59 protein-coding genes, 2 tRNA genes and 2 pseudogenes (2 of these 63 cut by a window edge) are annotated in these 55200 nt (G+C 58.8%); 39 read left to right on the top strand and 24 right to left on the bottom strand.

All coding sequences use genetic code 11. The annotated features are described in order from the left end of the window. Positions 1-261: the beginning of an aldolase gene (locus BHC62_RS18990; protein ID WP_029299117.1), read on the bottom strand. It extends 522 nt beyond the left edge of the window; 261 of the gene's 783 nt are visible here — the first part of the coding sequence; its start codon is at positions 259-261; the stop codon falls past the left edge of the window. Positions 262-418: 157 nt separating this feature from the next. Between BHC62_RS18990 and BHC62_RS18995 the strand changes: the two genes are divergently transcribed. Further along, the gene (locus tag BHC62_RS18995; protein WP_029299116.1) at positions 419-946 is read left to right on the top strand and encodes a helix-turn-helix domain-containing protein; all 528 of its coding nucleotides are present in this window, start codon (positions 419-421) and stop codon (positions 944-946) included. 129 nt (positions 947-1075) lie between these two features. Here the strand turns inward: BHC62_RS18995 and BHC62_RS19000 are convergent, their stop codons facing one another. Continuing rightward, the gene (locus tag BHC62_RS19000) at positions 1076-2092 is read right to left on the bottom strand and encodes a DUF4917 family protein (RefSeq protein WP_070995796.1); all 1017 of its coding nucleotides are present in this window, start codon (positions 2090-2092) and stop codon (positions 1076-1078) included. 126 nt (positions 2093-2218) lie between these two features. On the opposite strand from BHC62_RS19000, the gene yiaY reads away from it, so the two are divergent. From yiaY to BHC62_RS19030, 6 genes are all read left to right on the top strand, one after another. Further along, on the top strand, positions 2219-3367 hold the full coding sequence (yiaY, locus tag BHC62_RS19005) for an L-threonine dehydrogenase (RefSeq protein WP_029299114.1): 1149 nt from the start codon (positions 2219-2221) through the stop codon (positions 3365-3367). Positions 3368-3458: 91 nt separating this feature from the next. After that, a complete protein-coding gene (locus BHC62_RS19010; RefSeq protein ID WP_070995797.1) occupies positions 3459-4133 on the top strand; it encodes an NAD-dependent epimerase/dehydratase family protein in 675 nt (224 codons plus the stop codon). Then, positions 4133-5050, top strand: coding sequence for a LysR family transcriptional regulator (locus tag BHC62_RS19015; RefSeq protein ID WP_029299111.1), 918 nt, complete (start codon positions 4133-4135; stop codon positions 5048-5050). Before BHC62_RS19010 ends, BHC62_RS19015 begins: the two co-directional genes overlap by 1 nt. Positions 5051-5180: 130 nt before the next feature. Then, on the top strand, positions 5181-6374 hold the full coding sequence (locus BHC62_RS19020; RefSeq protein WP_070995798.1) for a CaiB/BaiF CoA-transferase family protein: 1194 nt from the start codon (positions 5181-5183) through the stop codon (positions 6372-6374). After that, on the top strand, positions 6371-7312 hold the full coding sequence (locus tag BHC62_RS19025) for a hydroxymethylglutaryl-CoA lyase (protein ID WP_070995799.1): 942 nt from the start codon (positions 6371-6373) through the stop codon (positions 7310-7312). Before BHC62_RS19020 ends, BHC62_RS19025 begins: the two co-directional genes overlap by 4 nt. Before the next feature lie 60 nt (positions 7313-7372). Then, positions 7373-8701, top strand: coding sequence for an MFS transporter (locus BHC62_RS19030; RefSeq protein WP_029299108.1), 1329 nt, complete (start codon positions 7373-7375; stop codon positions 8699-8701). 4 nt (positions 8702-8705) lie between these two features. Here the strand turns inward: BHC62_RS19030 and BHC62_RS19035 are convergent, their stop codons facing one another. Then, a complete protein-coding gene (locus BHC62_RS19035) occupies positions 8706-9194 on the bottom strand; it encodes a DMT family transporter (RefSeq protein ID WP_029299107.1) in 489 nt (162 codons plus the stop codon). Between the two features lie 77 nt (positions 9195-9271). Here BHC62_RS19035 and BHC62_RS19040 point away from each other — a divergent pair, with 77 nt between their 5' ends. From BHC62_RS19040 to BHC62_RS28620, 4 genes are all read left to right on the top strand, one after another. Further along, positions 9272-10189: a LysR family transcriptional regulator gene (locus BHC62_RS19040; protein ID WP_237150445.1), complete on the top strand. Its 918-nt coding sequence runs from the start codon at positions 9272-9274 to the stop codon at positions 10187-10189. Between the two features lie 65 nt (positions 10190-10254). After that, entirely contained in the window at positions 10255-10896 is a 642-nt protein-coding gene (locus BHC62_RS19045; protein WP_029299105.1) for a LysE family translocator, read from the top strand. A gap of 118 nt (positions 10897-11014) precedes the next feature. Continuing rightward, positions 11015-11542, top strand: coding sequence for a DUF4142 domain-containing protein (locus BHC62_RS19050; RefSeq protein WP_029299104.1), 528 nt, complete (start codon positions 11015-11017; stop codon positions 11540-11542). 156 nt (positions 11543-11698) lie between these two features. Further along, a complete protein-coding gene (locus BHC62_RS28620) occupies positions 11699-11845 on the top strand; it encodes a hypothetical protein (RefSeq protein WP_166647832.1) in 147 nt (48 codons plus the stop codon). A 5-nt stretch (positions 11846-11850) separates the two neighbouring features. Here BHC62_RS28620 and BHC62_RS19055 read toward each other — a convergent pair whose 3' ends face one another. From BHC62_RS19055 to BHC62_RS19085, 7 genes are all read right to left on the bottom strand, one after another. After that, positions 11851-12351 carry a methylated-DNA--[protein]-cysteine S-methyltransferase gene (locus tag BHC62_RS19055; protein ID WP_029299103.1) on the bottom strand — a complete coding sequence of 167 codons (501 nt, stop codon included), beginning with the start codon at positions 12349-12351 and terminating at the stop codon, positions 11851-11853. A gap of 102 nt (positions 12352-12453) precedes the next feature. Next, positions 12454-12864 carry a type II toxin-antitoxin system HicB family antitoxin gene (locus BHC62_RS19060; protein WP_070995801.1) on the bottom strand — a complete coding sequence of 137 codons (411 nt, stop codon included), beginning with the start codon at positions 12862-12864 and terminating at the stop codon, positions 12454-12456. A gap of 23 nt (positions 12865-12887) precedes the next feature. Next, on the bottom strand, positions 12888-13070 hold the full coding sequence (locus BHC62_RS19065; protein WP_070995802.1) for a type II toxin-antitoxin system HicA family toxin: 183 nt from the start codon (positions 13068-13070) through the stop codon (positions 12888-12890). 270 nt (positions 13071-13340) lie between these two features. Continuing rightward, positions 13341-13414 (bottom strand) — tRNA-Gly (locus BHC62_RS19070). A 141-nt stretch (positions 13415-13555) separates the two neighbouring features. Continuing rightward, the gene (locus tag BHC62_RS19075; RefSeq protein ID WP_070995803.1) at positions 13556-14440 is read right to left on the bottom strand and encodes an alpha/beta fold hydrolase; all 885 of its coding nucleotides are present in this window, start codon (positions 14438-14440) and stop codon (positions 13556-13558) included. A gap of 299 nt (positions 14441-14739) precedes the next feature. Further along, positions 14740-15432, bottom strand: a complete 693-nt coding sequence (locus BHC62_RS19080; protein ID WP_070995804.1) for a pseudouridine synthase — start codon at positions 15430-15432, stop codon at positions 14740-14742. Next, positions 15432-15644, bottom strand: a complete 213-nt coding sequence (locus BHC62_RS19085; RefSeq protein WP_029299097.1) for a cysteine-rich CWC family protein — start codon at positions 15642-15644, stop codon at positions 15432-15434. The genes BHC62_RS19080 and BHC62_RS19085 overlap by 1 nt, the downstream gene beginning before the upstream one ends. Before the next feature lie 218 nt (positions 15645-15862). Between BHC62_RS19085 and BHC62_RS29020 the strand changes: the two genes are divergently transcribed. Together BHC62_RS29020 and BHC62_RS19090 are read left to right on the top strand one after the other, a co-directional pair. Further along, positions 15863-16222 carry a hypothetical protein gene (locus BHC62_RS29020; RefSeq protein WP_071610048.1) on the top strand — a complete coding sequence of 120 codons (360 nt, stop codon included), beginning with the start codon at positions 15863-15865 and terminating at the stop codon, positions 16220-16222. Beyond that, entirely contained in the window at positions 16164-16793 is a 630-nt protein-coding gene (locus tag BHC62_RS19090) for a DUF3757 domain-containing protein (RefSeq protein WP_083335458.1), read from the top strand. The genes BHC62_RS29020 and BHC62_RS19090 overlap by 59 nt, the downstream gene beginning before the upstream one ends. 22 nt (positions 16794-16815) lie before the next feature. Here the strand turns inward: BHC62_RS19090 and BHC62_RS19095 are convergent, their stop codons facing one another. Then, entirely contained in the window at positions 16816-17928 is a 1113-nt protein-coding gene (locus BHC62_RS19095) for an enoyl-CoA hydratase/isomerase family protein (protein ID WP_070995805.1), read from the bottom strand. Positions 17929-18059: 131 nt separating this feature from the next. Here BHC62_RS19095 and ung point away from each other — a divergent pair, with 131 nt between their 5' ends. Then, positions 18060-18755, top strand: a complete 696-nt coding sequence (gene ung, locus BHC62_RS19100; RefSeq protein WP_166647838.1) for a uracil-DNA glycosylase — start codon at positions 18060-18062, stop codon at positions 18753-18755. Positions 18756-18894: 139 nt separating this feature from the next. On the opposite strand, the gene BHC62_RS19105 is transcribed toward ung, so the two are convergent. From BHC62_RS19105 to BHC62_RS19125, 5 genes are all read right to left on the bottom strand, one after another. Then, a complete protein-coding gene (locus BHC62_RS19105) occupies positions 18895-19932 on the bottom strand; it encodes an AbrB family transcriptional regulator (RefSeq protein WP_070995806.1) in 1038 nt (345 codons plus the stop codon). Next, positions 19925-21439, bottom strand: a complete 1515-nt coding sequence (locus BHC62_RS19110; protein WP_029299091.1) for a tripartite tricarboxylate transporter permease — start codon at positions 21437-21439, stop codon at positions 19925-19927. Before BHC62_RS19110 ends, BHC62_RS19105 begins: the two co-directional genes overlap by 8 nt. 1 nt (position 21440) lies before the next feature. Then, on the bottom strand, positions 21441-21899 hold the full coding sequence (locus BHC62_RS19115) for a tripartite tricarboxylate transporter TctB family protein (RefSeq protein WP_029299090.1): 459 nt from the start codon (positions 21897-21899) through the stop codon (positions 21441-21443). A gap of 144 nt (positions 21900-22043) precedes the next feature. Beyond that, positions 22044-23027 (bottom strand): tripartite tricarboxylate transporter substrate binding protein, encoded by a 984-nt coding sequence (locus BHC62_RS19120; RefSeq protein WP_029299089.1) that lies wholly within the window; start codon positions 23025-23027, stop codon positions 22044-22046. Positions 23028-23070: 43 nt separating this feature from the next. After that, complete coding sequence (locus BHC62_RS19125; RefSeq protein WP_029299088.1) at positions 23071-24363, bottom strand: OprD family porin; 1293 nt, start codon at positions 24361-24363, stop codon at positions 23071-23073. A gap of 246 nt (positions 24364-24609) precedes the next feature. Between BHC62_RS19125 and BHC62_RS19130 the strand changes: the two genes are divergently transcribed. Together BHC62_RS19130 and BHC62_RS19135 are read left to right on the top strand one after the other, a co-directional pair. Further along, positions 24610-25281, top strand: a complete 672-nt coding sequence (locus BHC62_RS19130) for a response regulator (RefSeq protein WP_029299087.1) — start codon at positions 24610-24612, stop codon at positions 25279-25281. After that, positions 25274-26659 carry a sensor histidine kinase gene (locus BHC62_RS19135; RefSeq protein ID WP_070995807.1) on the top strand — a complete coding sequence of 462 codons (1386 nt, stop codon included), beginning with the start codon at positions 25274-25276 and terminating at the stop codon, positions 26657-26659. The genes BHC62_RS19130 and BHC62_RS19135 overlap by 8 nt, the downstream gene beginning before the upstream one ends. Positions 26660-26789: 130 nt before the next feature. Here the strand turns inward: BHC62_RS19135 and BHC62_RS19140 are convergent, their stop codons facing one another. Next, positions 26790-27611, bottom strand: coding sequence for an HDOD domain-containing protein (locus tag BHC62_RS19140; protein WP_029299085.1), 822 nt, complete (start codon positions 27609-27611; stop codon positions 26790-26792). Between the two features lie 36 nt (positions 27612-27647). Continuing rightward, on the bottom strand, positions 27648-28589 hold the full coding sequence (locus BHC62_RS19145; protein WP_070995808.1) for a folate-binding protein YgfZ: 942 nt from the start codon (positions 28587-28589) through the stop codon (positions 27648-27650). 137 nt (positions 28590-28726) lie between these two features. Between BHC62_RS19145 and BHC62_RS19150 the strand changes: the two genes are divergently transcribed. Beyond that, positions 28727-28981, top strand: a complete 255-nt coding sequence (locus BHC62_RS19150) for a succinate dehydrogenase assembly factor 2 (RefSeq protein WP_017736358.1) — start codon at positions 28727-28729, stop codon at positions 28979-28981. After that, on the top strand, positions 28965-29417 hold the full coding sequence (locus BHC62_RS19155; RefSeq protein WP_070995809.1) for a hypothetical protein: 453 nt from the start codon (positions 28965-28967) through the stop codon (positions 29415-29417). Before BHC62_RS19150 ends, BHC62_RS19155 begins: the two co-directional genes overlap by 17 nt. On the opposite strand, the gene nadB is transcribed toward BHC62_RS19155, so the two are convergent. Further along, the gene (gene nadB, locus BHC62_RS19160) at positions 29386-31002 is read right to left on the bottom strand and encodes an L-aspartate oxidase (protein WP_029299082.1); all 1617 of its coding nucleotides are present in this window, start codon (positions 31000-31002) and stop codon (positions 29386-29388) included. The genes BHC62_RS19155 and nadB overlap by 32 nt on opposite strands. Positions 31003-31471: 469 nt before the next feature. Here nadB and rpoE point away from each other — a divergent pair, with 469 nt between their 5' ends. The 4 genes from rpoE to BHC62_RS19180 all read left to right on the top strand — a co-directional run bounded on the left by rpoE (position 31472) and on the right by BHC62_RS19180 (position 35329). After that, positions 31472-32053 carry an RNA polymerase sigma factor RpoE gene (gene rpoE / locus BHC62_RS19165; protein WP_003172477.1) on the top strand — a complete coding sequence of 194 codons (582 nt, stop codon included), beginning with the start codon at positions 31472-31474 and terminating at the stop codon, positions 32051-32053. 32 nt (positions 32054-32085) lie between these two features. Next, on the top strand, positions 32086-32673 hold the full coding sequence (locus BHC62_RS19170; protein ID WP_029299081.1) for a sigma-E factor negative regulatory protein: 588 nt from the start codon (positions 32086-32088) through the stop codon (positions 32671-32673). A 16-nt stretch (positions 32674-32689) separates the two neighbouring features. Beyond that, on the top strand, positions 32690-33646 hold the full coding sequence (locus BHC62_RS19175) for a MucB/RseB C-terminal domain-containing protein (RefSeq protein WP_070995810.1): 957 nt from the start codon (positions 32690-32692) through the stop codon (positions 33644-33646). 252 nt (positions 33647-33898) lie between these two features. After that, the gene (locus tag BHC62_RS19180; protein WP_029299079.1) at positions 33899-35329 is read left to right on the top strand and encodes a DegQ family serine endoprotease; all 1431 of its coding nucleotides are present in this window, start codon (positions 33899-33901) and stop codon (positions 35327-35329) included. A gap of 73 nt (positions 35330-35402) precedes the next feature. On the opposite strand, the gene BHC62_RS19185 is transcribed toward BHC62_RS19180, so the two are convergent. Further along, on the bottom strand, positions 35403-36836 hold the full coding sequence (locus tag BHC62_RS19185; protein ID WP_029299078.1) for a M48 family metalloprotease: 1434 nt from the start codon (positions 36834-36836) through the stop codon (positions 35403-35405). Between the two features lie 95 nt (positions 36837-36931). On the opposite strand from BHC62_RS19185, the gene BHC62_RS19190 reads away from it, so the two are divergent. Continuing rightward, on the top strand, positions 36932-37171 hold the full coding sequence (locus tag BHC62_RS19190) for a sulfurtransferase TusA family protein (protein WP_029299077.1): 240 nt from the start codon (positions 36932-36934) through the stop codon (positions 37169-37171). Between the two features lie 87 nt (positions 37172-37258). Here the strand turns inward: BHC62_RS19190 and BHC62_RS19195 are convergent, their stop codons facing one another. Continuing rightward, positions 37259-37732: a peroxiredoxin gene (locus BHC62_RS19195; RefSeq protein WP_070995811.1), complete on the bottom strand. Its 474-nt coding sequence runs from the start codon at positions 37730-37732 to the stop codon at positions 37259-37261. Positions 37733-37743: 11 nt separating this feature from the next. After that, the gene (locus BHC62_RS19200) at positions 37744-38304 is read right to left on the bottom strand and encodes a glycine cleavage system protein R (RefSeq protein WP_029299075.1); all 561 of its coding nucleotides are present in this window, start codon (positions 38302-38304) and stop codon (positions 37744-37746) included. 260 nt (positions 38305-38564) lie between these two features. Here BHC62_RS19200 and dapA point away from each other — a divergent pair, with 260 nt between their 5' ends. The 7 genes from dapA to BHC62_RS19235 all read left to right on the top strand — a co-directional run bounded on the left by dapA (position 38565) and on the right by BHC62_RS19235 (position 44093). Continuing rightward, complete coding sequence (gene dapA, locus BHC62_RS19205; protein ID WP_070995812.1) at positions 38565-39443, top strand: 4-hydroxy-tetrahydrodipicolinate synthase; 879 nt, start codon at positions 38565-38567, stop codon at positions 39441-39443. A 17-nt stretch (positions 39444-39460) separates the two neighbouring features. Next, positions 39461-40576, top strand: coding sequence for an outer membrane protein assembly factor BamC (bamC, locus tag BHC62_RS19210; protein ID WP_029299073.1), 1116 nt, complete (start codon positions 39461-39463; stop codon positions 40574-40576). A 4-nt stretch (positions 40577-40580) separates the two neighbouring features. Beyond that, positions 40581-41339, top strand: a complete 759-nt coding sequence (locus tag BHC62_RS19215) for an MBL fold metallo-hydrolase (protein WP_070995813.1) — start codon at positions 40581-40583, stop codon at positions 41337-41339. Positions 41340-41367: 28 nt separating this feature from the next. Further along, positions 41368-42081: a phosphoribosylaminoimidazolesuccinocarboxamide synthase gene (gene purC / locus BHC62_RS19220; protein WP_003211975.1), complete on the top strand. Its 714-nt coding sequence runs from the start codon at positions 41368-41370 to the stop codon at positions 42079-42081. A gap of 83 nt (positions 42082-42164) precedes the next feature. Then, positions 42165-42254, top strand: a tRNA-Ser gene (locus BHC62_RS19225). Between the two features lie 250 nt (positions 42255-42504). Then, a complete protein-coding gene (locus tag BHC62_RS19230) occupies positions 42505-43479 on the top strand; it encodes a hypothetical protein (protein ID WP_070995814.1) in 975 nt (324 codons plus the stop codon). Positions 43480-43484: 5 nt separating this feature from the next. Next, the gene (locus BHC62_RS19235) at positions 43485-44093 is read left to right on the top strand and encodes a hypothetical protein (protein WP_143007556.1); all 609 of its coding nucleotides are present in this window, start codon (positions 43485-43487) and stop codon (positions 44091-44093) included. On the opposite strand, the gene BHC62_RS19240 is transcribed toward BHC62_RS19235, so the two are convergent. Continuing rightward, the gene (locus tag BHC62_RS19240; protein ID WP_371128925.1) at positions 44083-44985 is read right to left on the bottom strand and encodes a tyrosine-type recombinase/integrase; all 903 of its coding nucleotides are present in this window, start codon (positions 44983-44985) and stop codon (positions 44083-44085) included. The two genes, BHC62_RS19235 and BHC62_RS19240, sit on opposite strands and share 11 nt — an antisense overlap. Positions 44986-45077: 92 nt before the next feature. Here BHC62_RS19240 and BHC62_RS29025 point away from each other — a divergent pair. From BHC62_RS29025 to BHC62_RS19265, 6 genes and pseudogenes are all read left to right on the top strand, one after another. After that, a pseudogene (locus BHC62_RS29025) lies at positions 45078-45251 on the top strand (glycoside hydrolase family 19 protein); the annotation flags it as partial. Further along, positions 45233-45772, top strand: a pseudogene (locus BHC62_RS27490) (lysis protein). The pseudogenes BHC62_RS29025 and BHC62_RS27490, both read left to right, overlap by 19 nt. Before the next feature lie 150 nt (positions 45773-45922). Next, positions 45923-46717: a DNA adenine methylase gene (locus tag BHC62_RS19250; RefSeq protein ID WP_070995817.1), complete on the top strand. Its 795-nt coding sequence runs from the start codon at positions 45923-45925 to the stop codon at positions 46715-46717. Between the two features lie 83 nt (positions 46718-46800). Further along, positions 46801-46986 carry a hypothetical protein gene (locus BHC62_RS19255; RefSeq protein WP_070995818.1) on the top strand — a complete coding sequence of 62 codons (186 nt, stop codon included), beginning with the start codon at positions 46801-46803 and terminating at the stop codon, positions 46984-46986. 294 nt (positions 46987-47280) lie between these two features. Further along, entirely contained in the window at positions 47281-48498 is a 1218-nt protein-coding gene (locus tag BHC62_RS28265; RefSeq protein ID WP_143007557.1) for a hypothetical protein, read from the top strand. A gap of 5 nt (positions 48499-48503) precedes the next feature. Further along, positions 48504-49169, top strand: a complete 666-nt coding sequence (locus tag BHC62_RS19265) for an SEL1-like repeat protein (RefSeq protein ID WP_176770981.1) — start codon at positions 48504-48506, stop codon at positions 49167-49169. Positions 49170-49467: 298 nt separating this feature from the next. On the opposite strand, the gene BHC62_RS19270 is transcribed toward BHC62_RS19265, so the two are convergent. Then, a complete protein-coding gene (locus tag BHC62_RS19270; RefSeq protein WP_070995821.1) occupies positions 49468-49986 on the bottom strand; it encodes a hypothetical protein in 519 nt (172 codons plus the stop codon). Between the two features lie 783 nt (positions 49987-50769). On the opposite strand from BHC62_RS19270, the gene BHC62_RS19275 reads away from it, so the two are divergent. The 3 genes from BHC62_RS19275 to BHC62_RS19285 form a co-directional block, all read left to right on the top strand. Next, positions 50770-52023: an OprD family porin gene (locus BHC62_RS19275; RefSeq protein WP_029299060.1), complete on the top strand. Its 1254-nt coding sequence runs from the start codon at positions 50770-50772 to the stop codon at positions 52021-52023. A gap of 57 nt (positions 52024-52080) precedes the next feature. Further along, positions 52081-53445, top strand: coding sequence for an MFS transporter (locus tag BHC62_RS19280; protein ID WP_050493012.1), 1365 nt, complete (start codon positions 52081-52083; stop codon positions 53443-53445). A 173-nt stretch (positions 53446-53618) separates the two neighbouring features. After that, positions 53619-55200, top strand: the 5' portion of a protein-coding gene (locus BHC62_RS19285; RefSeq protein ID WP_070995822.1) for a 3-hydroxyacyl-CoA dehydrogenase NAD-binding domain-containing protein. Its footprint extends 524 nt past the window's final position; 1582 of the gene's 2106 nt are visible here — the first part of the coding sequence; it begins with the start codon at positions 53619-53621; its stop codon lies off the right edge, out of view.

Here is a 55200-nt window from a genome sequence, read left to right on the forward strand (position 1 = left end):
TTCGTTGACCAGCAGCAGGTTGCTGGCAGTGATTTCATCGAAACCCAGGCCCAGTTGCTGGGTGTAGTAGGTGCCAGGCTGCGGGCCACGGGCGGTAATCTGCCCGGCCAGGCCCGAGTCGTGGCCGTTCTCGAACAGAATACGGCAGGTCAGGGCCAGCTTTTGCCGGTCGGTCCACGTATTATCCGCCAGGGTACTTTGCATCTGGGTCAGCGCTTGCTTGACCAGTTGGTCTTTGGGGAGTGCTAATGTCTTGGCCATATCGGTGTCCTTTGGGTGGTTCAATGGACGTCGATTTGCGGGTTCCCGCTGCTCGCAAGGTCGTTGGGTTCTGCAAATGACACTAAAGAGGCTATATGACACTTTGTGTCATTGGCAAGCAATAATCATCGCATCCTGCTTGGATTAAACGCTGCGCATGTCTATCCGTTTGAAATTATTGAGAAAAAAACTCGGGGTCACCTTGGAGGCATTGGCCGAAAAATCCGGGATGACCAAGAGTTACCTGTCCAAAGTCGAACGCGGCCTGAACACCCCGTCGATTGCCGCCGCGCTGAAACTGGCCAAGGCGTTGAACGTCAAGGTCGAAGAATTGTTCAGCGAAGACAGCGTCAGCCTCGACAGCTACAGCCTGGTGCGCAGCCATGAGCGGCCTGATACCTCGCCGGGTTATGCGGTACTGGCCCATCAGGTCAGCGAGCGCAGCCTGCTGCCGTTCATCATCTACCCGCCGTCGGAGTTCAGCGACAAGACCTTCAAGGAGCATGTGGGGGAGGAGTTTTTGTTTGTGCATGAAGGCCGGGTGGAAGTGGACTTCATGAGCGAGCGGGTGCTGCTGGAGCGCGGCGATGCGCTGCATTTCAATGCGCAAAAACCCCACCGGATCCGTTCAGTGGGTGAGGTGCAGGCGCAGTTGCTGGTGGTGGTACACAGCGCCGAAGAATAGGCCTGGAACGCGGTCAATGTAGGAGCTGGCTTGCCTGCGATAGCTGAGTGTCAGTCAACACATTCGGTGCTGACACACCGCGATCGCAGGCAAGCCAGCTCCCACATTTGATCGCTTTTGGTAATGGGATCAGTGCTCGACCGGCACCGACAATGCCGGCTTGCCCAGCGCATGGCTGCGCGCCGCAAAGAACCTGAGCTCCACCTCCATCCCCTCGAACAGCGCGGCATACCGCCGCTTCTGCTGCTGGATAAACCCGTCGCTGCGGCCAAACACCGAGATCGCCAGGGTCTTGACCCGCGACCGACGAATGGCCTCCACCAAGTGCCCGTCCTGTTCGCTCAGGTGATGGCCAAAGATGCACAGCGCGCCTGCCTGCCCCAGCAACTGTTCATAGCAGAACGACAGGTAATCCGAACTGCGAATGCTCTTGAGCTTCTCGCTGCTGGGGCCTTCGTTGATAAACAGCGGCACATCGTCGAGGGTCTTGATGGTGTTGTTGATGGCAAAGCTGCTGAGCAACGTGCTGTCGGTGGACGGCAATTTACGCGCCGAGCCGTCCAGGTTGCGCACCAGATGGAGGCCACCGTGCAGGTACAGAATGCGCGTCGCGGCGGTGGCGGTGTCGCGCAGGTCAAAGCGCGAGTCGGCGCCGCGAAACAGGTCGTCGATGCCCGGTGTGTGCAGGATCGACCAGTAGTTGAGCAGGTCGTAATTGCTGGTGAACACCGTCTTGTAGCTCGCCAGTTCCTGATTGATCGTGGCCAGGGTCGAGGGCTGCACCAGGCGCCAGGGGATATGCACGGCGTGGATGCTATTGATCAGCGCTTCCTTGATCGCGTAGTAGCGATTACGTGGCGCGGCGGAGCTGACGGCCAGGGCCTTGTTGACGCGGCTGGTGGTTTTCAGGGCGCCCAGCACCTGCTCGAAGCTACGGGTCTGCATCGCGTCAAACACGCTCAATTCGGAAGCGCCCAAGGGCTTCTCTTCGACGGTGCGCGCGTTTTCAAACAGCGAGTCGTAGGCAAAATCTTCCCATACCGCACGACTGGCACCGTTGCCGATCAGGATCGCGGAAAAGGCGGTGCTGCTGCGCAGTGCGGTCCAGTCTTCAAGGGCGGCGTCGATATCCTGGAAATCCTTCATTGCGGCGGGTCTACTCAAAAACGGCTGGGCGGTGACTTTATCACGGGCGGGCGTTGATCTTGGTCAAGATGCCGCAGGCGGGTGGGGTTGATGCTGTAGGCATCAACGTATCCCCGAGGGTTCACCATGAGCAGCACGTTCTTCATTCCCGCCGTCAACATCATGGGCATCGATTGCCTCGACGAAGCCATGAGCGCGATCCGCAACTACGGTTTTCGCAAGGCGCTGATCGTCACCGACGCCGGCCTGGCCAAGGCGGGCGTGGCCCGCATGATTGCCGAGAAACTGGCGATGCAGGACATCGATTCGGTGCTCTACGACGGCGCCAAACCCAACCCCAACGTGGAGAACGTCGAGAACGGTCTGGCGTTGTTGCAGGCCAGTGGCTGCGATTTCGTGGTGTCGTTGGGCGGCGGTTCGCCCCATGACTGCGCCAAGGGTATCGCCCTGTGTGCCACCAATGGCGGGCATATCGGCGACTACGAAGGTGTCGACCAATCGAGCAAGCCGCAACTGCCGCTGGTGGCCATCAACACCACCGCCGGTACTGCCAGCGAAATGACCCGTTTTTGCATCATCACCGACGAAACCCGCCACGTGAAAATGGCCATCGTCGACCGTAACGTCACGCCATTGCTGTCGGTCAACGACCCGGCGCTGATGGTCGCCATGCCCAAGGGCCTGACCGCCGCCACCGGTATGGACGCGCTGACCCACGCGATCGAAGCCTATGTATCTACTGCCGCCAACCCGATCACCGATGCGTGCGCGATCAAGGCGATCGAACTGATCAGCGCCAACCTGCGCCTGGCGGTGCGTGACGGCAGCGACATGGCGGCCCGGGAAAACATGGCCTACGCGCAATTTCTGGCGGGCATGGCCTTCAACAACGCCTCCCTGGGTTTTGTCCACGCTATGGCCCACCAGTTGGGCGGCCTTTACGACTTGCCCCATGGCGTGTGCAACGCGGTGTTGCTGCCCCACGTGCAAAGCTTCAATGCCAGCGTCAGCGCGGCGCGCCTGAGCGACGTCGGCCGCGCCCTGGGTGTGACCGACAAACACGCCAGCCCCGAAGAAGGCGCGCAGGCGGCCATCGCAGCGATCCGCTGCCTGTCCCAGGACGTTGAAATCCCGGCCGGCCTGCGTGAGCTGGGCGCCAAGCTGCAAGACATTCCGTTGCTGGCGACCAACGCCCTCAAGGACGCCTGCGGCCTGACCAACCCACGGCGCGCTGACCAGCGGCAGATCGAGGAGATTTTCCGCAGCGCGTTTTGAGTCGAGCAGTGGCAAGCTTCAAGCGACAAGCTGTTAATCTGAGCAGCTTGTACTGCTCTTAACTTGAAGCTTGCCACCGAGGCCCACCCTTATGAGAGTTCTGCTATTTGGCGCCACCGGCATGGTCGGCCAGGGCGTGTTGCGTGAGTGTCTGCTGGCCGCTGATGTGCAGGAAGTGGTGGCGGTGGGGCGCACGGCGTTGACCCAGGAGCATGGCAAGCTGCATCAGGTGTTACACGCCGATATGTTCGACTTCCAACCCTTGGAGCATTTGCTGCAAGGCTTTGATGCCTGCCTGTTTTGCCTGGGGGTGTCGTCGGTGGGTATGGATGAAGCCACCTACACCCGCCAGACCTACGACCTGACCCTGGTCGCCGCCAGCACCCTGGCGCGGCTTAATCCGCAGATGACCTTTGTGTATGTGTCCGGCACGGGCACCGACAGCTCCGAGCAGGGCAAGGTGATGTGGGCGCGGGTCAAGGGCAAGACCGAGAATGCCTTGCTGCGCCTGCCGTTCAAGGCGGTTTACCTGTTCCGTCCGGGGATCATCCAGCCGTTGCATGGCGTGCGTTCTAAAACCCCGCTTTACCAGACAATCTACAACCTGATCGGGCCGCTGCTGTCGTTGGTGCGTCGTGTGCGGCCGGCGTGGGTCGTGAGTACTGAGACCGTCGGACGGGCGATGCTGGCGGTGGTCCGGCATGGCGCGCCGCAAGCGGTGATCGAGCCCGCCGAGATCCACCGTCTGGCCGCTGAGCGTGTGTGATGTTGTCCAAAAGCCTGATCCGTCGCCTGGATCTGATCACCTTGCAGCTGTTCGTCGCCGTGTACGAGGAGGGCACGCTGACTCGCGCTGCAGCGCGTGAATCCATTGCCGTATCGGCCGCCAGCAAGCGTCTGGTGGATCTGGAAAAAATGCTGGGCCTGACATTGTTTGTGCGCCAGGCCAAGGGCATGAGCCTCACTGCGGCGGGTGAAACCTTGTTGCATCACGGCCGGCAGATGCTGTTCAACGTGCAGAAGATGGGCCTGGAATTGGGCGAACACAGCCATGGCGTGCGCGGGTATGTGCGGATGCTGGCCAACCTGTCGGCGATCATCCAGTTCCTGCCGGAAGATTTGCGCGACTTCACCGCGCTGCATCCGCAGCTCAAGACCGACCTTGAAGAACGCCCCAGCACGGGTGTGGTTCAGGGTGTGCTCGACGGTGTGGCGGACTTGGGGATCTGCTCCAGCGATACCGATACCAAGGGCTTGTTCAGCGTGACGTATCGCCGCGACAACCTGATGGTGCTGATGCCGATGGATCACCCGCTGGCCGACCGCGAGGGGTTGTCGTTCAGCGAAACCCTGGGCTGCGATTATGTCGGCCTGCATGTCGCCAGTTCGATCAATATGCGTACCCACGCAGCGGCGCGGGAGGCCGGCAAGATGCTGCACCTGCGCATCCATGTGCCGGGCTTCGATGCGATGTGCCGCATGGTCCAGGCCCATATGGGCATCGGCATCCTGCCGCAGAAAGCCTATGAATTGTTCGGGCGCTCGCTGGGCCTGCAGGCGGTCCCGCTGACGGATGAATGGGCGGTACGCCGTTTGGTCCTGGTGGTGCGCGATGAAGCCGCGCTGTCGCCGGTCAGCCGTTTATTGTTTGAATATCTACATGCCTCTGAGGGTGCGGTCTGACGGAATGGTCTGTCGGCTCGTTCCCTGGTCGTTCGTGTTTTGCGAACGCTCGTTGCCAATTGAAGGTTGGATTTACCCCTTCACCGTCCTCTAGCCTGGGTTCACATTCCAAGCACAAGAGGTACGCCCTATGACGGCTCCCCTGAGCGGTATCAAGGTAATCGAGATCGGCACGTTGATTGCTGCGCCATTCGCCGCCCGGTTGATGGCCGAGTTTGGTGCCGAGGTGATCAAGATCGAATCCATGGGCCAAGGCGACCCGCTTCGCAAATGGCGAAAGCTGCATCAGGGCACCTCGCTGTGGTGGTATCTGCAATCGCGCAACAAGAAATCTCTGGCCCTGGACCTCAAGTCAGCCGAAGGCCTGGCGCTGGTCAAGCAGTTGCTTGGCGATACCGATGTGCTGATCGAGAACCTGCGCCCTGGCGGCCTGGAGAAACTCGGCCTGGGCTGGGACGTGTTGCATGCCCTCAACCCCAGGCTGACCCTGGTACGCATCTCCGGCTACGGCCAGACCGGGCCTTATCGCGACCGCCCGGGTTTTGGTGCAATAGGTGAAGCCATGGGCGGGATTCGCTATACCACTGGCAACCCCGATTCACCGCCGGCCCGGGTCGGGGTCAGCCTCGGCGACTCCCTGGCTTCGTTGCACGGGGTGATCGGCGCCTTGATGTCGCTGCTGCGGGTCAAGACCGGGCAGGGCGATGGGCAGGTGGTGGACGTGTCTTTGGCTGAGAGTGTGTTCAACCTGATGGAAAGCCTGGTGCCGGAATACGACATGCTCGGCCATGTTCGTGAACGCAGCGGTGGCGCCTTGCCCGGTATTGCACCGTCCAATACTTACCTGACTGCCGACGGCGCCTACGTGGTGATCGCCGGTAACAGTGACCCCATCTACAAACGGCTGATGACTGCCATTGGCCGCATCGATCTGGCCGAGGACGAGGCCTTCGCCCATAACGACGGCCGTGCGGCGCAAAGCGGCCTGCTGGATGCGGCCATCACCCATTGGACCAGCAGCCTGCCCATCGAACGGGTGCTCGATGCCTTGCAGGCGGCCGAGGTGCCCGCCGGACGTATTTATTCGGTGGCTGATATCGTCGCCGATCCGCACTATCAGGCTCGGGGCATGCTGCTCAACGCCGAACTGCCTGGCGGGTTGACGGTGAAGATGCCGGGCATTGTGCCCAAACTCTCGCAAACCCCCGGCGCCGTGAACTGGCAAGGTCCCAGCCTGGGCCAGCACACCGATGAAATTCTCGGCGGCATGGGCCTGGCCGAGGCTGATATTCAGCGCCTGAAAAACGCGGGAGTAGTGCAATGATCGTTGATTATTCCGACCCACTGATTGTGCAGGAAGTCTCGCCCAGGGACGGCTTGCAAATCGAGCCGGGCTGGGTCGAGACCGCCGATAAAATCAGCCTGATCGACCAATTGTCCCAGGCCGGTTTTTCGCGCATCGAGGCCGGCTCCTTTGTCTCGCCCAAGGCTATTCCCGCACTGCGGGATGGCGAACAGGTATTCCAGGGGATTCGCCGTCGCACCGGGGTGATCTATGTGGCACTGATCCCCAACCTCAAGGGCGCCCAGCGTGCAGTTGCCTCTGGCGCGGATGAGTTGAACCTGGTGCTGTCCGCCAGCCAGACCCACAACCTGGCCAACATGCGCATGCGCTGCGAAGCCTCGCTGGCGGCCTTCGGCGAGGTGGTGAGTTTTGCCAGCGATTACCCGGTAAGCCTCAATGGCAGTATCGCCACCACCTTCGGTTGCCCGTTCGAAGGCAAGATCGACGAGGACCGTGTGCTGCACCTGGTGGACGCCTATCTCGAACTGGGCGTCCAGGGCATCACCCTGGCCGATACCACCGGCATGGCCAACCCGCGTCAGGTCCGGGGCCTGGTCAATCGTGTGTTGCAGCGTGTGCGCGCCAGCGATTTGACCCTGCATTTTCACAACACCCGTGGCCTGGGGTTGTGCAATGTACTGGCGGCCTACGAAGCCGGAGCCCGGCGTTTTGATGCGGCCCTCGGCGGGCTCGGCGGTTGCCCGTTTGCACCGGGGGCGTCGGGCAATATCTGCACCGAAGATTTGGTCAACCTGTGTGAAGAAGTTGGCATCCCCACCGGTATCGACTTGCCACATCTGTTGCAGATGTCCAGGCAATTACCGGCGCTGCTCGGCCATGAACTGCCTGGCCAGGTGGTCAAGGCCGGCCGCAACAGTGACCTGCATCCGCCCCCGGCGTATATCGCCACCCTGTGAGCCTCACCCAGACAACAAAAACAATTCGGACGCCTGTGGGCAGTCCCCCTGGAGAAACACATGAAGCCAAAGACTATGGAGGCCGGCGTACGCCCGGCCGTTGAGCCCGATGAAATGAAAGCCCTGGTCAATAAGGTCGCTTGGCGCCTGATGCCATTGATCATGGTGTGTTATCTGTTCGCGTTTTTTGACCGTATCAATATCAGCTTCGCCAAGTTCCAGTTGCAGGCCGATCTGGGGTTGAGCAACACCGCCTACGGCTTGGGCGCGGGGTTGTTTGTGATGGGCTATGTGATCTTCGAAGTGCCGAGCAACATGATGTTGTACCGGGTCGGTGCCCGACGTTGGATCGCCCGGATCATGGTGTCATGGGGCCTTGCCACGGCGGCCATGGTATTTGTGACGGCCGAGTGGCAGTTCTACACATTGCGCTTTCTGATCGGCGCCATGGAGGCGGGTTTTGCGCCGGGGGTGCTGTATTACCTGACCTTGTGGTTCCCCCAGGATTTCCGCGGGCGGATTACCTCAATGCTGTTCCTCGCCTCGGCGTTTGCCGGGTTGGTGGGCGCGCCGTTTTCCGGCCTGGTGCTGGAACACATGGATGGCGTGCTGCAACTGCGCGGCTGGCACTGGTTGTTCCTGCTCGGTGGCTTGCCTTGCGTGGTGCTGGCATGGATGGTTTTGACCCAGCTTAAGGACCGCATTGAAGATGCGCCATGGCTGAGCGCTGAAGAGAAAGCCCTGTTGTCGAGTCGCATCGCGGTGCATGAAGTTCACAAGAAAGGCTCATTGCTCCAGGCCCTGAAAATTCCCGGGTTCCTCACCCTGGGGTTGATCTACTTCTTGATCCAGGTGGCATCCTATGGCCTGAACTTCTGGGCGCCGCAACTGATCCGCAGCACTGGCGTCCAGAGTTCGGTCACCATCGGTTTTCTGACGGCGATTCCGTACGTCTGCGGGGCGATCAGCATGGTGGTGATCGGACGTTGGTCGGATGCAACCGGTGAGCGGCGCAAGTTTGTCAGCGGCCTGGTGGCGCTGGGTGCCGTGGGCTTCTTCTGCGCCGGGATCTTTGATGACCACACGACATTCCTGATCATCGCCCTGGGCCTGTTGGGCGCCGGTATTATCGCCTCGATCCCGACCTTCTGGACCTTGCCTCCCAAGCTACTGGCCGGTGCCGGCGCAGGTGCAGCGGGCGGGATTGCCTTGATCAATACCCTGGGCCAACTGGGCGGCATTGTCAGCCCGGTAATGGTCGGGCGCATCAAGGACATCACAGGCAGCACCACCCCGGCGCTGTATGTGATTGGTGTGTGCGCGTTGATTGCGGCGGCGCTGTTGCTCTGGGGCCTGCCACACCTATTGCGCACCTCCGACAAGCGCTGAACCCTCATCCCACGGCGGTCAACGCCCTGGTCGGTGCGGCACTGAACTGAATCAACGCTACCCCCCCGATCAACATCAGCACCCCGAGCAAACGGGGTGCTGTCAGTTGCCGCTCCACCAAGCCAAACAAGCCAAAGTGATCAAGTAACAACGAGGCGAGGACCTGCCCGCTCAGGGCCAGGGCGATAAATCCGGAGGCGCCGAGCTTGGGCAGCAGGACCAGGGCCAGGGAGATAAAACACACGCCGAATGCGCCGCCGGTCCACATCCACAGCGGGGCCTTGCTGATAAAACCCAGGCTTGGCAGCGGCAACCTTAACGCCAGAATTACCGGCAGCAACACCAGGATACTCACCAGCAGCGAGGCCAGGGTCGCCCACAGCGGATGCCCAAGGCCGCGCCCGAGGTTAGCGTTGATCGCGCTCTGAAACGGCACCACCGCCCCGGCAATCACCGCCAACAGTAACAAGCCCAGCCAATGCAACGTGGTCATGATCAATCTCCCAAAGGTTTTACTGGACTCTACGGTATTCGTCGCGCAGATTTAAATTCCAAGTTCTTATGCTAAACATGCACCATATGAATGATCTGCGCCGTATCGACCTCAACCTGCTGGTGATCCTTGACGCGTTGCTCAGCGAGCAGCACGTCACCCGCGCCGCCGAGCGCCTGCACCTGAGCCAGCCGGCGGTGAGCCATGCACTGGCGCGCTTGCGGGACCTGCTGGGCGACCCGTTGCTGGTGCGCCAGGGCAGTGGCCTGGTCGCCACCGCTCGTGCACTGGAACTGGCGGCGCCCTTGGCCGATGCGCTGGCCCAGGTGCAATCGCTGCTGGCGCCGAACCGTTTCGAACCGGCGTCGGCCAGGCGCACTTTTCGTTTGGCCATGTCCGATTATGGCGCGGCGCTATTGTTGCCTGGGTTGGCAAGGGCGCTGCGTGAGCAGGCGCCGGGGATTGACCTGGCCATCACCCACGCCAGTCGTGAGGGCATGCAAGAAGGGGTGCTCAGTGGCGAAATCGACTTGGCCGCCGGGGTCTTTCCCGACCTGCCAGCCGAGTTGCGCAGCACCCCATTGTTCCAAGAGCACTACGCCTGCCTGGTGGACCGCGATAGTTTGCCCGCCGATGGTGTGCTCGACTTACCCACCTACCTGGCGCGGCCCCATGTGTTGCTGGAAATGCGCGGCAGTGGCACCCCGGAAATCGAACGGGCGCTGACCGCGATCCGTGAGCGGCGGCATGTGGCGATCAGCCTGCCGCATTGGAGCGTCGCGCCGCAGTTGATCCAGGGCACCGACCTGATCCTTACCGTGTCCTCACAGGGGCTGCTGAATATCGATCCGCGGCATCTGCTGGTGGTACCGCCACCGTTTCATATTCCGTCCTTCGGTTTTGTACTGGCCTGGCATAAACGCCGCGGCGGGGACGGCGCGTTACAGTGGTTGATCGCGCAAGTGCAGGACGTGCTGGCCAGGCGTGGAACCTAGCATTGCAGTGTGGGGTGGATTGTGCACAATCGACGCGCCCCTACTATTTTCTGAGCGTGTTACCCATGACCTCATCATTGTTGTTTGCCGTCATTGCCTCGGGCTTTATCTACGGCATCACGCCGGGTCCAGGGGTGCTGGCGGTATTTGGCATTGGCGCCGCGCGCGGCCGGCGGGCCGGGGCCGGTTTTCTGTGCGGGCACCTGTTGGGCGATGTGGTGTGGTGCAGCACCGCGCTGGTGGCGATTGTCGGCGCGCGGGAAATCGGCAGCAGCGCGTTTGATGTGCTGGGTGTGCTCAGCGCCCTGTATCTGTTTTGGCTGGGCATTCGTGCGATTCGTACCCGCAACCGCAGCGACGAGTCGCCCCAGGGTGCAGCGCGCCAACCGTTCTGGCACGGCATCCTGTTTGGCCTGACCAACCCCAAGGCATATCCCGTGGCCGTGGCTACATTCACTGCGTTGCTGTCGAGCCGGGCCGAGTTGCTGACCTGGGGCATGTTGCCGTGGTTGATCGTCCTGAGCTTTTTTGGCGGCCTGCTGGCCTATGGGATCCTGATCGCAGTTGTCGGCGCGCGGCAGGTGCGTGCGGTGTATCAGCGCCATGAAGTGTTGATCACCAAGCTGTGTGGCGTGATGTTTATCGGCTTTGCGCTCAATGCCCTGGCCCATGCGTTGCCGGGCTTGCTGGGCAGTAAAACCGCCTGACGCCACACGACCGTTCGTCGCACCAACAAGTTTTTTCTAAACCTTTGCCGCCCTGAAAATTCAGATTCAGGGCGGGGCTCGTTCCCCGGCATGTATTTATTACCTGGAGGAACCCATCATGAGCCGCACGGCTATCCGGTTACGCACCGCCACTTTCGCGATGCTGCTGGGCCTCGGCGCCAGCAATGCGCTCGCCCAAGGGCCTGCCGAATTCATCGAACAAGCCTCGGCCAAAGGCATGGCTGATATCGAAACCAGCCGCATGGCCCACGCCAAGACTTCGTCCCAGGAAATCAAGGACTACACCATCGAGGTCATCAACGAACGCACCCTGGCCAACCAACATTTGGCGGCCATTGCGAAAAAACTCGACTTGCCGGTGGCGCCTCGCGACCAGATCGCCGACAAGGCCGAAACCCTGATGCCTGAACTGACCGATGGCGATTCGTTTGACGCCGCCTACACGGCCCAGCAGGTCAAGGCCAACGAAGATGCAATCGCCTTGTTCAAGCAGGAAGGCGCTGCGTCGGAGATCCCCGAAATCAAGGCATTGGTCGATGAGACCTTGCCCAAGCTGGAAACCCGCCTGGAAAAAGCCCGGGCGCTGGCATCGTCCTACGGCAAGAGTCGTCGCGGCGACGGTTGAGGGAGGTTGCGCTCCCGAGAACGGTGGTTGGATTGAACTCCAACCGCCGTTTTTTTATGCCGCTTGACCGTTCGGCGGGCCAACCGTGGGGGTATCGAACCCAGGCCCGGGCCGATGGGTCACTGTCTTATCACCCCGTTGAATGGACGCACGACCATGAACCTTACCCGTACCCTTTGCCTGGCCTGCTGCCTGGTACTCCTGCAGGGCTGCTTCGACAGCTCGAACAACGAAACCCAGGACAATACCGATGGCAGCAAATCATCGGTGCAAATGAAGGATTCCAAGGCCGACCAGCCATAGCGTCATCAAAACAGCGACCGGGTCGGCTCGCCGTCCTCCAGCGTGAGCAGGTACTGCTTGGCCTCCAGGCCACCGGCAAACCCGGTGAGCCGGCCCGACGCACCAATCACCCGATGGCAGGGCGCGACGATTGAAATCGGATTGCGCCCATTGGCGGCCCCCACCGCACGCACCGCTTTCGGGCTGCCAATCTGCGTGGCTATCTGGCTGTAGCTGCGGGTTTCGCCGAAGGGAATGGTCAACAGCGCGGCCCAGACTTTTTTCTGGAATTCGGTGCCTTCGAAGTCCAGTTCCAGATCGAAGCGGTCGCGGGTGCCGGCAAAATATTCATTCAACTGGCGTTCCGCTTGCAGCAGCGCTGGGCTGTCATCGACCTCCACCAACTCGCCCAGGCGCACCCGGTTGGCGCGCTCGGTTTCCCACAAGATGGCGGCGAGCTTGCCGTTGCGTGCGACCAGGGTCAATTGGCCGACGGGGGAGGGCATGAGTTTGTATTCACACGGCATGAGCGGGCTCCTTGTTGGGCGGACCATTTAGTGGACAGGTTGGCACTTTAGCGCTCATCGCAGCTGCGTGAACTACGTTTCTTGCGGTCAAATTCGGTAGTGTCACCGCTCTTGTTGCAGCACTTTCAGCGCTGCCGAAGCCAGGAACCCGGAGCGGCTTTTTTCTTCCGGGTGATGCAGCACGTATTCATCAATGCGGTTGAGCAGATAACCCGGCAAGGTGATGTTGAGTTTTTGCGCCTTGCCCAGGTACTTGGTCACATCAATGTCCACTACCGCCCAGATGCAGCCGGCGTACAGAGGGTTGGCCGCGTGGTGGGTGACTTTTTGCGCGCTGGGAATGGGCGCGCCATCCTCCGCCAGCAGCTCGAAGTGACCTTCTATGGCCTCCCGTGCCATGGCCATGGCGTCATCCAGGTCATCTCCGGCAGAGAAACACCCAGGAATGTCGGGGACTTCCACTCCCCAGGCGTGGTCGTCGTCACCCGTTGAAATTGCAATCGGATACAGCATGTTCGTGGTTCTCCCTGGAGCGCTCAACCGAGCAGAGCTTGTTTCAAAATGCTCTTGGCGGTCTTGTCCAACAGCTCTTTCCGGGGATGGGGAATGGTCACCAGCCCAGGCTTGATTGGATGTTTGAAATGATGATGGCTGCCCCTGACGCGTGCCAGATACCAGCCGTCTGCAACGATATGGCCTATCAAATATCGGCTATCCACATCACCTCCTTGTGGTGTGTTGGTAGTGACTATAACCACTGAAAAAAAATTATCAACACTCTACCTACCAAACGGCAGCGGCAGGTCGTGCAAGAAGTGTATGGGGGAACGCCGGGGCTGCCGGCTGGAGGTATTACACGGTTTTGCAGGTGGGGGCGGCTGAGCAGGCGGGGATTGATGGGTAAAATCCGGGCGTAAAAAAACCGGCTCCATGAGCCGGTTTTTTATCATTCCCCGCTAAAAACAATTTGGCGTGGGAACACAATGATGTGGAGCGGGTAGAGGGAATCGAACCCTCAACTAAAGCTTGGGAAGCTTTCGTTTTGCCACTAAACTATACCCGCTCAAAGCGGCTGACTTTGTACCAGATGTGCGCGGCGATTTGAAGTTTTTCTTTGAAAAATGTGCAAGTTGCGAGCGTCCGTCCAAACTTTCAGCCAACCCTGGGCAGCCACACAGCGTCATACCCGCCCAGGGTCCAGCCTTTAAATCGCCAGTGCATGCACAGCCTGCCCCTGGTGATACCGCAGTCGACTCACCGACTGTTGCGGTTTCAAAAAGCCCATCAATGCCTTCCGGCTGTCGTTGCACGCGGCCTTGTGCTCCATGTCCAGGAAGTGCCCGGTGGCCTGGATGGTGCCAAAGCTGCTGTTGGCCACATGCTGGCCAAACAGTCGGGCATCCTCGGCGCTGGTGTATTCGTCCCATTCGCCATTCAAGAACAACACCGGAATGTCGATCTGCCGCGCAGCCTTGAGGTAGCACTGGCGGTCGCTGTTGAGGACCTGGCTGATGTGGAAGTGCATCTGCCCATACTCGTGCTCGGCCAGGGTGCTGACGTGCCGATAGTTGAAGCGCTTGAACAGCGGCGGCAGGTGTTTGCCGATGGTGCTGTTGACCAGGTGCCCGACGCTGTGGCGGTCGAGGCTGCCGAGGTAGTCGACGCCGCGCTCCAGGTAGTCGCGCATCGGTGCGTTGATCACCGGAGAGAACGAGCTGATGACGGCCTTTTCCACTCGCCGAGGCCGCTGGGCAAGGGCGACGAGGGTGGCGACACCGCCCCAGGAGAAGGACAGCACATGTTCGGCGGCGAAGTGCTCGATGAGTTCCAGGAGGATCTGGCCTTCACTGTCCTTCGTCAGCATTTGTTCATGACGGTTGTGGGCTTTGGAGCGACCGGCGTAGGGCTGATCGTACAAAACCACATTGAACTGCGGATACAGGCTTTTCACGGTCTGGGCAAAAGACGCGGTGGTGGCCATGGAGCCGTTGACCAGGATGATGGTCTTTTGAGCAGCCTCCGCGCGATAGAACTCCGTGTAAACCCAATACTGACCCTGTATATCCAGCACAGCGATTTCTGGCCTCATGTCGTAAGACTCCTGGCAAGCGGGTGGTGCGCGCAGATCACTCTGCACGAGCTTTGTGACAGGTAGGCATACGCCTGGAAGGGAGGCCCATGTCGGTCCGATGAAACTGGCCGACGGGTGTTGTTATGGCGGGCAGCTTGCCTGCAACGCCGGCAATCAAGGGAGTGCGGGCAGGCAATGTGTTTCTTGGAAGAGGCTGTGACTAGCCAGTCAGATTGCGGCTGGCGATTTGATTCAAGCAGGAGGCGGGCCAGGTCGCCAGTTTCACGCTGGAGTTTTGCCGATCACCGGCCCAACGGTCATATCTGGCGGATTTCAGCCTCAGTCAGCGGCCGATACTGGCCGGGGGCGAGCTGTTCATCCAGCGCCAGCGGCCCCATGCGCTCGCGATGCAGGCGTGTGACCTTGTTGTTGAAGTACCCGAACATGCGCTTGACCTGGTGATAACGCCCTTCAATGATGCTCAGACGCGCACTTTTGGGGCCCAGCACCTGCAGATCGGCCGGTTGGGTGGTCAGGTCCTCGAAGGCGAAGTACAGGCCGGCGCTGAACGTTGCGGCATAGTCCGGGCCAATCTCCTGTTCGGTCTCGACGTAGTAGACCTTGGGCAGCTTGGTCTGGGGCTGGGTCAGGCGTCGCGACCATTGGCCGTCATTGGTGAGCAGCAGCAGGCCAGTGGTGTTGAAGTCCAGGCGGCCGGCGATATGCAGGTCGCCCTTGTCGGGTTCATCCAGCAGGTCGAGGACGGTGGCGTGTTGCGGGTCGACGGTGGCACTCACGCAGCCAGGCGGCTTATGCAGCATGAAGTACCGCGCGGGTTTCCCGGCTTGCAGGAGTTGGCCATCACATTCCACCCGGCTGAACTCGCGAACGTCATGCCGTGGATCGTTTACCGGCTGTCCATCCACCTGGATCCGCCGCTCCGCCAGCAGCAGGCGCACCTGCTGGCGATTGAAGCGCGGCAGGTTGCTGAGAAATCGGTCGATACGCATTACTGGGGCTCGGCCCCGCGCAATTGGGCATCGACCTGGGCACAGCGCGGGCACAGGCAAGCCTTGTTGCGAAGCGCCATCGGCAGGGCTTCGAGCACCTTGGGGTCGATGGTGACGCTGTAGCACCAGCAGGCGCGGTCAGCGGTGCGTGGGTCGGCCAGGGTGCAGTCGTTGCGGGCGCCGCAGGCCGGGCAAAGTGTGGGAGTGGTCATTGGTCGGTTCAGGCGTGATTCAGTCGAGATTGCGGTGAAACCCGGTATACCTGGCACGATACAGCCCTGGGCGGTTTATTGCGCCACAGATGTTTCAATCTATGTCCAGGTCGCACCAGATTCTGTTTTTGATGTCAGATATTTCGTCATTCAGCGAAGGCTGTGTGTCGCCCTCCAGCGTCGCTGGTGTGGGCTCTTCCGCGGTCCAGGAGGCCGCCATGTATCGTCGATTGCTCCTCACCGCTGTGCTCGGCTTGACCCTTTCTGCCTGTGTGCCCTATTACGATGGAGGCTCCAGCTACTACCGATCCGAAGTCTACACCGCGCCGGCGCCGGTCTATTACTACGGCGGCGGGCCGTCTTACCAGTATCGGCGCGGCTATTACGCACCGCCCCCGCGCTACTATTCCGCGCCTCGTTATTACCAGCCGGCACCCCGTTACTACCCAGCGGGGCCAAGAGCGGGCTACCGGCCCTACCCGAGCCAGGGTTGGGGCGATCACCGAGGCTACAGTGGTCATGGGCGAGGAGACGGCCGTGGTGGCGAACATGGCCGGGGCCGCGGCGGGCACCGGTAATCATCTATTCCTTAAACGGCGCGCAATGCGCCGTTTTTTGTGGGCGACCGTTTGTCTCCACTGTCATATTTCACAGCTATCTTGCGCGCCCTTCTCGGACTTAACTAAGTGGCAATACCTCAGCAGCGCACTGGGATGGCACATGATCAGCCGGGTAGTCATTCTATGTTTACTAGGCGTTTTTCCGATCGCTGATGCCAGCGCAGAGTTCGGCTGCCCCTATCCCTCGTCGATCAAGCGCACGGGTGGTTATTTGCAAAGTGACAACGGCGTCTGGAAAAGCCCCAAGGTTGAGTTTCCGGGCTTTGTGGACACGTTTGTCGGCGCCGTTTTTACGCCGACCGAGGCCGGGGAGCGCAGGCGAGGGCATCTGGAATACTGCACCTACAAGGCGGCCAACAACCAGTGGGTCAACCTCAGGTTCCAGGCGCCCGAGCCACGCCCCAGTATGTCACTGAGTGATTCCACCCACTGGGTGCCGGCCCGTGGGCCGTTTGACCAGCAAATCTACATATGTACGGACAGCCAGCCCGACAACTGTTCGTTCACCCTCGATAACCCCCAAAACTAGCCAATTGCCTGACGCCGCTCTGTCATACGTCAGACAGGTCCGCCAGCGGATGGCGTCCTTCCCAGGCCTTGTGAAAGTGCGCCTCGACCACCGCCTCGGGAACGCGCTTGATATCCGGCCAATGCCAATGGGGCTGCTGATCCTTGTCGATCAGACGTGCCCGTACCCCTTCACTGAACTCCGGGTGCCGACAGCAATTGAGGCTCAAGGTGTACTCCATCTGGAAAACCTCTGACAGGGACAGGTGGCGCGCCCGTCGGATCTGCTCCCACACCAGATGGGCGGTCAGTGGGCAGCCCTCGCTCAATGTCTTGCCGGCCCGGCTGAACAGCGGGTCGGCATGCTCGCGCAACTGGCTCAACGCGCGCCAGGCGCCGCACACGTCGCCCACATCCAGCCATTCGTCGATTTGCTGGCGTCGTGGCAACCACTGCGGCGCGGGCTGCTGGCTCACGGCTTCCTGGGCCAGGGCCTTGAACAGGCTGTTGAGCTGCATCGCCGTCTGCTCTTGCCAATTCAACTGCAGCAGGCCTTCGAGCATCTCGTCCTGTTGTTCATCCAGCAGGAAGCGGTCGGCCAGGCCCAGGTCCAGGGCGTCGCGACCATTCATATGGGCGCCGGTGAGGCCGAGAAACAGGCCGAGCTTGCCCGGCAGGCGTGAGAGGAACCAACTGGCGCCCACATCCGGGTACAGGCCGATGCTGATTTCCGGCATGGCCAGGCGGCTGCTCGGTGTGACCACGCGGATGGCTGCGCTTTGCAGCAAGCCCATGCCGCCGCCCAGCACATAGCCATGGCCCCAGCAGATCAGTGGCTTGGGGTAGGTATGCAAGCGATAGTCGAGACGATATTCCGCAGCAAAAAACTGTGCAGCCAACGCCGGCACTTCACCCGGCTGCTCACGACAGGCCTGGGCCAGGCTGCGCACTTCACCGCCGGCGCAGAACGCCTTGGCCCCGTTACCGCGCAGCAGTACGCAGACGATTTGCGGATCCCTGGCCCAGTGGTCCAGGCGTTCGCCCAGGGCCAGGATCATCGGGAGGGAGAGGGCATTGAGGGATTTTTCCGCGTCCAGGCTGGCGATGCCGATACGGGCCCCATCGGTGCCAGTGAGCTCTTCGAAGTGCAGATTCATCATGACCTCAATCGGTAAATTGAACGTTGAGTATGATCCCTTCGTGGGAATGTGCCGGTTATGCGTCAGATCAATTGACAAGTGGGGTGGGCTTTCCTAGGGTTCGCCCACTCTTTTTACATGATGTGTTTCTGATGACTTCCGACGACCGTATCAAACTCGAACCGAGCTGGAAACACGCCCTGCGCGAGGAGTTCGAGCAGCCGTACATGAACGAGTTGCGCGAGTTCCTGCGCCAGGAGCATGCGGCAGGCAAAGAGATCTACCCGCCGGGCCCGCTGATCTTCAATGCGCTCAACTCCACGCCGCTGGACAAGGTCAAGGTGGTGATCCTCGGGCAAGACCCCTATCACGGCCCGGGCCAGGCCCATGGCCTGTGCTTCTCGGTGCAGCCGGGCGTGCCGACGCCGCCGTCGCTGCTCAACATCTATAAAGAGCTCAAGCGCGACCTCAATATCGACATTCCCAACCATGGTTGCCTGCAAAGCTGGGCCGACCAGGGCGTGTTGCTGCTCAACACCACCATGACCGTGGAGCGTGCGACAGCCAACGCCCATGCGGGCAAGGGCTGGCAGTTTTTTACCGACCGGGTGATTGAAGTGGTCAGCGAGCATCAGCCGCACCTGGTATTCCTGCTGTGGGGGGCGCATGCCCAGGGCAAGCAGAAGCTGATTGATGCCACCAAGCATTTGGTGCTGACTTCGGTGCATCCGTCGCCATTGTCGGCGTATCGCGGGTTTTTGGGCTGCGGGCATTTCAGCCGGACGAACAAGTTTCTTGAGCAGAATGGCGAGACGCCGATCGAGTGGCGGTTGCCGCCCATCTAAGGCCCAACACCAAAGGATGTGAGGCGTGATTGTGTGGGAGCGGGCTTGCTCGCGAAGGCGGTGGCTCAGTTGATAAATACTTGACTGACCCACCGCCTTCGCGAGCAAGCCCGCTCCCACATTAGGGTTACGCCAGGTTTTAGACGGTGTCCGGCTGGCGATTCCAGTGGCGGAATAATGGTTCCGCGAGGAACAGCACAAACAACAACCGCATCACCTGCATCGCCGTCACCAACGGCACCGACAGTTGCAGGGTCTCGGCCGTGAGGCTCATTTCGGCAATCCCACCGGGCATCATGCCCAGCGTCAGCGAGCGCAGATCCAACTGCGTCAGCGCACTCAAACCTACCGCCGCCAGGGTGGCGATCAACATGGTCAGCACTGTGCCGATCAAGGTGCGGCCCATGAAGGCGGGCGCCCGACGAAAGAATTGCCGGTTGAAGTGGCAACCCAGGCCGCTGCCGATCAACCATTGGCCAATCTGACTGCCGCCATCGGGCAGGCCGATGTGTAGATCCCAGGTGATGCTGGCAATGGCGCTGACCAGCAACGGCCCGAACAACCACGGGTTGGGCTGGTGCAGACGCTGCCAGCCCCAGGCGACCAGGGCGCCGATGGGAAACAGCACCGCCAGCCAGGCCCAGTCCACGGGTGCCGGGTGAAATTGTGGTGCGCCGCCGCCGAGCAAATATTTGAAGATCGCCGGTACGCACAGCACCACCAACAACACCCGCAGACTCTGGCCTGCTGCCACGCGGCTGAGCACCGCGCCGTTACGCGCACCGAGGTTGACCATCTCGCCGGAGCCGCCCGGCATACTCGAGAAAAACGCCGTGGCACGGTCTTCACCGCTGCGGCGCATCAACCACACACCGACAATGCTCGACAGGCTGGTGACCAGCGCGCCGAAGAAGATCAGGCCAAAGTGGCTCATCACCTGCTCGATCACCATCGGGGTGAAGTGCAGGCCGATACCGATGCCCACCACCCACTGGCCACATTTGCGCCCGCCGGGAATCTCGCCCAACTGCCAGGGCGTGAGGCCGCGCACCAGGATGATCGCCAGCAACGAACCGACCATATACGGCAAAGGCCAGCCGACCAGGCTGGCCAGGTAACCGCCGGCCAGACCGACCAGCGGTGTTGCCCACCATTGTTTAAAGGTGACTTCAGACATCGGCCACGGCGCGACGCTGCAGGGCCCGTTTGCGGTAGATGCGGATCAGCGGGAAGGCCAGCATCAATGCCGTCAGTACCCAGACGCCAAAGGTGATCGGGCTCGACCAGAGAATCTGCAAATCGCCGTTGGAGATCGACAGCGCCCGGCGCAGGTTCTGCTCCATCAGGCCGCCGAGGATAAAGCCCAGCAACACTGGTGACAGCGGGAAGTCCAGCTTGCGCAGGATGTAGCCGAAGATACCGATACCCACCATCAGGAACAGGTCGAAGGTGGTGGCGTGGACCGCGTACACACCAATCGCGGTGATGATGGCGATCACCGGCACCAGTGCCCAGTTCGGCACGGCGAGGATGCGGGTGAAGATGCGGATCATCGGGATGTTGAGGATCACCAGCATGATGTTGGCGATAAACAACGAAGCGATCAGGCCCCAGACAATATCCGGCTGCTGTTGGAACAACAGCGGGCCAGGGGTGATGTTGTACAGCGACAACGCGCCGATCATCACCGCAGTGGTACCCGAGCCGGGTACGCCGAGGGTCAACATCGGTACCAGCGCACCGCAGGCGGAGGCGCCGATGGCGGTTTCTGGCGCGGCCAGGCCACGCATGTCGCCTTGCCCGAATTTACCACTGGCACCGGCCAGGCGTTTCTCGGTCATGTAGGCCACGGCTGACGCCAGGGTGGCACCCGCCCCGGGCAGTACGCCCATGATGAAGCCCAGCAGGCCACAGCGGATGTTAACTACAAATACCGCAGAAGCTTCCTTCAGGTTGAACATCATCCGCCCAGTGGCTTTTACCGCCTCCTGGCCACGGTGGGTTTTTTCCAGCAGCAGCAGGATCTCGCTGATGGAGAACAGGCCCAGTACCAGCACCACAAACTGGATGCCGTCGGTCAGGTGAATATTGTCGCCGGTAAAGCGGTAAACGCCGCTGTTGGCGTCAATACCCACCGCCGACAGGAACAGGCCGATCAGCGCCGCTACAAAGGTCTTCAGCGGTTTGTCACCGGCCATGCCACCGAGGCAGACGATGGCAAATACCATCAGCACGAAGTATTCCGCCGGCCCGAAGGCAATCGCCCATTTGGCCAGCAGCGGGGCAAACAGCACCATGCCGCAGGTGGCGATAAACGCGCCGATAAACGAACTCCATGCCGACAACGACAGGGCTACGCCGGCCAGGCCTTTGCGGGCCATTGGGTAGCCGTCCAGGGTAGTCATCACGGTGGAAGCTTCGCCTGGGATGTTCAGCAGGATCGAGCTGATACGCCCGCCGTATTCGCAACCCAGGTACACGGCTGCCAGCAGGATCAAGGCCGATTCTGGCGGCAGGCCCAGGGCAAAGGCGATGGGGATCAACAGTGCCACGCCATTGATCGGGCCCAGGCCCGGCAGCAGGCCAACCACGGTGCCGATCAGGGTGCCGCACAGCGCGGTCACCAGGTTGTAGGGGCTCAGTGCGACGCCGAAGCCCTGGCCCAAATAGCCAAAAGTATCCATATCAGTTCTCCAGAACGTCGAGCAGACCGAGGGGCAGCGGCACGTCCATGGCTTTATCAAAGAGCAGATAAAGACCAATGGCCATCAGGCTGACGATTACCACACTGGGCATCCAGCGGCCGCCATACAGGCGCGCCATGGGGATGCCGATCAGCATGCTGCTGAGGATAAAACCCAAGGGTTCGAAGGTGCCGGCGAACACGATCAGCAGCGCGACGCAGATACCGATCTTGAACAGGGTCTGACGGTCGAGGGCGGGCTCTTCTTCGGTGTGCTTGGTCGGCTGCGGGCGAAACAGCATGTAGATCAGTGCCAGGCTCATCAGCCCGAGCATCAGCAGCGGGTAGGCCCGCGGCCCCACGGGTTCGTAGGAAAAGGACGCCTGGTACGGCCAGGCCATCAGCGCCAGGCCGGCGCAGGCCAGCAGCAGCACCGCGGCGAAAATGCGTTGTAAGAGCATAGGAAACTCCAAGGCCACCTTTGTAGGCGCGAGCTTGCTCGCGAAGAACGTGAAAGCGCCGCGTCAAACCAGTTGAACCGCGTTTTCGTTGACGTTTTTCGCGAGCAAGCTCGCTCCTACAGGGGCATTACATGACAGGGGCGATTACTGGATCAGGCCGAACTCTTTGGCCAGCACTTTGTAGTCAGCCACCTGTTTCTTCACGTAGGTGTCCAGCTCCTGGCCGGTCATGGCGAAGGGGAACAGCTCGCGCTGGTCACGCAGCTTGGCGAACTCTTCGGAGGCCAGCAGTTTGTCGAACGCATCTTTCCACCAGGCGTAGTCGGCATCGCTGACTTTTGGCCCGAGGTAGAAACCGCGTACCACCGGCCAGACGATGTCGTAGCCTTGCTCTTTGGCGGTCGGAATATTCTTCATTTCCGGCTCGTCCAGACGCTCTTCGGAGAACACCGCGAGCAGGCGCATATCGCCGCTGAGGATGTGGGGCATGGAGTCGGAGATGTCGGTACTGCCCACCTGGATATGCCCGCCGAGCAGGGCAGTGGCGATTTCACCGCCGCCTTCGAGGGCCACATAACGCAGGTCGCGGGGGTTGATTCCGGCAGCCTTGGCGATCAGGGCGGTCTGCATCCAGTCCTGGCTGCCGACGGTGCCGCCGGAACCAATCACTACTTTGCTCGGATCTTTCTTCAGCGCCTGTACCAGGTCATCGAGGCTCTTGTAGGGCGAATCGGCTTTCACCGCAATCGCGCCATAGCTGGTGCCAACCGCGGCCAGCCATTTCACTGCGCTTTCATCGAACCGCCCGAATTTGCCCTGGGCCAGGTTCAGCAGCGAACCACTGGACCAGGCTACCAGCGTGCCAGCATCGGCGGGGCGCTGGGCCACGACGGCGTTATAGGCCACCGCACCCACGCCGCCAGGCATGTAGGTCACGCGCATCGGCTTGCTCAGCAGCTTCTCGTTGACCAGTGCGCTTTGCACCAGTTTGCACGTCAGGTCAAAACCGCCGCCGGGGGAGGCCGGTGCGATGCACTCCGGGCGCTTGGGTTCATCGGCGGCCAGCAGTTGGCCGGCGAACAACATGCAGCCGGCGGCCAGGGCAAATTTACGCAGGGATGAGGACATGGGGAACTCCGTCATTGTTGTTATTGGGGGATGACTTTCAGGGTTACCACAGTGCGACGCTGTAACTGACCAGCACGCGCACTTCGTCTGCGTCCCGGGCCGAGTAGTTGGAGCGGTAGGTGGCGTTACGCAGGCGTACGGCCACGTCCTTGAGCGCGCCGCTTTGCACCACGTATTTGATTTCGGTGTTGCGTTCCCACTCTTTGCCGGTGTCGCCGTTCTTGAGCTTGATATTGTCACCGGACAGGTAGCGGCTCATGAAGCTCAGGCCGGGGATCCCCAGCTTGGCAAAATCGTAGTCGTAACGGGCCTGCCAGGAGCGTTCTTCGGCGCCGGCAAAGTCGTTGATCTGCACAAAGTTGACCAGGTACGGGTCACTGCCATCCACATACGGGAATGCGCTATCGCCGGACATGTGCTGGTAGCCGGCGCTCAGTTTATGGCCGTTGAGGGCGTAGCTGAAAATGCCGTTGAGGGATTTGTTGTCAATGCTGCCGCCGCGCGCGCTGCCGGTGTCATCGCTGATGGCCAGGCGCAGGTCGGTGCCGAAGGTGCCCGGGCCCATGGGCGTTGAGGCGACCACGCCGAGGAAGTGTTGGCGGTACACGTCGTCCAGTTGCGCGAAGTGGTAGCTGCCGGTGATCTTCTCGGCAAACTTGTAGTCCACGCCACCGAAGTTGAAGTGCTTGCCGGTGGCTCCGCTGAGGAAGCGGCTGTTCTTGTTGTTGAGGGCAATGTCCTCGTAGTTGGTGTCGTCGCGGTCCTTGGCCTTGTCCAGGCGCCCGCCAGTGAACGTCAGGTTCTTGAACTCCTTGGAGGTCAGCAGGCCACCGTTGAAGGTCTGCGGCAGGATGCGCCCGTCGTTGGCCTTGAGGATTGGCAACTCGGGGATGAGCGAACCGACCTTAAGCTCGGTGGCGGAGATTTTCACTTTGCCGGTCAGGCCCAGCTTGGAGTACTCGTCAGCGGCGCGGCCATCATCGTGGGTGGGCAGCAGGCCGCTGCCGGTGCGGTCGGGGCTGGAGTCGAGCTTGACCCCGAGCATGCCCAGCGCATCTACGCCAAAACCGACAGTGCCGTCGGTGTAGCCTGATTGCAGGTTGAGCATGAAGCCCTGGGCCCACTCGTCGCGCTTGGACTGCTGGGCGCTGGTACCGTCGCGAAAGTCGCGGTTGAAGTACATGTTGCGGGTTTCCAGGGTCGCGCTACTGTCTTCAAAGAAGGCAGCCTGGCTAAGCGGCGAAAAGCCGGCAAGGGCAGCGGCACTGGCGAGGGCGGTCTGGGTCAGGCGGGAAAAACGAACAGGCGGGCAAGCCTGGGGCTGTGTCGACAGCATCGTGATGCACTCCGTTATTGTTCTTATGAGGCGAAAACGCTTCGAGGCGTTTTTCGGGCGCTATGGGTGAAATAGCTCGGAAGGTGTAACCGTCCGTTTCCGGATGCTAATGGGCGAACCTTTCACTAACCTTTCAGCGTCCTTTCAATGTTTTCGGGCTTCACAGCACAGGCCGCGGCTGTAAACTGCGCCGCGAGTTGGTAAACAAAGGGTGGCACCGGCCACCCCTCAACGAGGTACAAACCCATGCGTGTCCTGCTCGTCGAAGACCATCTGCAACTGGCCGAAAGTGTGGCCCAGGCGCTCAAGAGCACGGGGTTGACGGTGGATGTGTTGCACGATGGCGTGGCGGCGGACCTGGCCTTGAGCAGCGAGGAATACGCCGTAGCGATTCTCGATGTGGGCTTGCCGCGCATGGATGGTTTCGAGGTGCTGGCGCGCTTGCGGGCCCGTGGGAAAAATCTTCCGGTGTTGATGCTGACTGCCCGCAGCGATGTAAAGGACCGGGTACACGGCCTTAACCTGGGCGCCGATGACTATCTGGCCAAACCCTTTGAACTGACTGAACTGGAAGCCAGGGTCAAGGCGCTGCTGCGTCGCAGCGTGCTGGGTGGCGAGCGGCAGCAGACCTGTGGCGTGCTGGTGTATGACGTGGAAACCCGGCGTTTCACCCTCGGTGGTGAGCTGCTGACGTTGACCTCCCGTGAGCAGGCGGTGCTCGAAGCGCTGATCGCCCGCCCTGGTCGGGTCATGAGCAAGGAGCAACTGGCGTCCCAGGTGTTTGGCCTGGATGAGGAAGCCAGCCCCGATGCCATCGAAATCTACGTGCACCGCTTGCGCAAGAAACTCGATGGGCAGCCGGTCGCCATCGTCACTTTCCGTGGTCTTGGATACTTGCTGGAAGCCCGTGATGCGTAAGCACAGCAGCCTGCGATGGCGCCTGCTGTGGAACCTGGCATTGCTGTTGGTGGTGTTGATGCTGGCCAGCGGCTTGAGCGCCTACTGGAACGGTCGCGAAGCGGCAGACACTGCCTACGACCGCACGTTGCTGGCCTCGGCGCGGACCATCGCCGCCGGCCTGTCCCAGCGCGACGGCACCCTCAGCGCCGATGTGCCCTACGTGGCACTGGACACATTCGCCTATGACAGTGCCGGGCGGATTTATTACCAGGTCAATGATATTCACCAGAAGCTGATTTCCGGCTACGAACACCTGCCAGGCCCGCCGCCGGGCACGCCGCGCACCGACGATTATCCGGCCTTGGCGCGTTTCTATAACGCCAAGTACCAGGGGCAGAATGTGCGGGTGGTGAGCCTGCTCAAGGCGGTGTCGGAACCGAACATGAATGGCATGGCCGAAATCCGCGTGGCAGAAACCGACGAAGCCCGCGTCAGCATGGCCCGCAGCCTGATGGCCGATACCTTGCTGCGCCTGGGCATGCTGGCCATTGGCGCCTTGCTGCTGGTGTGGTTTGCGGTAAGTGCGGCGCTGCGCCCGCTGGAGCGATTGCGCACGGCGGTGGAAGAACGCCAGCCGGATGATCTGCGGCCGCTGCCGCTGGTTGAAGTGCAGCACGAACTGGGGCCACTGGTGCGGGCCTTGAACCACTTTACCGAACGCCTGCGCGGGCAGTTCGAGCGCCAGGCCCAATTTATTGCCGACGCTTCCCACGAGTTGCGCACCCCACTGGCCGCGCTCAAGGCCCGGCTGGAATTGGGCCTGCGCGCCGAGGAGCCGGGCATCTGGCGCAGCACCCTGGAGACGGCGGCGCAAGGTACGGATCGCTTGACCCACCTGGCCAATCAATTGCTGTCCCTGGCACGCATCGAAAACGGTGCGCGGGCGATTGCTGAAGGGGGGGCGCAGTTGCTCGACCTCAGTCAACTGGCCCGTGAATTGGGCATGGCCATGGCGCCCCTGGCCCATGCTCGCGGCGTGGCATTGGCATTGGAGGCGGATCAGCCGGTGTGGTTGCGCGGCGAGCCGACCTTGCTGAACGAGCTGTTGAGCAACCTGGTGGATAACGCCCTGGCGCACACACCATCAGGTGGCAACGTGATCCTGCGGGTCACGGCGCCGGCGGTGCTGGAAGTGGAAGATGATGGCCCAGGCATTCCGCTGGATGAGCGCGACCGGGTGTTCGAGCGCTTCTATCGGCGCAACCAGCAGGGCGCGGGGTCAGGCCTGGGGTTGGCGATTGTCGGGGAAATCTGCCGCGCGCATCTGGCCCAGATCAGCCTGCATGATGGCGAGCTGAAAGGGCTCAAGGTGCGGGTAAGTTTTATCGCGGGCTGACAGCGAGGGCCGAGCTGCTTACCTGTGGGAGCTGGCTTGCCTGCGATAGCGGGCGACAGACCGCCGCAGAGTGCCAGGCGCCCAGCGTCATCGTTGGCGAACATCGCGGGCAAGCCCGCTCCTACAGGGGTCAGTAGAACATTGAGCGTGCTTCATCCAGCTCGGTGCGCACCACTTCATTGAGCGGGTCGATACGCAGCTTCTTGAATGCCGGCAAGTTCGACAACGCAGTGTGGGCCAACGGGTGGTTGGTGTTCTTGTGGCAATACAACACGGCCACTTGCACCAGGTCGACATAGTCCAGGCTGGCCGAGTCGCGCTCAAGGTCCTGGTAGTGGGCGGGCACATTCACCAGCATTTCCGGGAAGTCCCAGCCCCGCAGCAGTTTGTCCCCCAGCAGCGGGTGGATGCTATCGATCACATGGTTGAGGCTGACCGGGTCAGAGAGCAGTTCGTAGTGATCTTCGGCGTAGGTCAGGATCGGCAGTACGCCGATCTGGTGCACCAGCCCGCCGAGCGCCGCCTGGTCCGGCTTGAGCTGGCTGTGGTTGCGACACAAGGCGTAGCAGACGCCCGCCACTTCCAGGCTGCGGCGCCAGACTTCACGCATCTTCTGTTCGACGGCTTCTGAGCGGGCATGGAAGATTTGCTCCATCACCAGGCCGATCGCCAGGTTGCTGCTGTAGTTGGTGCCCAGGCGCGTGATGGCGGTGTGCAGGTCGGTGACTTCCTGGGAGGCACGCAACAGCGGGCTATTGACCACCTTGATCAGCCGCGCCGTGAGGGCGGTATCGCGGCTGATGACTTTGCTTAAATGACTGATGCTGACTTCGGGGTCTTCGGCGGCCTGACGAATTTTCAGGGCCACTTCCGGTAACGTGGGCAGAACCAGGTCATCGTTATCGATGGCCATCACCAACGCCTGTTGGACTTTTTCCGCCAGTTTGTTCATTCATGCTCTCTAGGGTGCTGCAAAAGGGTGTGGCGATTAACGCTGGATCTCGCGATCACGGTCCAGTGGGTAGGGCAGGTCGAGCAACTTGAGACCCGGGCCTTCCAGCGTACCTAAATGCACATCGCCACTGTCGGCTGCTTCGGCTTGCAGCACCGCCAGAAGTTCAATCCCTTCGTCGGCCCGGGCGGCAATCACCACCTCGCCGATGGCACTGTTATGGCTGGGGGCAAACAGTGGTGTACCTGGTTCGGGCAATACGTCGCCATCCAGGCTCAGGCTGTACAGGCGCCGCTTGAGTTTGCCCAGGTATTGCATGCGGGCGACGATTTCCTGGCCGGTGTAGCAGCCTTTCTTGAAACTTACGCCACCAACCGCCTGCAGGTTGAGCATCTGCGGGATGAACAGCTCGCGGGTCTGGGCCATGACCTGGCCGATGCCAGCGCGGACCTGCCCCAGCAGCCAGGCATTGAGATCGCCTTCGGCAAGTGTTGCGGCCAGTTGGTTGCGCAGCGGCTCGGCTTGCGCGGCGGGCGCCCAGAGTTCGGCGCGGCCGGGGGAGACGCGAATGGCCAGCAGCTCTTCATGGCGCGCCACGCTGTCGGTCTCGGCTGGCAAATCCAGGCCCAGGCTGGCGATTGCCTGGTCAGCGTCGGCCAGGCCGAAGCGAACCCAGGCGGCGCTTTCGTCCGTGAGCTTGGACTTGGAAAACACGGCGTATTTTTTCAGGTCCGCCAGTTGTGGCTCCAGCAGTTCGCTGGCCATGGCCAGCAACACGCCGTCACCTTGCAGCACGATACGGAAGCTCGACTGCATACGGCCCTTTTGGGTGCAGCGCGCGCCGAGGCTGGCGTGGGTGTCGTTGAGGTAGTTGAGGTTGCAGGTCAGTTGTCCCTGGAGGAACTTGGCCGCGTCAGCGCCGCGAACGGCCAGGACGCCTTCGTGGGACAGGGGGCAGAAGAAAGCAGAGTCAGCCATGGGTCATCGCAGTTGGAAAGTCATGGGTGCATCATAGAGGGGCGCCCGGTAAATGGGTAGTTTCATAAGCCCGACCAAAGCCGACTGTTCCAAGGGGCGTGGGCCTGTATACTTGCGCCCTATTTGAGGAGCGCTCCATGGTCGAAGATGTAGAAATCAATCGCCTGTACTGGCACAGCCGTCGCGGCATGCTGGAGTTGGATGTGTTGCTGGTGCCTTTCACCAAAGAGGTTTACGCGACTCTCGATAAGGTGGATCGCGACCTCTACGTCAGGCTGCTGACCTGCGAAGATCAGGATATGTTCGGCTGGTTCATGGAACGTGCCGAATCGGAAGATCCGGAGCTGCAACGCATGGTCCGGATGATCCTGGATCGTGTCCAGCCCAAGTAATAGCTTTGAATGCCGCTGGCAGGCCTGCGGGCGGTTGCTGGCGGCGTATCTCCTTGCCCAGGTGCTGGCACTCGGTGCGCTGTACCTGCTGGCCGTACCTCTCTGGATTACCGTACTGGGTGTACTGGCGTGCCTGGCCCATGCCTTGTGGACCCTGCCGCGTCATATTCGCTTGACCCACCGTTCGTCGGTTCGTGGCCTGCGCCGCAATGCCGACGGCTGGCAATTGTGGAGCGCGGCGCGAGGTTGGCACGCCGTACAGTTGTGCCCTGACAGCCTGGCGTTGCCGCTGATCGTGGTGCTGCGCTACCGGTTGCCGGGGGAGTGGCGGGTGCGCTCGGTGTGCGTACCCCATGCTTCGCAGGCCGCCGATGTCCATCGGCGCCTGCGGGTACGCTTGAAGTTCAGTCGCCGTAGGTGGTTGGCACCAGGATAGTGTCGAGGGCCTCTGGCAGCATCTGCGGGTAGTCGAGCGTGTAATGCAGGCCTCGGCTTTCCTTGCGCTCCATGGCCGAGCGGATCATCAGCTCGGCGACCTGGGCCAGGTTGCGCAACTCGATCAGGTCACGGCTGACCTTGTAGTTGCTGTAGAACTCGTCGATCTCATCCAGCAACAACCGCACACGATGCTGCGCCCGTGCCAAGCGCTTGTTGGTGCGCACGATCCCCACGTAGTCCCACATGAAGCGCCGCAGCTCGTCCCAGTTGTGGGCGATGATCACGTCCTCGTCCGAGTCGGTGACCTGGCTGGCGTCCCAGCGGGGCAGGGCGGCCGGGACCGGGATGCGCGGCAGTTGTTCGAGGATGTCGGCGGCTGCGGAGCGGGCATAGACGAAGCATTCGAGCAGCGAGTTGCTGGCCATGCGGTTGGCGCCGTGCAGGCCGGTGAAACTGGTTTCGCCAATCGCATACAGGCCAGGGACGTCGGTGCGGCCTTGCTGGTCGACCATCACCCCGCCACAGGTGTAGTGCGCCGCCGGGACCACCGGGATCGGCCCTTTGGTGATATCGATATTGAAGGCCAGGCAGCGTTCGTAGACCGTCGGGAAGTGAGTCTTGATAAAGTCGGCTGGCTTGTGGCTGATGTCCAGGTAGACGCAATCGATGCCCAGGCGCTTCATCTCGTGGTCGATGGCGCGGGCCACGATATCCCGTGGTGCCAGTTCGGCGCGCGGGTCGAAGCGCTGCATGAAGCGCTCGCCGTTGGGTAGCTTCAGGTGGGCGCCTTCGCCCCGCAGGGCTTCGGTGATCAGGAAACTCTTGGCCTGGGGGTGATACAGGCAGGTGGGGTGAAACTGGTTGAACTCCAGGTTCGCCACCCGGCAACCCGACCGCCAGGCCATGGCGATGCCATCCCCGCAGGCACCGTCGGGGTTGCTGGTGTAGAGGTAGACTTTGGCGGCACCACCGGATGCCAGGATGGTGAAACGCGCGCCGTAGGTATCGACTTCACCGCTGGCGCGGTTGAGGACGTAGGCCCCCAGGCAGCGCTCGCCGGCCAGGCCCAGGCGTTTTTCGGTGATCAGGTCGACGGCGACCCGTTGCTCCAGCAGTTCGATATTCGGCCGTTGCCGGGCCTGGGCCAGCAGGGTCTTGAAGATCGCGGCGCCGGTGGCATCGGCGGCATGGATGATGCGCCGGTGGCTGTGGCCGCCTTCACGGGTCAGGTGGAACTCGAAACCACCGTCATCACTGCCCGCATGTTCATCACGGGTAAACGGCACGCCCTGGTCGATCAGCCACTGGATGGCTTCGCGGCTGTGCTCGACGGTGAAACGCACCGCTTGTTCGTTACACAGGCCGCCGCCGGCGTTGAGGGTGTCTTCAACGTGGGATTGCACCGTGTCGGTGTCATCCAGCACGGCAGCAACTCCGCCCTGGGCCCAGAACGTCGAACCGTTGGCCAGGTCGCCCTTGCTCAATACAGCTACGCGCAGATGGCTCGGCAGGGTCAGTGCAAGGCTCAAGCCTGCGGCGCCGCTACCAATCACCAGGACATCGTGTTGAAACTGTTGGCTCATTTATGGGATTCCGCAAAAAGCGATCCGAAGGGGTGGCGCAAACAGGACGCCTGGATCGGCGAATCAAAGGGTCACACGGCCCACTAGTATATAGAGGGGGCTATCGGCACAATAGCCGGGCATTCGTGGCATTGTGAGACTACGGTGAACGAACTGCACGGCTTTGATGAGGCGGTCCGGTAGGGAGATGGGAACTTTTGTATCCCTCCCGACTCCATTACAGGATGCCCGAAAGCTGGGAAAACGTTGGTTTTACTGATTGGCCTGGAGCATGGGAGCGTCAGAAAACCGGCGACAAGATTATTCGCGCAGCCGGCTATGCCCGCGCTGCGTTTTTCGTGTGTGCCAAAACAGAGCCCACCGGAAACTTGCTTGAAGGGGGAGAACTTTTGCGAAAAGTCCTAGTCTATGTTTGCAAGCCTGATCGTTTAGTTATGCAAGCCTCCTTCAAGTACAACGAGGAGTGTTCATGCTAACCCAGGAAGAGGATCAGCAGCTTGTTGAGCGCGTTCAACGCGGCGACAAGCGAGCATTTGATCTGCTAGTGCTGAAATACCAGCACAAAATTCTCGGGTTGATCGTGCGGTTTGTGCACGACACCCATGAAGCGCAGGACGTTGCACAGGAAGCCTTTATCAAGGCTTACCGTGCACTCGGTAATTTCCGCGGTGACAGTGCGTTTTACACGTGGCTTTACCGCATCGCCATCAACACGGCGAAGAACTATCTGGTTTCTCGCGGTCGCCGCCCGCCAGATAGTGATGTGAGTTCGGAAGATGCTGAATTTTACGATGGTGATCACGGCCTCAAGGATCTCGAGTCGCCGGAGCGTGCATTGCTGCGCGACGAGATCGAAGGCACTGTCCATCGCACTATTCAGCAACTGCCAGAAGATTTGCGTACGGCGTTAACTTTACGTGAATTCGATGGTCTGAGTTACGAGGACATTGCGAGCGTCATGCAATGTCCGGTGGGGACCGTACGCTCCCGGATTTTCCGGGCTCGGGAAGCCATCGATAAAGCCCTGCAACCGTTGTTGCAGGAAAACTAAAGACAGCGGCGACAGCCAAGAGAGGAACCGCCATGAGTCGTGATGCCCTGCAGGAATCGCTGTCCGCAGTGATGGATAACGAAGCGGATGAACTGGAACTTCGTCGAGTGCTCAATGCATTTGATGACGCCGAAACCCGTGATACCTGGTCTCGTTACCAAGTCGCTCGGGCGGTGATGCACAAGGACCTACTAGTCCCTCGTCTGGATATTGCTGCGGCCGTTTCTGCTGCGCTGGCCGATGAAGCCGTTCCGGCAAAAGCTGCACGTGGTCCGTGGCGTAGCCTGGGTCGCTTGGCAGTTGCTGCCTCGGTGACTGTGGCCGTACTGGCTGGTGTGCGCCTGTACAACCAGGACGAGATCGCCGGTGCCGAACTGGCCCAGCAAACCCAGCAACCGGTCATGGCCGGTCCGCAGGTCAAGGGTCCAGCTGTACTGGCCGGTTACAAGGAAAGCTCTGAAGCACCAGGCCCGATGGCCAATGGCGTGCTGCAAGGGCAATCCGGCTGGCAGGACCAGCGTCTGCCAGGCTACCTGCGTCAACACGCTCAGGAGTCGGCGGTAAAAGGCACCGAGAGCGCCTTGCCTTACGCTCGCGCTGCAAACCTGGAAAACCGCTAAACCGCTAAGGAGCTTTATGCGTGCCATACCGCTCCTTGCGCTTTTGCTCAGTGGCTGGTTTGCAGTTCCTGCCCAAGCCGACGAAGGCCAGGATTGGCTGAAACGTCTTGGGCGGGCAGGGCAGCAAAGCTACCAAGGCACGTTTATCTACGAGCGTAACGGTAGTTTTTCTACCCATGAGATCTGGCATCGCGTCCAGAACGGGCAGGTTCATGAGCGCTTGTTGCAGCTCGATGGATCGGCTCAGGAGCTTGTGCGTATCGATGGGCGCATCCAATGCGTTTCCGGCAGTCTGGTGGCCGGCGTCGATAACTCCCCGGGCGCTTCCGCCCACGAATTCGACCCACAAAAACTCAACCCTTTCTACGAGATTGCCGTCAGCGGAAAGTCGCTAGTGGCCGGCCGTAAAGCGGTGATCGTGTCGCTGACCCCGCGTGACCAGTACCGCTACGGATTTGAGTTGCACCTGGATCGTGAAACCGCGCTGCCTCTCAAGTCGTTGCTGATTAACGATAAGGGGCAATTGCTGGAGCGATTCCAGTTCACCCAACTGAGGACCACAACCCCCGATGCGCGTGATTTGCAGCCAGGCAGCGACTGCAAGCCGTTGGCCCCTGCGAGCAATAAGGCGTCAGCGCCGACGGGCCAGGCCCAGGCTTGGCATCCACAATGGTTGCCGCCAGGGTTCGAGTTGACCCGCAGTGACGCGCGCAAGGATCCCAAGACCCAGGTGGTTGTAAACAGTTTGATGTATGACGATGGGCTCGCGCGTTTTTCATTGTTCCTTGAGCCTGTGACGGGCGAGGCTGCTACCGAAAGCCGCGTTCAGCTTGGTCCTACGGTTGCGGTATCCCGTCGCATGAGTACGCCTGAGGGCGACATCGTTGCCACGGTTGTCGGGGAGATTCCGATGGGGACCGCCGAACGGATAATCCTGTCTGTTCGCAGTGGCCCGGCGCCCGAAAAGCCTTGAACCGTTAATCCTATGCTCATCCAGATCGTTCACAGTGCTGCAGGAGACGGGCGAAGGTTGCCTTGTTCTTCTGCCGAGAACATGAAACTTCTGGAGAGTATTTTCACTTGCAAAATCTCCTTATGTTTTTTATAGGTCAGAACTCCTCGGCCCTGGCCTTGTGTTGTTCACGCAATGTTGACGTCGCTAGTAGTAGTCTTCGGCGTTTATTGAACCCTGTCGCCCAACCCTGCTCGTCGTAACGGGAGCTGTATGTCGATACCACGTTTGAAATCTTACCTATCTATAGTCGCCACGGTGCTGGTGCTGGGTCAGGCCGTTTCCGCGCAAGCGGCGGAGTTGCCTGACTTCACCCAACTGGTGGAGCAGGCTTCGCCTGCCGTGGTGAACATCAGTACCACCCAGAAGCTGCCGGATCGTAAAGTCTCGAACCAGCAGATGCCCGACCTTGAAGGCCTGCCGCCCATGCTGCGGGAGTTCTTCGAGCGTGGCATGCCCCAGCCGCGCTCGCCCCGTGGTGGCGGTGGTCAGCGCGAAGCGCAATCCCTGGGCTCGGGCTTTATCATTTCGCCTGACGGCTACATCCTGACCAACAATCATGTGATCGCCGACGCCGACGAAATTCTCGTACGCCTGGCTGACCGCAGTGAGCTCAAGGCCAAGCTGGTCGGCACCGATCCACGTTCCGACGTCGCCTTGCTGAAGATCGAAGGCAAGGACCTGCCCATACTAAAACTGGGCAAGTCCCAGGATCTGAAAGCCGGGCAGTGGGTGGTGGCCATCGGCTCGCCGTTTGGCTTCGATCACACCGTGACCCAGGGCATCGTCAGTGCCATTGGCCGCAGCCTGCCGAACGAGAACTACGTGCCATTCATCCAGACCGACGTGCCGATCAACCCGGGTAACTCCGGTGGTCCGCTGTTCAACCTGGCGGGCGAAGTGGTGGGGATCAACTCGCAGATCTACACCCGCTCCGGGGGGTTCATGGGGGTCTCCTTCGCTATCCCGATTGATGTGGCCATGGACGTTTCCAATCAGCTGAAAGCCGGTGGCAAGGTCAGCCGTGGCTGGTTGGGCGTGGTTATCCAGGAAGTGAACAAAGACCTGGCTGAATCCTTTGGCCTGGACAAGCCGGCCGGCGCCCTGGTCGCGCAGATTCAGGATGATGGCCCGGCTGCCAAAGGCGGCTTGAAGGTTGGCGATGTGATTCTCAGCATGAATGGCCAGCCGATTGTCATGTCTGCTGACTTGCCGCATCTGGTAGGTGCACTCAAGGCAGGTGGCAAGGCCAAGCTTGAAGTGATCCGCGAAGGCAAGCGTCAGAATGTTGAGCTGACTGTCGGAGCCATTCCGGAAGAAGGCCAGGAACTCGCGCTGGGCGGCAAATCCGGCGCCGAGCGCAGCAGCAACCGCCTGGGCATCGCCGTGGTGGAGTTGACCGACGAACAGAAGAAGAGCTTCGACCTCAAGAGCGGTGTGGTGATCAAGGAGGTTCAGGACGGCCCGGCCGCCCTGATCGGCCTGCAACCTGGTGACGTGATTACCCACTTGAACAACCAGGCCATCAATTCCACCAAGGAGTTCACCGACATCGCCAAGGCGCTGCCGAAGAATCGCTCGGTGTCGATGCGGGTCCTGCGTCAAGGGCGCGCCAGCTTCATCACCTTCAAACTGGCGGAGTAATGCGCTAGTAGCGGGTCAATAAAAAGCCCCGCTCTCGATAGTCGAGAGCGGGGCTTTTTTGTGGGCGCCGGGTTTAGCTCATCATGCCTTTGACAATGCGCTCCTGCTCGATCAACTCACGCTGGCGCGCATCGATGCGTGACGACAGCGGGAAATTGCTGCCGGCGCGGCGCTTGGCAAAGTCCAATTGCTGGATCGCTTGCTGGAAGTCGCCCACCAGCGCGAAGTACTCGGCGCGGGCTTGATGCAAGCCGATGATATTGCCGGACAGGCCACGAGTCTCGGCGACCTGATACCACACATCCGGATCATCGGAACGCGACTTGAGCAGACCTTCCAGGGCCTTTTCCGCGTCGGCCGTACGGTTTTGCTTGAGCAGCAGGTCCACGCGCACCTGGTTCAACGGGTAGTTGCTGGGGTACTGGGCCAGCATGCGATCGGTACGTTGCTGCGCGTCGGGCATGCGATTGTTGGTGATATCCAGCTCGATCTGCGCCAGGTTGTAGGTGATGTCGTTGGGCGCCTTGGCCAGCAGCGGCTTGAGGGTTTCCCGCGCCTCATTGAGTTGGGTGCCCTTGATCTGGGCGATGGCGAGGCCGTAGCGCGCCACATCGCTTTTCGGGTTCTCATCCAGCTGGGCGCGGAAGCGCTTGGCGGCCAGCCCAGGTGTGTCTTCGTAATACAGCTGGACCCGGGCGCGTATCAATTGATAGCGCAGGCTGTCTTCGGTGCCGCCGGTCTTGGCTTGCTCGGCACGGTTACGGGTGTCGGCGATCCGCGATTCGGTGACCGGGTGCGTCAGCAGGAATTCCGGTGGCTTGGCATCGAAGCGGTATTGGCGCATCAAGCGCTCGAACATGGTTGGCATCGAGCGCGGATCGTAGCCGGCCTTGACCATGTTGAGGATGCCGATGCGGTCGGCTTCCTGTTCATTTTGCCGGGAGAAGCGTCGTTGCTCCTGGATGGCCGCGGCCTGGCTGCCGGCAATCGCAGCGATCCCGGCATCCCCGGCGCCGGCGGCTGCCGCGATAATCCCGCCGAGCAGCGCGGCCATCATCGGGATCTGCATCCGTTGCTGGGCTTCCACGCCTCGGGCGAAGTGGCGTTGCGACAAGTGCGCCAGTTCGTGAGCCATGACCGAGGCGTATTCGCCTTCGGTCTGGGCGTTGAGGAACAGGCCACCGTTGACCCCGACAATCCCGCCCGGTGCGGCAAACGCGTTAAGTTGCGGGCTATTGATCAGGATGAACTCCAGCCGCCGGTCATTGACCTGGCTGGTCTCCACCAGCTTGTAAACGCTGGTTTCGACGTAATCCTTGAGTTGCGGGTCATTGAGGACCGAGACTTGCCCGCGCAGGAATGCCAGCCAGGCCCGGCCCAGTTGGTGTTCCTGTTGTGGCGAGACAATGGCAGAACTGGCGTCGCCAAGTGACGGCAGATCGTCGGCGAAGCCTGGAGAGGCAAGCAGGCAAGCTAGCGTCAGCAGGGTAGGGCGCAAAAAAGTCATGCACAAAGCCTTTCGACAAAGACCTTACTGTAGCCGGACACTGAGCCTGGGACCAGATATTCTAAGCACCCCTTGATGCCGCCAGGAGCAAAACCATGACCGATGCTGTAAACCACGACGCCGAGCTCGATGCCAGCGGCCTGAACTGCCCGTTGCCATTGCTCAAGGCCAAGATGGAGCTCAATCGGCTGGCCAGCGGTGCGGTACTCAAGGTGATTGCCACGGATGCGGGTTCCCAGCGCGACTTCCGCACGTTTGCCAAGCTGGCGGGGCATGCGCTGTTGCACGAAGAGGCCGATAACGGTGTGTATCGTTACTGGTTGCGCAAGGCCTGATGGCCCCCTCGCGGGCAAGCCCGGCTCCACCGATCCAATGTAGGAGCTGGCTTGCCAGCGATAGCTATCTAACGCCGAGCAGCATCATCAAGCCTTGTCCAGCGCCTGCGCCGCCGCCAAGACGGCATCCACATGCCCCGGCACCTTCACGCCGCGCCATTCCTGGCGCAGCACGCCATTTTTGTCGATCAGGAAGGTGCTGCGATCCACCCCCATGTATTCCTTGCCGTACAGTTTCTTCAGCTTGATTACATCAAACAGCTGGCAAACCGCTTCGTCCTTGTCGCTGATCAGCTCGAAGGGGAAAGCCTGCTTGGCCTTGAAGTTCTCATGGGACTTCACGCTGTCCCGGGACACGCCAAACACCTCGGTGTTGGCGGCCTGGAAGGCAGCGTACTGGTCACGAAAACCCTGGCCTTCAGTGGTGCAGCCTGGCGTGCTGTCTTTGGGGTAGAAGTAGATCACCACTTGCTTGCCCTTGAGTCCCGCGAGGCTGAACGTCTGCCCGCTGGTCGCCGGGGCTTGGAAATCGGCGACCGGTGTGTCGATGACTACCGCCATGGAAAACTTCCTTACATTGGGTTCTGTGGGCGCCAGGGTTCGATCAGTGCATCCAGGTTCAGCGCATCGGCGAAATCCAGGAACTGGTCACGCAACCAACTGATCTGCACGCCTGCCGGCAAGGTCACCGTAAAGGTGGCGTTGAGCATGGTGCCGCCGGTCTGGGGGGCCTGATAGGTATCAAACGTCAGGTTTTCCAGTTCGACGTTATGGTCGATGAAGAACTGGCACAGTTCATTGACGATGTCCGAACGGTAGGCCGAACTGACGTAGGCCACATACGGTAGCGCCTGGGGACGGTTCTCCAGGGCCGCACTGCGCACCACATTGACGGTGAAGTCGTGCTTCTTGGCCAGGGTCGGCAAGCCGGCTTCCAGGCGCGCCAGGGCGTCCCAGCTTCCGGAAATCTGCAGGACCAGCGCACTGCATTCGCCATGGCGAGTCAGGCGTGAGGTCACGACGGCGCAGCGGTTTTCATGGCTGGCGCGGCACAGGACGTTAGTCAGCTCCATGGGGTTGGCGCCAAGGGCACTGATAACAAGGAATTGTTCGCGGACTGTGGGGGTGGACATGCAGCATTCCTAAAGCGATGAGCGGTCGATACGAACGTGCGGTACCGATCAAAGGATCAAGGGTAGCGAAAAGCGCCGCCAAGGGCTAGGACGTGGCGTTTTCATTGCATATTCAGTGGCAGTTGGCCGTGCTTTGGCCCAATGATGGCATTGCCGGCAACTAAGTTGATCCAGAACGCATCCTCAGAGGGTACTTCGCTTGTGCAAGCATCTTGGCGCCAGTACCATTACGGCTCTCTTTTTCCGGCAGGAGCGGTTGCATGATTGCGGGCAGTATGGTGGCACTGGTCACACCCATGGATGCACAAGGTAATCTCGACTGGGACAGCCTGGGCAAACTGGTGGACTTTCACCTGCAAGAAGGCACCAACGCCATTGTGGCCGTCGGCACCACGGGTGAGTCGGCCACGCTTGATGTGGAAGAACACATCGAGGTGATCGAGTTTGTGGTCAAGCGCGTTGCAGGGCGTATCGCGGTCATTGCCGGTACGGGCGCCAACTCGACTCGCGAAGCGATCGAGCTGACCAAGAACGCCAAGAAAGCCGGTGCCGATGCCTGCCTGCTGGTGACGCCGTACTACAACAAGCCGACCCAGGAAGGCTTGTACCAGCACTTCAAGACCATCGCCGAAGCCGTCGACATCCCGCAGATCCTCTACAACGTGCCAGGGCGCACGGCGTGCGACATGCAGGCCGCGACCGTGATCCGCCTGTCGACCGTGCCGAACATCATCGGTATCAAGGAAGCCACGGGCGACCTGCAGCGCGCCAAGGACATCCTGGCCGGCGTGAGCAGCGACTTCCTGCTGTACTCCGGCGACGACGCCACGGCGGTGGAGCTGATCCTGCTGGGCGGCAAGGGCAATATCTCGGTAACCGCCAACGTTGCCCCGCGTGCCATGAGCCAGATGTGCGCCGCTGCCATCGCCGGCGACGCCGTGACCGCCCGCGCGATTCACGAAAAGCTGATGCCGCTCAACAAAACACTGTTCATCGAATCCAACCCTATTCCCGTGAAATGGGCGCTGCATGAAATGGGCCTGATGCCGGACGGTATCCGTCTGCCGCTCACCCAACTCAGCCCAGCCTGTCACGAACCGCTGCGACAGGCCCTGCGCCAGTCCGGCGTCCTGGTTTAATTGAGGAAGCACTACGCATGAAGCGATTGGCCGGACTTTCCGCACTTGCCTTGATTATCTCCAGCACCAGTGGCTGCGGTTGGATCTGGGGCCCGGAAGGCTACTTCCGTGACCGCGGCAGCGATTACCTGGAAGCACAACAAACCGCACCGATGCAATTGCCGCCGGACGTCAACGTCGCCAAGCGCCTTGACCCGTTGCTGCCGATCCCGCGCAACGTGGCCGACGACACCGTCAAGGGCGAGTACGAAGTACCGCGCCCACAGCCGATTTCGGCCCTGGCCGATGCCAGCGACTACAGTCTGCAGAAAAGCGGCGATTCGCGCTGGATCATGGCCCAGCGCCCACCTGCCGAAGTCTGGCCGGTGGCGGTGCAGTTCTTCCAGGACAATGGCTTCCGTATCGACGAGCAACGCCCGCAGACCGGTGAATTCACCACGGCGTGGCAGCAGCCAAGTGAGCTGTCGGCCAACATGGCCAAGCGCTTGCAGGCAGGTGGCGTCGCCGCTGATGGCGAAAGCCGCATCCGCGTGCGCATCGAGCCAGGCGTGCAGCGCAACACCAGTGAAGTCTACGTGGTCAGCGCCGAGCGTCCTGCGGGCAGCACCGCCAACGTTGATTTCACCAATCGTTCGGTCAACAGCGGTGTCGATGCCGCGCTGGTCGACGAGATGCTTGCCAGCATGAGCCGCATCTCCGAGAAGGGCGGTTCCGTCTCCCTGCTCGCCGCCCGTGACTACGACACCCCTAGCCGTGTCAGCCTCACCGAAGACGGCAGCGGCAACGTTGTGCTCAACCTGGGTGAAGACCTGGATCGTGCCTGGGCCAGCGTCGGCCGCGCCCTGGAGCAAGGGCCATGGCGCGTCGAAGACATCAACCGCAGCCTGGGCCTGTACTACATCAACGTGGCAGAAAAGGCCGAGAAGAAAGACGAAGAACGTGGTTTCTTCAGCAAGTTGTTCGGCAGCGAGCCGACCAAGGAAGAGATCGAGACCCGCGCCGAGCGTTATCAAGTGCGCTTGAGCAAGGTCGGCGACAACGTGCAAGTCACCGTCGAGAAAAACATCAACACCGTGGCGCCAGCAGAAACGGCGCGCAAAGTGTTGGGCGTGATTCAGGACAACCTGGGCTGATCCGATGCGTTTTGCTGTTCTCGGCAGCGGTAGCCAAGGGAACGGCACGCTTGTAGCCCACGACGACACGTACGTCCTGGTGGATTGTGGTTTCTCCTTGCGGGAGACCGAGCGACGCCTGCTGCGCCTGGGGGTTCACCCCGCGCAGTTGAGCGCGATTCTAGTGACCCACGAACATGCCGACCACGTGCATGGCGTGGGTTTGCTGTCTCGGCGCTACAATCTTCCGGTGTACCTGAGTCGCGGCACCTTGCGCGGAATGCGCAAACCCATTGACCCCGCGGGTTTCCTGGCCGGTGGCGAGCAGCTGCAGATTGGTGCCTTGAGCGTCGACGTGATTGCCGTGGCGCATGATGCCCACGAGCCCACGCAATATGTATTCAGTGATGGCGAGCGCCGCTTTGGCCTGCTTACCGATCTGGGTTCCTACTGTGCCAAGGTACTGGAAGGCTATCGTGACCTCGATGCGTTGATGATCGAGTCCAACCATTGCCGTGACCTGCTGGCACGCGGTCACTACCCGTACTTTCTCAAGCAACGGGTGGGTGGCGAGCTGGGACATTTGAACAACCACCAGGCGGCGTACCTGGTGTATGAGTTGGGCTGGCAAGACCTGCAACACCTGGTCCTGGCCCACCTGAGCAGCAAGAACAACCTGCCGCAGCTTGCCCGGCAATGTTTTGTCGACACCCTCGGGTGCGACCCGGACTGGCTGCAACTGGCCGATCAAGATTCAGGGCTCGACTGGCGACATATCGCCTAGCCCATCTACTTACCAAGCGGAGCCCATCATGGAAAAACGTGAAGAACTCTACCGCGGCAAAGCCAAGTCGGTTTACAAGACCGACGACGCCAACCGCTTGATCCTGCTGTTTCGTAACGACACCTCGGCGTTCGATGGCAAGCGCATCGAACAGCTCGACCGCAAGGGCATGGTGAACAACAAGTTCAACGCCTTCATCATGCAGAAACTCGAAGCGGCCGGCATTCCGACCCAATTCGACAAGCTGCTGGGCGACAACGAATGCCTGGTGAAAAAACTCGACATGATCCCGGTCGAGTGCGTCGTGCGTAACTACGCAGCCGGCAGCCTGGTCAAGCGCCTGGGCGTGGAAGAGGGCCTCAAGCTCAACCCTTACACGTTCGAACTGTTCCTCAAGGACGACGCCAAGGGCGACCCGTTCATCAACGAATCCCACGTCGTGGCATTCGGCTGGGGCACTGCTGAACAGCTGGCACGCATGAAAGAACTGTCGCTCAAGGTCAACGACGTCCTGAGCAAACTGTTTGACGATGCTGGCCTGCTGCTGGTGGACTTCAAACTGGAATTCGGCGTATTCCATGACGGCTCCATCGTCCTGGGCGACGAATTCAGCCCAGACGGCTGCCGCCTGTGGGACAAGGACACCCGCAAGAAGATGGACAAAGACCGCTTCCGCCAGGGCCTCGGTGACGTTATCGAAGCCTACGAAGAAGTCGCCAACCGTCTCGGCGTACCGCTGTAATCGACGCAAGCATCTGATAGCACGGAAAAAAATCCACTGAGAGCTTTGCTTCCCAGTAACAGGCTGTTATGATGCGCGCCGTTGGAGAGATGCCAGAGTGGCCGAATGGGACGGATTCGAAATCCGTTGTACCTTCACCGGTACCTAGGGTTCGAATCCCTATCTCTCCGCCATTATTGATTACGACTAAGCCCTTGAAATGGTTGAACATTTCAAGGGCTTTTTCGTTTCTGACGATTGAGTTAGGGCATTTTTAGGGCAACAAAGCATCCTCGGCCGGACCGGTGGCGGTCCTCTGCTCTTTTTATGATCGAAGGCAATTCCTGGCCATTAAGCGGATCTCAGTGACAAAAATTCACTGAGACGCTAAAGTTAGCCATCAAATGGCTACCAAGAGCTTCAGCGCTCATTTAGAGGGATCTAATGTCTAACCGCCAGTACCCGGTTGAAATGGCGAATCTCGTTTGCAAATTTGGGAATCAAAACCTTCTCGATTATTTTGCAGAAATTGTGCTCCCGTCCTTTTCTAATCCTGATCTCAAAAGGGTTTATGGAACGACGCAATTTTTCTTTGAGAACGTTGAATTGGTTACAGTTGACGGGCGGGTTTTACTTGTTGGTCGATTTATTAAGGACATGGTTTTAGAGCGAGAGCAAATTTATACGAACTCGGGATTGGTAGAAGACCATGAGGAAATGCAATCCTCACCTTCATGTATTTTTGTTTTGGTTCTTGATATTCATAGGCTAATCTTTCTTAAAGAAACAAAGTTTGCTCCAACGCTGGATAATTTTAAGTCGACACTTGAGAGTTTTTTGAAGCGTAACCATAAAGCTTACATTGATGCTGCATATGATAAGCGTAAAGAGGGTGGCGAAAAGGTAACAAAAAAACAGTTGATGCTTGATACCTTTCCTCCTACTTTAGAATTGATTCCGTTAACTTCCGCGCAAAGTATCGACTCATTTGTTCGGCAGTATGAGGTTTTGAGTTCGGTTACATATAAATTTTCCGATCGAAATGATGAGCATGACAACGAAGGTTTTTTCGAAGCAGTGCAACGTCAGAAGGATGAGGTTAATAGTAAGACAACGACAATTCGTCATTCAAACTCTGAAGGGTTGGATAAAGAAAGTGTTATCGAAGAAGTGCAGGCTGCAACTGTTCAGGGGAATCAGAAAGTAACGCTGGTGGGTAAAGATAGCTCGGGTACGGAGTTGCGTGGCGACAATGAGCATTTTCAGCTTAAGAGTTATGTTGAGTTGACAACGAACTCGCCTTCGCAAGCTGCGCCGACTTTGTTTCAAAAGTTCATTCAGTTGGTAGGCGATGGTATGATCCAAGTTTCGGCTCCAACCCGAGCAGCGATAGCCAAACTCACTCCATATCGTAGGTGAACCAGGTGAACGATGATTTGTCTCCCAAAGCATTGATGGATGAAAAAAGCTTGTGGGCGATTTACGTCAAAGCGAGAAGGATACCCTTCAGTTCATTTAATTTTTGGATGACGTTTATCGTTTTTATTTTGGTGGTGCTTCAATACTGTATGTTGGAAATCTCGTTGGATGAGAAGCTTAAGATTGTGCGGGAGTTTAGTGCCATGGCTTTGGGGGTCGTGGTTTCTGTCTTAGGTTTTATTTTGGCAGGCTTTACCATCTTTGCAACGATCAGTCAGCCCGACATGCTTGTGGCAATGTCTAAGCATAGGCATGACAAATCGCAGTTGTCTTTTCTGAAGAATAATTTTTTTATATTCATGCGAGTGTTTATTTACTACTTGATTTATACGGTTTTCTGTTTGTTGGTGATTGTATTCGCTATCAAAGGAGGGCTGGTGCATAAAATAGTACAGCTCTCCCCGATATCATGGAAAATTACGGAGTGGTTGGTCGGTGTGGCCTACGTTACTCTTTATACTGGGATGTTTTTTTTGTTGATGCAACTAAAATCCTTTATTTACAATGTTTATCATACCGTCATGACTGCGATTCGCTGGAAAGCTATTCAGTAATATTACGTTGGTTGGCTTTTAACGTGGTTTGAAAGCCCATTTGCTCGGATACGAAAGCTGCCATGCTTTTTGTATCTCTTGGTATCCAGCGTCCATAATGTTTCCTCACCATTGTTGTATCGCTATGTCCTAATTGGCGTGCAACCCATTCCACTGGAACATAGCTTGATAAGGCTTGGCTCGCGAAGGTGTGGCGACATTGGTTGGCGCCTCGGTGACGTACCTCTGCTTTTTTCAGGTGAGTAGTGAACCAGTTGCTCAACGTCTTGCCGTTCCAAAGTAAACCGCTGGTCGAGCTTCGGAAAAGGAACCTGACCTTCATCTTCTCGGACGTGATGTTATCGCGCTGGATAACGGTGATTTCTTCGACTACTGCGTCTTTGGCGGCTGCAACTATTTCCTTCATCAGGGCGAGGGCTGGGTCTATAAGTTCGATGACTCGGACCCTGGAGCGCTCTTTGGGGACTTTGAATTCGCCGACGACCAATGCCCGTCGGACGTGCACCAGGCCGGTATCAAGATCTACGTCTTCAACGGCAAGCCCGATGAGTTCGGAAAGGGACATCCCGTCCCAGCAATTGAACTCGATCATCCGGGTGTCGGGCCGGCGGTCGGGGTCCGTTTTGCCGATCAGTTCGATCTCGGTGCGACTGAAGGGGTCTGCATGCTCCAGGTCCACGTCCGATCCTACGTTACTGATCCTGTCGAGCGGGTTGGCCTTCAGGATGCCATCGCTGAAGGCATCGGCCCAAACTCCACGAACGATGGTGAAAATGTCGTTTACTGTCTTCGGGGCGAGGCCTTGCTTGAGCAGTTGTGCTTGAAACAACTCGATGTCGCTCTTGCTGATGTCGACGATCCGGCGTTTGCCGAACTTCTTTTCAACGTGCACAGCCTTGCTCACGTAGTTGATGACGGTGCTCGACGCTTTAAGCGCGCGCTGAACCTCCAGCCATCGCTCAATACCTTCCTTTACGGTTCGCTTGGGCCGCAGAGTCGGCTGCGTGGTTCTGGTGGGTAAACGGGCTGAACCTGCTGGCCGACAAGGAGCAGTTCAACACCATTACCCGCCGGATCAATGGTGGCCTCAACGGCTTGGAGGATCGGCTGCAGCTCTGGGGTAGGGCGAGGGCCGTGTTATGCGTCTCTTCGACCTGATCCCCGCTCAATTCCGAATCCTCGTATGCCTGCTGTTGGTGATGCTGGCCGGCGGATCTGCTGCATTGGCCTGGACCGTCCAAGACTGGCGGAACGGTCAGCAGTTGGAGCGCCAAGCGCGCCTCCAGGCTGACACCCTCAACGAGATGGCCTAGGCATCTGCCAGCCTGCAGCGCGCTGAGCAGGACAAGCGCCTGGCACTGGAGCGGCGCCTGCAGAGTAAAGATGAAACCCACCACAAGGAATTGACCAATGAGCAAACGAAGCAGGCTCGCCTGCGTGATCGCCTGGCTACTGCTGATCTGCGGCTGTCAGTCGTACTCGCCGCCACCGACGCCGCCAGCAGTTGTTCAGTGCCAGCCACCGCCACCACCGGCCGCGTGGTTCATGGCCCCACAAGAGCCCAACTTGACCCAGCGCATGCTCAACGAATTATCGGAATCACCGATACCGGCGACCAAGGACTGATCGCCCTGCGGGCCTGTCAGGCCTACGCAAAAGAAGTTTCTACACCGAAGTAAAAGGAGCGGCCGGGCAGGATGCGTCAACATCCAAGCCCGGCCACCTTCCTCGCAGATTGCCCCTGCAAGTCCAGTCAAGGCTCCTGCTTCGTGCACAAAGCGGAGCGAGCCTAGCCCTGTTTATCCATACAGCAAAGGTCTTGCTTTTATATGTCCACACCCATTATCCCTTGGATGGGCGGCAAACGCCGCCTAGCCGACCGCCTTATCCCGCTCTTCCCGCCGCACGAATGTTACGTCGAAGTCTTTGCCGGCGGCGCCGCGCTCTACTTCATGCGTCCCCAAGCCGCGCCGGTTCAGGTCCTCAACGACATCAACGGCGATCTGGTGACGCTGTACCGCGTCGTGCAGAACCACCTAGAAGAATTCGTGCGTCAGTTCAAATGGGCGCTCAGTTCTCGGCAGGTGTTCGAGTGGCAGAAGATGACCCGCCCCGAAACCCTTACCGACATCCAGCGCGCCGCCCGATTTTTCTACCTGCAGCACCATGCTTTCGCCGGCAAGGTGACGGGGCAGACGTTTGGTACCGCGACGACTGCTCCGGCAATCAACCTGCTTCGGATCGAGGAAAACCTTTCAGCAGCGTGGCAGCGTATGTCCGGCACCTATGTTGAAAATCTGGGCTGGCTTGAGTGTGCCGAGCGCTATGACCGCCCCCATACCTTCCACTATATGGATCCGCCCTACTGGCAGACGGCCGGCTACGGGGTGGATTTTCCCTTTGAGAATTACGAGCGAATGGCTGACTTTATGAGGCGTTGCAAGGGGAAGGTCATGGTCAGCATCAACGATCACCCGGATATTCGCCGAGTGTTTGAAGGCTTCCATTTTGAAACAGTCGACATCCGTTACAGCACCACAAACCAACGGCAGGGAAAGGCCGATGTCAGCGGAGAGTTGGTGATCATGAACTGGGAGCCTTCAGCGCTTGGGGGACTGTTTTAATGGTCTTTATCGTCGATCTGATTGGCTTGCTATGTGTTTACGGTAGAGCGTTACTGTGGTCACGCAAACGAAGGATGAACCCCATGGAAACCGCTGACCACTATTTGAATGTCCTGTCCTTTGGGCTTCTCGCGGCGGCCTCGCGAGGTGAGATTGACCTTAACGAATTGGCTGCTGTTGTGTTGGCTGGCCGTGGGCTTGACCACAACGCGACCTGGGTAGGCTTCCCGGCGGCCGCTCGCCTGCTCGAACAGCGCCGGCAGGACTAATCATCTTTCGGAGATAAGGGGAGCAATAATTCGGCTCCCTGATGTTTCACGTTCCCCACCTCTTTGCCAACCACATACCACTCAAAATCCTCGGTTGGTTGGCAGCCATTTGCTATTTCTTCGGCACGCGCTGGAGCAAGGCACGGATCTTGCCACTCCCTGGCATGCTCAGGTTTCAGTACCAAAGGCTTGCAGTCATTGATCTCCACGAAACCGTCCGAACCTAATTTTTTTAATCGTTAGTTCGTTTGTGTAGATGGGATGTAGAAAATCATAATCTACTGGGGATTTATCATGAGCGAGCCTAAGCATTTTTATCGGTATTCGGGGAGTGAGGCCAGTCCTTTTGTCAATGATAGAGGAAGCATTCCACATGATAAGTTTAATCTTGAGGCATTAGCTCTGAATAGCATGGGGATAGCTTCTTCATCCTTTACAATTCATGTGGCTCCAATGGGGAGTAAAGTTTTAAAAGATGATGGCACAACTGCGGGGTTTTCTTACTTTGGTCATGTTTTTATCAGCGTAAAAAATGTATATATGTCAGGGAAGGTTGACGTTACATCTGTTGGGTTTGGACCTGGTGCTAAATACAGTACAAAGGAAGATAACCTTTCATTTAATGATATTTATCGTTATCCAGAAGCGTCCACGCTAACAGTGGAAGGGAGCAGTATTGTTGCTAGTAACGCCGTATACTCGCTCACTCAAAAGATAAAAAGCTACATGGATGGCAAGGAAAGCCCACCTGAATATAACGTAGCTACCAATAACTGTATTGATTTTGTAAAGTCCGTTTTAGCGGATGCAGGGGTGCGCGGTATATATCTTAGCCATACACCTGATAACATACTTAACATGCTTAGTGATATTGCCTCACAATACATGACTCCATTGATTATTGATTTGGATGGTGATGGCGTGTATACAGTAGGTGGAAGTAGCAATGTGTGGTTTGATTTTGAGGGGGCGGGGAGCAAAATAAAAACAGGCTGGAGTCATCCAAGTGATGGTTTTCTAGTTCTGGATAAAAATCATGATGGATTCATTAATTCGGGAGAGGAACTGTTTGGCGAAAATAGTCGTATTCACGGCGACAATCTCGCAACAGACGGTTTTGAGGCTCTGGCTTATTTTGATAGCAATTTTGACAGTGTTATTGATGTAGAAGACTCTATCTGGAAGGAGTTACAGGTCTGGCAGGATAGAAATACTGACGGCATAAGTCAGCAAGACGAGTTGGTTTACCTTGATGCCCTAGGTATTACTTCAATTTCATTATCATCAAATCGGTTGGGTACGATTGATGAGAACAGTAATATTCATCACCTAGCCTCTGTCATCCGGTGGGCGGATGGGAAAGAGACGGGCATTGTGGATGTACTTCTAAATCAATCGCCCAGTGTTGCCCCCTCGAACGTATCGACAAGTATGTATGATCAGACATTTATTGAGCAAGGAGGGGGTCTTGTTGGTCAGAGTGCCGTAATTAATTATGGTTTTGGAGGTTGATGATAATGAAGGATTATGTGGCTGTTTTAATGATGGCGGTTATGCTTGGTGGGCAGGTGTGCGCGAGTGAAAATGAGTATCCCATGGCTAGCAAAAGAATGCTTTCATATACATATAATAAGGAGGATCTGTTATATGATAGCGATATTCGGCGCAATGCGCCTGAGCCAAGAACGCAACAGGAGTTTGAATTAACGTACTCGGATGCAGGAAAGGGGAAGGCGGACAGTAATTATTTATTATATAATCTTTATATTTTTGAGAGTAATAATAATTATTTCTATGGGAAGAAGCCGCTGCCATACGATTTAAGTATGGCGAATACTAAAAGTGCATTATATTTCTTGAATAAAACGTTGGAATTAGATCCTCGGCACGGTCTGGCTTTAGAAGCTATGGGGATTAATTATGAAGTTGGTATAATGCAGGAAAAAAATTTAAACCGAGCGATTTACTTTTATGATCGGGCCGCTGAAAGCGGCAATATCGTTGCAGCAAACAAATTGTTTGAAATATATATAGGTGGCTATGAGTCGACCCCTAAAAATTTTAATAGGGCAAGGCACTATTCTGAAATGGCTGCCAGGTTTGGGTCTGATATTCATAAGCACATAAACAACAATTGGGATGAAACTCTGAAGTACTATGAGTCTCGAGAAGTAAAGCCGTAGGAAAACTGCGGCAAAAAAACGTAAAATAAAGACGCTAAACGAATGCAACGGCCGTGATGACCTAGACCTGAAGGAGCCAACCTTTACAGTAGTACGTCGGCAGCACATTTATGTGGCATGCATCCTTTTCAATAGGTCGGTGAGCGGCAAAACCCGTGAGGCCGGGGTGTTGGGGAGGACTACGCCCAATCCATCATTGGCGTGCTTGAGGGGCGAATCCCTGGCCGCGTTAGGGGAGGGATTCTTACGAGAGGCCTGTGTATTGATACCGTTCTAAGCTGGCAATTACGGTAGAGTTCTAAATTGGCGTAGGGGGCACAAGACGGCAAAAACTCATCCTCTTCTCAGCCATTTCTTGCGGGACCATAGCCCAGCGGAAAAAAAGTCGCTCTCCACGAAAGAGATCATCCTTAACAATACCAAGCGTCTGATCGTCAGAAGGGGGTGTTTCACGGATTTCGCCGGCGATGAAATATACGTTCCCTTTTTTGACGGTGAGATTGAAACGGTCTCCGATATAGGAGCCACCTAACGGCGGAGTTTTAGCCTCAAAGACGTGGGTACCCTCAGACAGTTGGAGCTTCAGATAGCCACCAGAAGGTAACTCTGCCAATTGCTGTTCATCAAGGTTTATATACAGGGTTACGCGGCGAGCAGCGCTGTGTACCGGACGAAAAACGTAGACAGTTGCGCCATCAGTATTTGCTTCTGCCGGCCCCCGATAATAAGGCTGATGGTCTAAGGATGGACCGCTAGAGCAACCTTGCAGCAAGCTTAATATGCTCATCAGGCAAACAGACAAAAATATACGGAACATCTGAAATTCTCCCTGGACTTTCTTATACGTAGAAAAACGTTAGGTAGCATGGCGGACTAACTAATTGCCGCCCCCTATCCCGCAGAGACCATTTATGCGATGTTGTGTTAGCCAGACAGTGCCATGCTAGCAATAGTCAACCAATTCAATGATCTAAAAAGTGGTGGGCAGAAAGCCTACACAAGAACACTGCCAGTTCACAACCAACATGGGGGTCGACCCCTTTCTAGAAAATCCAATCATATCAGCAGCAGTGGTTAAGAGGTTTAGGGCAAAATTGGGGCAGATTCAGGGCCTCTATAGACCGCAGGACGCCATTAGCATAGGGCGAAAGCTTAGTATTTTCTGGCCTTGAGCGGTATGCAGAGACGCAAGAAGGGGGTCGAATCCCTATCTCTCCGCCATCACATAGAAAAGCCCCGCAGATTAATTTCTGCGGGGCTTTTTCGTTTCCGTCTCCCTCTCTTCCAACGCCTGCCTCCCCAGTTTTGCCACCCTGTTCTGACGATTTCTCCCCAGCGTTTTGCCTAGCGAAACACTTCCAACAATCGCGCCCCGGTTTTCATTCAAGTAAACCCATAAAAAACAATCACATACACATTTTGTGATTTTGTTTTCCCGTCAGCCCTTTACTTAAAATTGGTGAAATGCTTATATTTTGTTGTTAATTCAAAATACAGTTCCGCACAGCGAAATTGATTGAATTGTTAAAGCTGTAGCGTTCCTTCGTCCTTGGCGAGGGGCGAGGGACTTCACACATAACAACAAAAATAGGGCTGCATCATGGAGCGCCATTCCTGCGTCATTGCTACGTGTCTCCTGGTTTCCATTGTGCCTGCGTCGGCGTATGCGGACTTTTTCGCAGACAGTAAGGCCAGCGTCGAGCTGCGTAATTTTTACATCAATCGCGACTACAGCCAGGCCAGCACCACCCAGTCCAAGCAGGAAGAGTGGGCCCAGGGCTTTTTGCTGCGTTACGCATCTGGGTTTACCGCGGGCCCTGTGGGTTTTGGGCTGGATGCGATCGGTTTGGTTGGCGTGAAGCTCGACTCCAGCCAGGATCGTGCCGGTTCCGGTTTGTTGCCTCGTCAGCGAGATGGCCGGGCGGTGGATGAAAGGGGCTCCCTGGGCCTGACGGCCAAGGTGCGGGCGTCCAAGAGTTTGCTCAGGATCGGGACCTTGCATCCGCGCCTGCCGGTGGTGCAGTTCAACGACACCCGCTTGTTGCCGCAGACGTTCGAAGGCGTGCATCTGAATTCCCAGGAGTTCGCCAACACCACCCTTGATGCGGGGCAGATCCGCCAGGTGACCCAGCGTGATTCCACGAACCGCGAAGACCTGACCCCTTCAGTGGCCAATGCCAAGGGCATTCGTGTCAGCAAAGGCGCCAGTACTGATGAGTTCAACTTCGCAGGCGTCGGTTACAAGTGGAGTAACCAGTTAAGTGGCAGCTACTTCTACGGTGAACTCGACCGTTTTTACCGCCAGCACAATTTCAGCCTGTTGCATGTGCTGCCCCTTGGGGAAGGGCAGTCGCTCAAGAGTGACTTGCGTTATGCCAGGTCCTACAACGAAGGCCAGAGCAATATCGATAACACTGCCGTGTCAGCGATGCTCACCTACAGTCTGGGCGGCCACGCGTTTGGTCTGGCCTATCAGAAGATGAGTGGCGACACTGGCTACGCCTATATCCATGGCGCCGATGCGTTCTTGCCCAACTTTATTTCCAACAACGATTTTGCCAACCGGGATGAGATGTCCTGGCAGGCTCGCTACGACTTCAATTTTGCTGCTGTGGGTATTCCGGGCCTGACCTTCATGACCCGTTACGTCTATGGCAGCGATATTGAGTTGGGCGCTGGCAAGCCGACGGGCTCTGAGTGGGAGCGCGATACGGACATTGCCTACGTGTTCCAGGACGGTTCGTTGAAAAATCTGGGGGTGAAATGGCGTAACTCATCTTTGCGCATGAATCACTTTGGCAGTGATCTGGACGATAACCGCCTGATCATCAGTTACACCCTGCCACTCCTGTAGTCGAGTCGGTGACAGCCCGCCAGGCGGGTCTATAACAACAATGAGGTCGTAGCGGCTATGAAGAACGCACTTTATCCATCACGTATACGCGCCTGGTTCACCGTCAGCATACTGATGCTGGCCTACGTTTTATCCTTCGTGGACCGGCAGATTCTCAACCTGCTGGTGGGACCGATCCGTCACGACATGGATATCAGCGACACGCAGATGAGCCTGTTGATGGGGCTGTCGTTTGCGATTTTCTACACCCTCTGTGGCATCCCGCTGGGGCGGATTGCCGACAGCAAGAGCCGGCGTAACCTGCTGATGTGCGGGATCCTGGTGTGGAGCGGCATGACGGCCGCTTGCGGGATGGTCAAAGGTTACTGGCAGTTCCTTTTTTGCCGGATTGGCGTGGCGGCAGGCGAAGCCTCCTTGGCGCCCTGTGCTTACTCGATGATCTCCGACAGTTTCACCCCTGAGCGTCGCGGTACGGCGTTCAGCGTGTATTCGACGGCGATTTACCTGGGTTCGGGCGTTGCCCTGTTGTTGGGCGGGGTGGCGGTGCACTTTGCTACCAGTCAGGGCGATATGACATTGCCGCTGATTGGCACGGTGCGCCCGTGGCAAATGGTGTTCCTGATTCTCGGCGCGGTTGGCGTGGTCTTCTCTCTATGCCTGCTGCTGTTGCGCGAGCCGGTGCGCCATGGCGTGGGGGCGGGCCTGGAGCTACCGTTTTCGGAGTTCGTCGATTACCTGCGTAAAAACCGCCGCACCATGCTTTGCCATAACCTGGGCTTTGCTTGCCTGACGTTTACGGCCTACGGCAGCAGTGCCTGGATCCCGACATTTTTTGTGCGCTCGTTCGACATGAGCGTACCTGAGGTCGGGGTGATCTACGGCAGTATGCTGGCGATCTGCGGCTCCCTTGGCTTGTTGGTGGGCGGCCGGTTGTGCGACTGGCTGATCAAGCGCGGTCACCGCGATGCTCCCCTGCGTATCGCAATCCTGGCTGCTGTGCTGACCTTGCCGTCGAACCTGGGCTATCTGGTGGATGACAAGAACCTGGCCCTGGTGATGATGGCCCTTCACGTGTTTACCGTGAGCATGCCCTTTGGCGTCGGTCCTTTGGCCGTGCAAGAAGTGGTGCCCAGCCCGATGCGTGGGCAGGCCTCGGCGCTTTATCAGTTTGCCGTGACCCTGATCGGCCTGGGAATTGGCCCGACGGCCGTGGCCTTGGGCACCGATTATGTGTTCGGCAGCGACTCGGCGCTGCGCTACTCGCTGGCAGTGGTGACGGGGGTTTCGCTGGTGCTGGCAGTGGTGATTCTGATGAGCGGCCTGCGGTCGTATCGCGAGAGCCTGGAGCGTCTCAAAAGCTGGGCGCCCAAGGATCCCACACTGGTGGTACCTGGGCGGCAGGTGCCAGCGGCTGACGCTTGAGTCAGCAATTTCTCGCGCTCGATCAAGCTGGCACCCCCGTGGGGTGTCGGCTTTTTTTTCGTCGGAAATCTTTCCAGAAACCGTTTGCCAAAACATGGCTCTTTGATAAAATCGATTCACATGTTCCGCAATGCGGAATATGGTTTCAATAAAAACAAGATATCGAGGTTCAGATGAATTCCAGCGTGAGCTACGAGCGCCAAGGCGAGATTGCACTGATCACCCTGAACAACCCGCCGGTCAATGCCCTCGGTCAAGCCGAGCGTGAAGGTCTGTTGCGCGCCTTGCACCAAGGCCAGATCGACACGCAGGCCAAGGTGTTGGTGTTGCTGTGCGCTGGCCGCACTTTCATTGCCGGGGCTGATATCAAGGAATTCGGCAAGCCACCTCAGGCGCCGAGCCTGCCGGAAGTGGTCAACGCCTATGAACAAAGCGACAAACCCTGTGTCGCGGTGATTCACGGCACGGCCCTGGGCGGAGGTCTGGAAATGGCCCTGGGTTGCCATTATCGAATCGCCCGCCGCGATGCCAAGGTCGGCCTGCCGGAGGTCAAGCTCGGGTTGCTGCCGGGCGCGGGCGGCACCCAGCGCTTGCCCCGTCTGGCCGGTGTGGCCAAGGCCCTGGAGATGATTGTCTCCGGCCAGCCCATCAACGCCACTCACGCCCGGGAACATCACATTGTCGATGAACTGTTCGACGGTGATCCTCGCGCCGCCGCCATCGCCTTTGCCCAACGCATGCTGGATAACGGCCTGGGTGTGCGGCGCACCGGTGAACAAACCGCCGCCCTCAAGGGCGCGGACAACGCCGCGTTGATCGCCGCCAAACGCGTGGAGGTCAGCCAGCGTTTGCCGGGGTTCTTTTCCCCTCCACGCTGCGTCGCGGCGGTCGAGGCGGCGACCTTGCTGCCACTGGCCGAAGGATTGCATCGCGAGCGCGCACTGTTCCAGGAGTGCCTGGCCTCTGAGCAGCGTGCGGCGCTGGTACACGCCTTTTTTGCCGAGCGCCAATGTGCCCAGATCGACGACCTGCCCAAGGACACGCCCGTGCGTAACGTTGAACGTGTCGGGGTGATCGGTGGCGGCACCATGGGCGTGGGCATCGCCTTGAGTTTTGTCAGCGCCGGCATTGCCGTGCTGCTCTTGGAAGTCGATGAGCCGGCTCTGCGGCGGGCATTGCAGCGTGCCCGCGAGACCTGCGAAGCCAGTGTCGCCCGTGGCAGCTTGAGCCCTGCCGTGATGGAGCAGCGTTTGGCGCTGCTGCATGGCGGGGTGGACTACAGCGAACTGGCCACTGCCGACCTGGTCATCGAGGCGGTGTTTGAAAGCCTGGAGGTCAAGCGCCAGGTGTTTGAGCGCCTGGATCTGGTCTGCAAACCCGGCGCGATCCTCGCCAGCAATACTTCGTCACTGGACCTGGACGTCATCGCCGGCTTCACTTCGCGGCCTCAGGATGTGGTGGGCCTGCACTTTTTCAGCCCGGCCAACGTCATGCGCCTGCTGGAAGTCGTGCGCGGGCAGCACACCGCTTTCGACGTGTTGGCCACCGTCATGCAATTGAGCAAAAAGCTCAACAAGATTGCCGTGGTGGTAGGCGTCTGTGACGGGTTTGTCGGTAACCGCATGATCTTCCAGTATGGCCGCGAGGCCGAGTTCCTGTTGGAGGAGGGCGCCACTCCCGAGCAAGTCGACGGGGCCTTGCGCACCTTCGGCATGGCCATGGGCCCCAATGCCATGCGGGACCTGTCGGGGCTTG

Source organism: Pseudomonas sp. 06C 126 (assembly GCF_001855215.1).
In the GTDB taxonomy this organism is placed as follows: Bacteria; Pseudomonadota; Gammaproteobacteria; order Pseudomonadales; family Pseudomonadaceae; genus Aquipseudomonas; species Aquipseudomonas proteolytica.

Bases quoted from the DNA above. Each gene is read 5' to 3' on its own strand.
- dapA (WP_070995812.1), top strand. From the start codon at position 38,565: ATGATTGCGGGCAGTATGGTGGCACTGGTCACACCCATGGATGCACAA.
- BHC62_RS19270 (WP_070995821.1), bottom strand. From the start codon at position 49,986: ATGTTCCGTATATTTTTGTCTGTTTGCCTGATGAGCATATTAAGCTTG.
- BHC62_RS19110 (WP_029299091.1), bottom strand. From the start codon at position 21,439: ATGGATACTTTTGGCTATTTGGGCCAGGGCTTCGGCGTCGCACTGAGC.
- BHC62_RS19140 (WP_029299085.1), bottom strand. From the start codon at position 27,611: ATGAACAAACTGGCGGAAAAAGTCCAACAGGCGTTGGTGATGGCCATC.
- BHC62_RS19035 (WP_029299107.1), bottom strand. From the start codon at position 9,194: ATGACCACGTTGCATTGGCTGGGCTTGTTACTGTTGGCGGTGATTGCC.
- BHC62_RS19275 (WP_029299060.1), top strand. From the start codon at position 50,770: ATGGAGCGCCATTCCTGCGTCATTGCTACGTGTCTCCTGGTTTCCATT.
- BHC62_RS19060 (WP_070995801.1), bottom strand. From the start codon at position 12,864: ATGCTGTATCCGATTGCAATTTCAACGGGTGACGACGACCACGCCTGG.
- BHC62_RS19230 (WP_070995814.1), top strand. From the start codon at position 42,505: ATGTCTAACCGCCAGTACCCGGTTGAAATGGCGAATCTCGTTTGCAAA.
- BHC62_RS19030 (WP_029299108.1), top strand. From the start codon at position 7,373: ATGAAGCCAAAGACTATGGAGGCCGGCGTACGCCCGGCCGTTGAGCCC.
- BHC62_RS19265 (WP_176770981.1), top strand. From the start codon at position 48,504: ATGAAGGATTATGTGGCTGTTTTAATGATGGCGGTTATGCTTGGTGGG.
- BHC62_RS29020 (WP_071610048.1), top strand. From the start codon at position 15,863: ATGTATCGTCGATTGCTCCTCACCGCTGTGCTCGGCTTGACCCTTTCT.
- BHC62_RS19010 (WP_070995797.1), top strand. From the start codon at position 3,459: ATGAGAGTTCTGCTATTTGGCGCCACCGGCATGGTCGGCCAGGGCGTG.
- BHC62_RS19090 (WP_083335458.1), top strand. From the start codon at position 16,164: ATGGGCGAGGAGACGGCCGTGGTGGCGAACATGGCCGGGGCCGCGGCG.
- BHC62_RS19135 (WP_070995807.1), top strand. From the start codon at position 25,274: ATGCGTAAGCACAGCAGCCTGCGATGGCGCCTGCTGTGGAACCTGGCA.
- BHC62_RS19105 (WP_070995806.1), bottom strand. From the start codon at position 19,932: ATGTCTGAAGTCACCTTTAAACAATGGTGGGCAACACCGCTGGTCGGT.
- BHC62_RS19120 (WP_029299089.1), bottom strand. From the start codon at position 23,027: ATGTCCTCATCCCTGCGTAAATTTGCCCTGGCCGCCGGCTGCATGTTG.
- BHC62_RS19255 (WP_070995818.1), top strand. From the start codon at position 46,801: ATGGAAACCGCTGACCACTATTTGAATGTCCTGTCCTTTGGGCTTCTC.
- yiaY (WP_029299114.1), top strand. From the start codon at position 2,219: ATGAGCAGCACGTTCTTCATTCCCGCCGTCAACATCATGGGCATCGAT.
- BHC62_RS28265 (WP_143007557.1), top strand. From the start codon at position 47,281: ATGAGCGAGCCTAAGCATTTTTATCGGTATTCGGGGAGTGAGGCCAGT.
- BHC62_RS19130 (WP_029299087.1), top strand. From the start codon at position 24,610: ATGCGTGTCCTGCTCGTCGAAGACCATCTGCAACTGGCCGAAAGTGTG.
- BHC62_RS19180 (WP_029299079.1), top strand. From the start codon at position 33,899: ATGTCGATACCACGTTTGAAATCTTACCTATCTATAGTCGCCACGGTG.
- BHC62_RS19215 (WP_070995813.1), top strand. From the start codon at position 40,581: ATGCGTTTTGCTGTTCTCGGCAGCGGTAGCCAAGGGAACGGCACGCTT.
- BHC62_RS19080 (WP_070995804.1), bottom strand. From the start codon at position 15,432: ATGCGTATCGACCGATTTCTCAGCAACCTGCCGCGCTTCAATCGCCAG.
- BHC62_RS18995 (WP_029299116.1), top strand. From the start codon at position 419: ATGTCTATCCGTTTGAAATTATTGAGAAAAAAACTCGGGGTCACCTTG.
- BHC62_RS19020 (WP_070995798.1), top strand. From the start codon at position 5,181: ATGACGGCTCCCCTGAGCGGTATCAAGGTAATCGAGATCGGCACGTTG.
- BHC62_RS19115 (WP_029299090.1), bottom strand. From the start codon at position 21,899: ATGCTCTTACAACGCATTTTCGCCGCGGTGCTGCTGCTGGCCTGCGCC.
- BHC62_RS19085 (WP_029299097.1), bottom strand. From the start codon at position 15,644: ATGACCACTCCCACACTTTGCCCGGCCTGCGGCGCCCGCAACGACTGC.
- BHC62_RS19000 (WP_070995796.1), bottom strand. From the start codon at position 2,092: ATGAAGGATTTCCAGGATATCGACGCCGCCCTTGAAGACTGGACCGCA.
- purC (WP_003211975.1), top strand. From the start codon at position 41,368: ATGGAAAAACGTGAAGAACTCTACCGCGGCAAAGCCAAGTCGGTTTAC.
- BHC62_RS28620 (WP_166647832.1), top strand. From the start codon at position 11,699: ATGAACCTTACCCGTACCCTTTGCCTGGCCTGCTGCCTGGTACTCCTG.
- BHC62_RS19075 (WP_070995803.1), bottom strand. From the start codon at position 14,440: ATGAGGCCAGAAATCGCTGTGCTGGATATACAGGGTCAGTATTGGGTT.
- BHC62_RS19045 (WP_029299105.1), top strand. From the start codon at position 10,255: ATGACCTCATCATTGTTGTTTGCCGTCATTGCCTCGGGCTTTATCTAC.
- BHC62_RS19125 (WP_029299088.1), bottom strand. From the start codon at position 24,363: ATGCTGTCGACACAGCCCCAGGCTTGCCCGCCTGTTCGTTTTTCCCGC.
- BHC62_RS19040 (WP_237150445.1), top strand. From the start codon at position 9,272: ATGCACCATATGAATGATCTGCGCCGTATCGACCTCAACCTGCTGGTG.
- BHC62_RS19195 (WP_070995811.1), bottom strand. From the start codon at position 37,732: ATGGCGGTAGTCATCGACACACCGGTCGCCGATTTCCAAGCCCCGGCG.
- BHC62_RS19055 (WP_029299103.1), bottom strand. From the start codon at position 12,351: ATGCCGTGTGAATACAAACTCATGCCCTCCCCCGTCGGCCAATTGACC.
- BHC62_RS19050 (WP_029299104.1), top strand. From the start codon at position 11,015: ATGAGCCGCACGGCTATCCGGTTACGCACCGCCACTTTCGCGATGCTG.
- BHC62_RS19250 (WP_070995817.1), top strand. From the start codon at position 45,923: ATGTCCACACCCATTATCCCTTGGATGGGCGGCAAACGCCGCCTAGCC.
- BHC62_RS19185 (WP_029299078.1), bottom strand. From the start codon at position 36,836: ATGACTTTTTTGCGCCCTACCCTGCTGACGCTAGCTTGCCTGCTTGCC.
- BHC62_RS19150 (WP_017736358.1), top strand. From the start codon at position 28,727: ATGGTCGAAGATGTAGAAATCAATCGCCTGTACTGGCACAGCCGTCGC.
- bamC (WP_029299073.1), top strand. From the start codon at position 39,461: ATGAAGCGATTGGCCGGACTTTCCGCACTTGCCTTGATTATCTCCAGC.
- rpoE (WP_003172477.1), top strand. From the start codon at position 31,472: ATGCTAACCCAGGAAGAGGATCAGCAGCTTGTTGAGCGCGTTCAACGC.
- BHC62_RS19280 (WP_050493012.1), top strand. From the start codon at position 52,081: ATGAAGAACGCACTTTATCCATCACGTATACGCGCCTGGTTCACCGTC.
- BHC62_RS19170 (WP_029299081.1), top strand. From the start codon at position 32,086: ATGAGTCGTGATGCCCTGCAGGAATCGCTGTCCGCAGTGATGGATAAC.
- BHC62_RS19095 (WP_070995805.1), bottom strand. From the start codon at position 17,928: ATGAATCTGCACTTCGAAGAGCTCACTGGCACCGATGGGGCCCGTATC.
- BHC62_RS19175 (WP_070995810.1), top strand. From the start codon at position 32,690: ATGCGTGCCATACCGCTCCTTGCGCTTTTGCTCAGTGGCTGGTTTGCA.
- BHC62_RS19190 (WP_029299077.1), top strand. From the start codon at position 36,932: ATGACCGATGCTGTAAACCACGACGCCGAGCTCGATGCCAGCGGCCTG.
- nadB (WP_029299082.1), bottom strand. From the start codon at position 31,002: ATGAGCCAACAGTTTCAACACGATGTCCTGGTGATTGGTAGCGGCGCC.
- BHC62_RS19025 (WP_070995799.1), top strand. From the start codon at position 6,371: ATGATCGTTGATTATTCCGACCCACTGATTGTGCAGGAAGTCTCGCCC.
- BHC62_RS19145 (WP_070995808.1), bottom strand. From the start codon at position 28,589: ATGGCTGACTCTGCTTTCTTCTGCCCCCTGTCCCACGAAGGCGTCCTG.
- BHC62_RS19200 (WP_029299075.1), bottom strand. From the start codon at position 38,304: ATGTCCACCCCCACAGTCCGCGAACAATTCCTTGTTATCAGTGCCCTT.
- BHC62_RS19015 (WP_029299111.1), top strand. From the start codon at position 4,133: ATGTTGTCCAAAAGCCTGATCCGTCGCCTGGATCTGATCACCTTGCAG.